51 protein-coding genes and 1 tRNA gene (1 of these 52 running past the window's edge) are annotated in these 57,671 nt (G+C 39.1%); 28 read left to right on the forward strand and 24 right to left on the reverse strand.

Translation table 11 applies throughout. From position 1 onward, the window contains the following. The 3 genes from QOL76_RS17565 to QOL76_RS17575 form a co-directional block, all read left to right on the forward strand. Nucleotides 1–4,374, forward strand: a 4,374-nt coding sequence (locus QOL76_RS17565) for an isopeptide-forming domain-containing fimbrial protein (RefSeq protein ID WP_283414270.1), incomplete at its 5' end; no start/stop codon positions are given. A gap of 5 nt (nucleotides 4,375–4,379) precedes the next feature. Then, nucleotides 4,380–5,351, forward strand: coding sequence for a PorP/SprF family type IX secretion system membrane protein (locus QOL76_RS17570; RefSeq protein ID WP_283414271.1), 972 nt, complete (start codon nucleotides 4,380–4,382; stop codon nucleotides 5,349–5,351). 14 nt (nucleotides 5,352–5,365) lie between these two features. Next, nucleotides 5,366–7,321, forward strand: coding sequence for an OmpA family protein (locus tag QOL76_RS17575; protein ID WP_283414272.1), 1,956 nt, complete (start codon nucleotides 5,366–5,368; stop codon nucleotides 7,319–7,321). Between the two features lie 166 nt (nucleotides 7,322–7,487). On the opposite strand, the gene QOL76_RS17580 is transcribed toward QOL76_RS17575, so the two are convergent. Continuing rightward, nucleotides 7,488–7,958 carry a hypothetical protein gene (locus tag QOL76_RS17580; RefSeq protein ID WP_283414273.1) on the reverse strand — a complete coding sequence of 157 codons (471 nt, stop codon included), beginning with the start codon at nucleotides 7,956–7,958 and terminating at the stop codon, nucleotides 7,488–7,490. Nucleotides 7,959–8,725: 767 nt separating this feature from the next. Between QOL76_RS17580 and QOL76_RS17585 the strand changes: the two genes are divergently transcribed. The 11 genes from QOL76_RS17585 (at nucleotide 8,726) to QOL76_RS17635 (ending at nucleotide 15,230) form a co-directional block, all read left to right on the forward strand. After that, entirely contained in the window at nucleotides 8,726–9,535 is an 810-nt protein-coding gene (locus QOL76_RS17585; RefSeq protein WP_283414274.1) for a YHYH protein, read from the forward strand. Between the two features lie 43 nt (nucleotides 9,536–9,578). After that, a complete protein-coding gene (locus QOL76_RS17590) occupies nucleotides 9,579–10,124 on the forward strand; it encodes a toxin-antitoxin system YwqK family antitoxin (RefSeq protein WP_283414275.1) in 546 nt (181 codons plus the stop codon). Further along, nucleotides 10,117–10,794: an SCO family protein gene (locus QOL76_RS17595; RefSeq protein ID WP_283414276.1), complete on the forward strand. Its 678-nt coding sequence runs from the start codon at nucleotides 10,117–10,119 to the stop codon at nucleotides 10,792–10,794. The genes QOL76_RS17590 and QOL76_RS17595 overlap by 8 nt, the downstream gene beginning before the upstream one ends. A gap of 23 nt (nucleotides 10,795–10,817) precedes the next feature. Then, complete coding sequence (locus QOL76_RS17600) at nucleotides 10,818–11,147, forward strand: hypothetical protein (RefSeq protein ID WP_283414277.1); 330 nt, start codon at nucleotides 10,818–10,820, stop codon at nucleotides 11,145–11,147. Between the two features lie 227 nt (nucleotides 11,148–11,374). Next, nucleotides 11,375–11,938, forward strand: a complete 564-nt coding sequence (locus tag QOL76_RS17605; protein WP_283414278.1) for a TetR/AcrR family transcriptional regulator — start codon at nucleotides 11,375–11,377, stop codon at nucleotides 11,936–11,938. Nucleotides 11,939–12,000: 62 nt separating this feature from the next. After that, a complete protein-coding gene (locus tag QOL76_RS17610; RefSeq protein WP_283414279.1) occupies nucleotides 12,001–12,561 on the forward strand; it encodes a carboxymuconolactone decarboxylase family protein in 561 nt (186 codons plus the stop codon). 57 nt (nucleotides 12,562–12,618) lie between these two features. Next, the gene (locus QOL76_RS17615) at nucleotides 12,619–13,053 is read left to right on the forward strand and encodes a hypothetical protein (RefSeq protein ID WP_283414280.1); all 435 of its coding nucleotides are present in this window, start codon (nucleotides 12,619–12,621) and stop codon (nucleotides 13,051–13,053) included. Continuing rightward, nucleotides 13,046–13,840 carry a haloacid dehalogenase type II gene (locus tag QOL76_RS17620; RefSeq protein ID WP_283414281.1) on the forward strand — a complete coding sequence of 265 codons (795 nt, stop codon included), beginning with the start codon at nucleotides 13,046–13,048 and terminating at the stop codon, nucleotides 13,838–13,840. The genes QOL76_RS17615 and QOL76_RS17620 overlap by 8 nt, the downstream gene beginning before the upstream one ends. A gap of 39 nt (nucleotides 13,841–13,879) precedes the next feature. Then, a complete protein-coding gene (locus tag QOL76_RS17625; RefSeq protein WP_283414282.1) occupies nucleotides 13,880–14,482 on the forward strand; it encodes an RNA polymerase sigma factor in 603 nt (200 codons plus the stop codon). 6 nt (nucleotides 14,483–14,488) lie between these two features. Further along, nucleotides 14,489–14,767 carry a hypothetical protein gene (locus QOL76_RS17630; RefSeq protein WP_283414283.1) on the forward strand — a complete coding sequence of 93 codons (279 nt, stop codon included), beginning with the start codon at nucleotides 14,489–14,491 and terminating at the stop codon, nucleotides 14,765–14,767. After that, nucleotides 14,760–15,230, forward strand: a complete 471-nt coding sequence (locus QOL76_RS17635; RefSeq protein WP_283414284.1) for a hypothetical protein — start codon at nucleotides 14,760–14,762, stop codon at nucleotides 15,228–15,230. The genes QOL76_RS17630 and QOL76_RS17635 overlap by 8 nt, the downstream gene beginning before the upstream one ends. A gap of 68 nt (nucleotides 15,231–15,298) precedes the next feature. Here QOL76_RS17635 and QOL76_RS17640 read toward each other — a convergent pair whose 3' ends face one another. After that, nucleotides 15,299–15,502: a hypothetical protein gene (locus QOL76_RS17640; protein WP_283414285.1), complete on the reverse strand. Its 204-nt coding sequence runs from the start codon at nucleotides 15,500–15,502 to the stop codon at nucleotides 15,299–15,301. Nucleotides 15,503–15,606: 104 nt separating this feature from the next. Here QOL76_RS17640 and QOL76_RS17645 point away from each other — a divergent pair, with 104 nt between their 5' ends. Continuing rightward, nucleotides 15,607–15,759 (forward strand): hypothetical protein, encoded by a 153-nt coding sequence (locus tag QOL76_RS17645; RefSeq protein WP_283414286.1) that lies wholly within the window; start codon nucleotides 15,607–15,609, stop codon nucleotides 15,757–15,759. Between the two features lie 123 nt (nucleotides 15,760–15,882). Then, a complete protein-coding gene (locus QOL76_RS17650; RefSeq protein ID WP_283414287.1) occupies nucleotides 15,883–17,280 on the forward strand; it encodes a CotH kinase family protein in 1,398 nt (465 codons plus the stop codon). A gap of 497 nt (nucleotides 17,281–17,777) precedes the next feature. On the opposite strand, the gene QOL76_RS17655 is transcribed toward QOL76_RS17650, so the two are convergent. Next, nucleotides 17,778–17,851: transfer RNA gene (locus QOL76_RS17655), tRNA-Ile, on the reverse strand. Nucleotides 17,852–17,948: 97 nt separating this feature from the next. Between QOL76_RS17655 and QOL76_RS17660 the strand changes: the two genes are divergently transcribed. Continuing rightward, a complete protein-coding gene (locus QOL76_RS17660; protein WP_283414288.1) occupies nucleotides 17,949–18,578 on the forward strand; it encodes an HAD family hydrolase in 630 nt (209 codons plus the stop codon). Further along, the gene (locus QOL76_RS17665) at nucleotides 18,571–19,680 is read left to right on the forward strand and encodes a site-2 protease family protein (RefSeq protein WP_283414289.1); all 1,110 of its coding nucleotides are present in this window, start codon (nucleotides 18,571–18,573) and stop codon (nucleotides 19,678–19,680) included. Before QOL76_RS17660 ends, QOL76_RS17665 begins: the two co-directional genes overlap by 8 nt. A gap of 27 nt (nucleotides 19,681–19,707) precedes the next feature. Here the strand turns inward: QOL76_RS17665 and QOL76_RS17670 are convergent, their stop codons facing one another. The 6 genes from QOL76_RS17670 to QOL76_RS17695 all read right to left on the reverse strand — a co-directional run bounded on the left by QOL76_RS17670 (nucleotide 19,708) and on the right by QOL76_RS17695 (nucleotide 27,174). Then, complete coding sequence (locus QOL76_RS17670) at nucleotides 19,708–20,004, reverse strand: rhodanese-like domain-containing protein (RefSeq protein ID WP_283414290.1); 297 nt, start codon at nucleotides 20,002–20,004, stop codon at nucleotides 19,708–19,710. A gap of 4 nt (nucleotides 20,005–20,008) precedes the next feature. Next, on the reverse strand, nucleotides 20,009–21,844 hold the full coding sequence (locus tag QOL76_RS17675) for a T9SS type A sorting domain-containing protein (protein ID WP_283414291.1): 1,836 nt from the start codon (nucleotides 21,842–21,844) through the stop codon (nucleotides 20,009–20,011). Nucleotides 21,845–21,849: 5 nt separating this feature from the next. Further along, nucleotides 21,850–22,506 (reverse strand): PASTA domain-containing protein, encoded by a 657-nt coding sequence (locus QOL76_RS17680; RefSeq protein WP_283414292.1) that lies wholly within the window; start codon nucleotides 22,504–22,506, stop codon nucleotides 21,850–21,852. 230 nt (nucleotides 22,507–22,736) lie between these two features. Next, complete coding sequence (locus QOL76_RS17685; protein ID WP_283414293.1) at nucleotides 22,737–25,814, reverse strand: M43 family zinc metalloprotease; 3,078 nt, start codon at nucleotides 25,812–25,814, stop codon at nucleotides 22,737–22,739. 11 nt (nucleotides 25,815–25,825) lie between these two features. Further along, entirely contained in the window at nucleotides 25,826–26,074 is a 249-nt protein-coding gene (locus QOL76_RS17690; protein ID WP_111613553.1) for a NifU family protein, read from the reverse strand. 5 nt (nucleotides 26,075–26,079) lie between these two features. Beyond that, nucleotides 26,080–27,174 (reverse strand): Mrp/NBP35 family ATP-binding protein, encoded by a 1,095-nt coding sequence (locus QOL76_RS17695; RefSeq protein ID WP_283414294.1) that lies wholly within the window; start codon nucleotides 27,172–27,174, stop codon nucleotides 26,080–26,082. 150 nt (nucleotides 27,175–27,324) lie between these two features. Here QOL76_RS17695 and dnaG point away from each other — a divergent pair, with 150 nt between their 5' ends. The 5 genes from dnaG (at nucleotide 27,325) to QOL76_RS17720 (ending at nucleotide 34,138) form a co-directional block, all read left to right on the forward strand. Further along, nucleotides 27,325–29,262 (forward strand): DNA primase, encoded by a 1,938-nt coding sequence (gene dnaG, locus QOL76_RS17700; RefSeq protein WP_283414295.1) that lies wholly within the window; start codon nucleotides 27,325–27,327, stop codon nucleotides 29,260–29,262. A gap of 85 nt (nucleotides 29,263–29,347) precedes the next feature. Continuing rightward, nucleotides 29,348–30,559 (forward strand): bifunctional 3,4-dihydroxy-2-butanone-4-phosphate synthase/GTP cyclohydrolase II, encoded by a 1,212-nt coding sequence (locus QOL76_RS17705; protein ID WP_283414296.1) that lies wholly within the window; start codon nucleotides 29,348–29,350, stop codon nucleotides 30,557–30,559. Nucleotides 30,560–30,641: 82 nt separating this feature from the next. Further along, the gene (locus QOL76_RS17710) at nucleotides 30,642–31,301 is read left to right on the forward strand and encodes a hypothetical protein (protein WP_283414297.1); all 660 of its coding nucleotides are present in this window, start codon (nucleotides 30,642–30,644) and stop codon (nucleotides 31,299–31,301) included. After that, nucleotides 31,302–32,087 carry a 5'/3'-nucleotidase SurE gene (surE, locus tag QOL76_RS17715; protein WP_283414298.1) on the forward strand — a complete coding sequence of 262 codons (786 nt, stop codon included), beginning with the start codon at nucleotides 31,302–31,304 and terminating at the stop codon, nucleotides 32,085–32,087. Between the two features lie 107 nt (nucleotides 32,088–32,194). Then, nucleotides 32,195–34,138, forward strand: coding sequence for a tetratricopeptide repeat-containing sensor histidine kinase (locus QOL76_RS17720; RefSeq protein ID WP_283414299.1), 1,944 nt, complete (start codon nucleotides 32,195–32,197; stop codon nucleotides 34,136–34,138). On the opposite strand, the gene QOL76_RS17725 is transcribed toward QOL76_RS17720, so the two are convergent. From QOL76_RS17725 to QOL76_RS17740, 4 genes are all read right to left on the reverse strand, one after another. Continuing rightward, nucleotides 34,124–34,996 carry a type 2 periplasmic-binding domain-containing protein gene (locus QOL76_RS17725; protein WP_283414300.1) on the reverse strand — a complete coding sequence of 291 codons (873 nt, stop codon included), beginning with the start codon at nucleotides 34,994–34,996 and terminating at the stop codon, nucleotides 34,124–34,126. The genes QOL76_RS17720 and QOL76_RS17725 overlap by 15 nt on opposite strands. A 76-nt stretch (nucleotides 34,997–35,072) precedes the next feature. Continuing rightward, entirely contained in the window at nucleotides 35,073–36,392 is a 1,320-nt protein-coding gene (locus QOL76_RS17730; protein WP_283414301.1) for an MFS transporter, read from the reverse strand. A 19-nt stretch (nucleotides 36,393–36,411) separates the two neighbouring features. Next, nucleotides 36,412–38,859, reverse strand: a complete 2,448-nt coding sequence (locus QOL76_RS17735; RefSeq protein WP_283414302.1) for a glycoside hydrolase family 31 protein — start codon at nucleotides 38,857–38,859, stop codon at nucleotides 36,412–36,414. A gap of 184 nt (nucleotides 38,860–39,043) precedes the next feature. Continuing rightward, nucleotides 39,044–40,075, reverse strand: coding sequence for a LacI family DNA-binding transcriptional regulator (locus tag QOL76_RS17740; protein WP_283414303.1), 1,032 nt, complete (start codon nucleotides 40,073–40,075; stop codon nucleotides 39,044–39,046). A 337-nt stretch (nucleotides 40,076–40,412) separates the two neighbouring features. On the opposite strand from QOL76_RS17740, the gene QOL76_RS17745 reads away from it, so the two are divergent. The 4 genes from QOL76_RS17745 to QOL76_RS17760 all read left to right on the forward strand — a co-directional run bounded on the left by QOL76_RS17745 (nucleotide 40,413) and on the right by QOL76_RS17760 (nucleotide 47,031). Further along, on the forward strand, nucleotides 40,413–41,456 hold the full coding sequence (locus QOL76_RS17745) for a SusE domain-containing protein (protein WP_283414304.1): 1,044 nt from the start codon (nucleotides 40,413–40,415) through the stop codon (nucleotides 41,454–41,456). An 84-nt stretch (nucleotides 41,457–41,540) separates the two neighbouring features. After that, on the forward strand, nucleotides 41,541–44,342 hold the full coding sequence (locus QOL76_RS17750) for an alpha-amylase family glycosyl hydrolase (RefSeq protein ID WP_283414305.1): 2,802 nt from the start codon (nucleotides 41,541–41,543) through the stop codon (nucleotides 44,340–44,342). A gap of 15 nt (nucleotides 44,343–44,357) precedes the next feature. Further along, a complete protein-coding gene (gene fbaA, locus QOL76_RS17755) occupies nucleotides 44,358–45,419 on the forward strand; it encodes a class II fructose-bisphosphate aldolase (protein ID WP_283414306.1) in 1,062 nt (353 codons plus the stop codon). A 61-nt stretch (nucleotides 45,420–45,480) separates the two neighbouring features. Beyond that, nucleotides 45,481–47,031, forward strand: coding sequence for an alpha-amylase family glycosyl hydrolase (locus tag QOL76_RS17760; RefSeq protein ID WP_377918556.1), 1,551 nt, complete (start codon nucleotides 45,481–45,483; stop codon nucleotides 47,029–47,031). A 47-nt stretch (nucleotides 47,032–47,078) separates the two neighbouring features. Here QOL76_RS17760 and QOL76_RS17765 read toward each other — a convergent pair whose 3' ends face one another. From QOL76_RS17765 to QOL76_RS17780, 4 genes are all read right to left on the reverse strand, one after another. After that, a complete protein-coding gene (locus QOL76_RS17765; RefSeq protein WP_283414307.1) occupies nucleotides 47,079–47,981 on the reverse strand; it encodes a tetratricopeptide repeat protein in 903 nt (300 codons plus the stop codon). A gap of 101 nt (nucleotides 47,982–48,082) precedes the next feature. Continuing rightward, complete coding sequence (pfkA, locus tag QOL76_RS17770) at nucleotides 48,083–49,069, reverse strand: 6-phosphofructokinase (RefSeq protein WP_283414308.1); 987 nt, start codon at nucleotides 49,067–49,069, stop codon at nucleotides 48,083–48,085. Nucleotides 49,070–49,072: 3 nt separating this feature from the next. Next, entirely contained in the window at nucleotides 49,073–49,444 is a 372-nt protein-coding gene (locus tag QOL76_RS17775; protein ID WP_111613051.1) for a methylglyoxal synthase, read from the reverse strand. Between the two features lie 82 nt (nucleotides 49,445–49,526). Continuing rightward, nucleotides 49,527–51,581, reverse strand: a complete 2,055-nt coding sequence (locus QOL76_RS17780) for a S9 family peptidase (RefSeq protein ID WP_283414309.1) — start codon at nucleotides 51,579–51,581, stop codon at nucleotides 49,527–49,529. A 187-nt stretch (nucleotides 51,582–51,768) separates the two neighbouring features. Here QOL76_RS17780 and mscL point away from each other — a divergent pair, with 187 nt between their 5' ends. After that, entirely contained in the window at nucleotides 51,769–52,185 is a 417-nt protein-coding gene (gene mscL / locus QOL76_RS17785) for a large-conductance mechanosensitive channel protein MscL (RefSeq protein ID WP_283414310.1), read from the forward strand. Between the two features lie 29 nt (nucleotides 52,186–52,214). Here the strand turns inward: mscL and QOL76_RS17790 are convergent, their stop codons facing one another. The 7 genes from QOL76_RS17790 to feoB form a co-directional block, all read right to left on the reverse strand. After that, on the reverse strand, nucleotides 52,215–52,655 hold the full coding sequence (locus QOL76_RS17790; RefSeq protein ID WP_283414311.1) for a hypothetical protein: 441 nt from the start codon (nucleotides 52,653–52,655) through the stop codon (nucleotides 52,215–52,217). Between the two features lie 108 nt (nucleotides 52,656–52,763). Beyond that, on the reverse strand, nucleotides 52,764–53,123 hold the full coding sequence (locus tag QOL76_RS17795) for a hypothetical protein (protein WP_283414312.1): 360 nt from the start codon (nucleotides 53,121–53,123) through the stop codon (nucleotides 52,764–52,766). A gap of 34 nt (nucleotides 53,124–53,157) precedes the next feature. After that, complete coding sequence (locus QOL76_RS17800) at nucleotides 53,158–53,706, reverse strand: RNA polymerase sigma factor (protein WP_283414313.1); 549 nt, start codon at nucleotides 53,704–53,706, stop codon at nucleotides 53,158–53,160. A 102-nt stretch (nucleotides 53,707–53,808) separates the two neighbouring features. Then, nucleotides 53,809–54,729: a universal stress protein gene (locus QOL76_RS17805; protein ID WP_283414314.1), complete on the reverse strand. Its 921-nt coding sequence runs from the start codon at nucleotides 54,727–54,729 to the stop codon at nucleotides 53,809–53,811. Between the two features lie 435 nt (nucleotides 54,730–55,164). After that, nucleotides 55,165–56,640: a lipopolysaccharide biosynthesis protein gene (locus tag QOL76_RS17810; protein WP_283414315.1), complete on the reverse strand. Its 1,476-nt coding sequence runs from the start codon at nucleotides 56,638–56,640 to the stop codon at nucleotides 55,165–55,167. Between the two features lie 51 nt (nucleotides 56,641–56,691). After that, the gene (locus QOL76_RS17815) at nucleotides 56,692–56,808 is read right to left on the reverse strand and encodes a FeoB-associated Cys-rich membrane protein (protein WP_283414316.1); all 117 of its coding nucleotides are present in this window, start codon (nucleotides 56,806–56,808) and stop codon (nucleotides 56,692–56,694) included. A 1-nt stretch (nucleotide 56,809) separates the two neighbouring features. Beyond that, a protein-coding gene (gene feoB / locus QOL76_RS17820; protein ID WP_283414317.1) for a ferrous iron transport protein B crosses the window boundary here: on the reverse strand, nucleotides 56,810–57,671 show its end. 1,268 nt of this gene lie beyond the right edge of the window; only the last 862 of its 2,130 coding nucleotides appear in the window; its start codon lies beyond the right edge, outside the window; its stop codon occupies nucleotides 56,810–56,812.

Genomic DNA, 57,671 nt, shown 5'->3' on the forward strand with positions numbered 1-57,671 from the left:
TTCACGCTTTCTGCTACCAGCAGCACGGTGACCAATCCTGTATTCAGATTCTACACCAGTCAGGATCTGACCACTGAGATCACGGATCTGACTGTCAGCCCTGCGGCAACGACGACTTATTATGTAACCGTTTCAGGTGATGGAGTCTGTGAAAACGCTCCTGGCGATGCAGTGGAAGTTACGGTGACTGTGAATATCACAGAGGCACCTATTACCAACAATCCAAATCAAAGCTTCTGTACTACTGATAATGCTACATTGAGCTCGATTGAAATTGAAGGTGAAGGAATACTTTGGTATGCCACGGAAAACAGTATTTCTCCATTGGATCCAACCATTCCTTTGGCAGATGGGGCAACTTATTTTGCTTCCCAAACTGATCCAACTACCAATTGTGAAAGTGTATTGAGAACTCCGGTAATGGTCTTCTTAACAGATTGTAATACTGGTGATGGATTAACTATACAGAAATTTGCAGAGAATGAGATAGTTTATGCAGGAGATACATTCACCTACACCATCTCAATTACTAACACTAATAATACTGAAATAACTGATGTAACGATAACAGATGAATTGGATGCGAGATTAATGTATGTTGCTTCCAGTAATTCTGGTCAATTTGGAGCAGGGGTAGTTACTTGGACCATTCCTACGATTGCTGCAAATTCGATAGTTGATATTACTTTGTGGGTATCTACTGCATCAAATCTTGCTTCCGGAACTCAAATCTCCAACGTAGCGATAGTATCGAGCCCTGATGATCCGGATTCACCTAAAGAATCTGATCCTGAAGTAGTGACTGTAGAAAAAGACGTGGACTTGATCATCACCAAGACTGCAAGTGCTGCAACAGTTCTTGCGGGAGGTGAATTCAGCTACACGATTTCTGTAATGAATTCCGGTCAAAGTGATGCTACTGATCTTACGATCACCGATGCCTTGGCAACTGGCCTGAGCTTTATCTCAGCTGATAACAGCGGAGTGAACAATGCAGGAACAATCACTTGGACAATTCCAACTTTGGCAGCAGGAGCAAGCATCGACTTGACACTGACTGTGAAGGTGGATGCTGATGTTGACGCGGGAACTCAAATCTCCAACGTAGCGATAGTCACCAGTCCAGACGATCCGGATTCACCTAAAGAATCTGATCCTGAAGTAGTGACGGTAGAGAAAGACGTTGACTTGATGATCACCAAGACTGCAAGTGCTTCCACAGTTCTTGCGGGAGGTGAATTCAGCTACACGATTTCTGTAATGAATTCCGGTCAAAGTGATGCGACTGATCTGACGATCACTGATGCATTGGCAACTGGCTTGAGCTTTATCTCAGCTGATAACAGCGGAGTGAACAATGCAGGAACAATCACTTGGACAATTCCAACGTTGGCAGCAGGAGCAAGCATCGACTTGACACTGACTGTGATGGTGGATGCTGATGTTGACGCGGGAACTCAAATCTCCAACGTAGCGATAGTCTCCAGTCCAGATGATCCGGATTCTCCGAAGGAATCTGATCCTGAAGTAGTAACTGTAGAAAAAGACGTGGACTTGATGATCACCAAGACTGCAAGTGCTGCAACAGTTCTTGCGGGAGGTGAATTCAGCTACACGATTTCTGTAATGAATTCCGGTCAAAGTGATGCTACTGATCTTACGATCACCGATGCATTGGCAACTGGCCTGAGCTTTATCTCAGCTGATAACAGCGGAGTGAACAATGCAGGAACAATCACTTGGACGGTTCCAACTTTGGCAGCAGGAGCGAGCATTGAGCTGATGCTGACTGTAATTGTGGATGCGGATGTCTCAAATGGTACTCAAATCTCCAACGTAGCGATAGTCTCCAGTCCAGATGATCCGGATTCACCGAAAGAATCTGATCCTGAAGTAGTGACTGTAGAGAATAATGGAAGTTTAGTGATTATTAAAAATGCAGACGTTGAATCTGTTCTTCCAGGAGGTGATATTGTCTATACCATAGCTATCTCCAATACCGGTAACGCCCAGGTCACCTCTGTTCTGGTGACTGATGAATTACCAGAAGGTGTAAGCTTTATTTCTGCATCAAATGGTGGTTCAGTCGAAAATGGAGTAGTCACATGGACCATTCCTACACTAGCTAGCGGAGAAACAATTAAGGTTGAGATAGTAGTGATGGCCGCTGGAAACCTTTCTCCAGGAACCTTAATTTCTAACACAGCAAAAGTTAGTAGTCCGGATGTGCCTGAATCTCCTATAGAGTCAGATCCTGAAGTGGTAAGAGTGAGAAGTGATTTCAATTTGGTAATCAATAAAGTAGCAAATCAGAATACAGCACTAGCGGGATCTGATCTGACTTACACAATCACTGTAACAAATACTGGAGAAAGTATTTCGCCTATGTACATGGTAACAGATATGCTACATGAAGGACTAAATTTCAATAGTGCAAGTAATGGTGGCTTTGTGGAGAATGGTGAAGTAATATGGATGATGCCACCTTTGGAAGCTGGTGCGCTGGTGGAGCTAACTCTCACCGTGGAAATCGATGAAAGCCTGCCTGCTGGCACTGATATCGAAAACGTAGCAATATTCTGGCTTAGAAATGTTAGAGAAAATCCAGGACCTTCTCAGCCAGCAGTAGTGAGAGTAACTAGGGATGAAAATGTATCAATTTCGAAAGTATCCTCCAAAGACAAAGTAGTTCCTGGTGAGGAGTTTACTTACACTATTACGGTTTCGAATTCTGGTCAAAACAGCTTGTCTGGTTTGGTCATCAGGGATACTTTGGAAAATGACCTAAGTTTTGTTAGTGCCTCTCAAGGTGGTACAGCGAATGGTCAATTGGTAACATGGAGCATACCTGAATTGGCTGGTGGGTCATCGATTTCTTTGGAACTCAAAGTGACACTAAGTGAAGATGCCACAATAGGCAGTGAAATAGCGAACACAGCCTATGCAGTTCCGGAAGGCGATCCTGATAATCCAATCCCATCTGATCCTGAAGTTATAGAAGTAGGGGATCCTCAATCCTTTACGATTGTGAAAACTCCAAATGTGACTGAAGCTTATATTGGTGATGAAGTAAATTATACCATTACGGTAACCAACACTTCAGACATTACCCAAGAGCAGGTAACTGTCATAGATGAATTACCACAAGGCTTGACTTTCAGTAGTTCTAACATGGAAAGTGAAGTTGAAAATGGTACTGTGACATGGATGATCCCATCCTTGGCTTCCGGGGAAAGTATAGACCTTCTATTAACCACCACTGTGAATGATGGAGCAATCCCGAATGAGGTGATATTTAACATCGCTGTGGTAGACTCTGAAACATCTGTTGGTGATCCTGTTGAATCTGATCCAGGGGATGGTGTCTTAGTAATTGAAGATGAGGAAAAACAGACATCGATATCGGTTATTAAGTGGACCGATGTACAGACTGTTATAGTAGGGCAAATGATCGATTATACAATTCTAATTGAGAATACAGGAGATGTAATGGCTTATGATCTATTGGTTGTGGATTCTCTACCTGCAGGTACCATGGCAATGGAAGTTAGTCCAGAGGGTGAGATTTCTGATAATGCAGTGGTTTGGATGATGGACTCACTTGAAGCTGGAGCATCTATTGAAGTGAAAATAAAGTTGATGACGATGGAAGATAAAGGGCCAATTAGTAATTGGGTGTTTATATCTGGCAGAAACTTCCCTGATGTATCATTTGGAACTGACCCTATGGTTATTACTAACCAAGTGGACCTAATCTTAGATAAAGAAGTTTCAGGAAGTCTGATTCAGCTAAACTCAATCTTTGAATACAAAATCACGCTGACAAATAATTCTGACAATGTAGGAAATGAGGTAGTTGTAACTGACGTTTTAGCGCCTTCTGTAGAATACATAGGTGCTGACGTTTCATCTGGTACCGTTTCCTTCAACTTGGAAAATAGGACCCTGACATGGAGCATATTGTCTATAGATCCTCAGGCTGTGGAAACAATAACCATACGTGTAAAAGCGATAGCTGAAGGAACGGTTTCAAATACAGCAACAGCTGTTTCGACAGATGATGAATTGGAGCCAACTGATAACTCGGACACTGTATCTCATGAGCAGATAGAATTTGAGATTCCAAATGTCTTTACGCCTAACGGTGATGGAATCAATGACGCTTGGGTGATCAAAGGTCTGCAAGAGTTCTTCCAGCAAAATGAACTTCTGATAGTCAACCGATGGGGTGTAGAAGTTTACAGAATGGACAACTATCAAAATGACTGGGACGGAGATAACCTGAATGGTGGTACCTACTTCTACCAATTCCAATTAACAGACAGTCAGGGTGTAAGTCATACAATGACAGGTTACGTAACTATAATTAAGTAAGCAAGATGAAACTATTTAAGGTAATTACTCTGATCGCTGGATGCATTCTTCTGTCCCTTAGCCATAGCTTTGGGCAGCAGGTGCCTCAGTACAGCCAATACATTTTTAATCCTGTTTTTATTAATCCTGCTTATGCAGGTTACAAACAGCAATTGTATCTGCAATCTTATTATAGAAAGCAATGGACAGGTGTCACGGGAAGTCCCGAAACCTTCGCCGTTGCTGGGGATACTTACTTAGCAGATTCTCAATTAGGGGTTGGCGGGCAATTCCTCACTGATAAGTTGGGCGCTCAAAGGACAGTATCAGCCTATGGTAATTTGGCTTACCATCTGAGGCTGAGTGATACTAAGTTTTTGAGTTTTGGCGTAGGAGCTGGTGTAGTCAATTCCCAGCTGGATGGATCCATGTTGAACCCTGATATGGATAATGATCCTTCCATTCCATTGAGTAGGGAAAGAATTACGTATCCAGACCTAAAACTTGGCTTATTTCTCTATGATGAGTCATATTATATAGGTGTAGCTGCCGACCAGATGCTTTCATCAGTTGTGGATTTTGACAAAGGTGATGTGATGGTTCAGCCTAAGCCACACTTGTACTTGACCGGAGGATATCACTTTGATATAAATTATAACTTATCATTTGTGCCTTCGATAATGTACATGGACGATTTTAAGGCACCTGCTCGATTGGATGCCAATGCTGCCTTGATTATAAATGATGCGGTATGGCTGGGTGCTGGCTATAGGTTCGGGATTGATATGCCTGGAAGAGAAATTCAGGAAGGTCTGCAAAAGTCCACTGCTTTGATTGGTATGGTACAGGTGCAGATCCGGGAAAGTTTACGCTTGGGGTATGCTTATGACCATACGATTTCCGGATTTTCTGTAGGTAGTTTTTCTACCCACGATATTTCAATTGCTTTCTTATTCCCTCCTAAGCGTGTACGCTTGGTTTCTCCAAGATTCTTTTAATTAACCCTATTCTGATGAACAAAGTCATTTACATATTCTGTTTCCTGATTTTATGTTTTGTGAGTTGTAAACCAGCTGCTTATAAAAGTTATCTGGAGGGGAAAAAGCAGGCGGAAAATCTAAACTATTCCGTGGGAATTGATAAGTATTTGGAAAGTTGGAATAGATCACCCTTGCCTGAGACAGCCCGGGGGTTGGCTCAGGCTTATTTTAAAACTAGGGATTTCGAACAAGCTGAAGAGTGGTACACTAGACTAGACAGGGATGATGAACTTGAAACTGAGGATTTAAAGCCTTATGCCGAGTCATTAATTGCAAATTCCAAGTATACTGAGGCTGCAGATGTGTTGGCGAAACTTGACCCATCTAAAAGTAGGTCAGACTTGGAGTTGATTTGGAAAACTGCACTAGGAGGTAAATCCTTCCTAAATAAGTCCTCCGAGGCTGCAGTTGTGCCAATTTCTAATGCAAATTCACCCTTTTCAGAGTTTGGCCCTATGATTACTGGAAACTCAGTACTTCATTTTACTTCTGATAGATTGATTTCAAAGAAAGCCAGAGTTGATCCAAATAATGCGTTGAAAAGCGATGTGTATGGTTGGACTGGAAATGGCTTTTTGAAAATGTATGAGTTGGACTGGGATGATGAGGAGAATTCAGCTCTAGGAGATCCAAAGCAGACCGAGAACCTTGAAAGTGATTTGCATGTGGGGCCTATGTATGAGGTAGGAGAAAATTTATTTCTGACGTTAACCCAAGCACAAAAATTCAAAAAATCTGATTCCGGAACTGCTAGGAACTACACCTTATTTCCTGAGTTATATTTCGCCCTGGATACGGGAGATGTGACTTTGGATTCCTTTACTCCGTTTTCATTTAATGATCCTTTCTCATATTCTGTCTCTGATCCTTTTTATGATCCGTCTCAGTCCAGATTGTATTTTTCCTCTGATATGCCTGGGGGCAGAGGAAAAGCTGATTTATACTACACTGAGTGGGATAATGGAGTATGGCTCAGACCAGTGAACCTTGGTTCTGTAATCAATACCAATGGAGATGAGAGAACCCCTTTTGTTGATCATAATGGGGTGTTATACTTTTCTAGCTCTGGACATGCAGGCCTCGGTGGATTAGATGTTTTTAAAGCTGCCTTTGTAAATGGTGATTACGCTGAGCCCGAGAATCTAGGAAGTCCTATCAATTCAAACCGGGATGATTTTGGATTATCGCTGGTGCTAGGGAATGATAATAAGGCTGTTTTTTCATCTGATAGGGTAGGAGGAAGAGGCTTGGATGATCTTTATTTCGCTGATTTGATTGTGAAAAAGGATTTAGTAATCAAAGGACAGGTGATCGATAAAGAGAGCGGGATGAATCTCCCCGATGCTGTGGTCTCACTTTATAATGAGCAAGATCATTTAGAGAATACGTATGTGTCTGAGGAAGATGGGTCCTTTAGGTTTAAAGTCAAGTTCGATCAGACAGTTCATTTGGAAGGGAAAAAGACAGGCTATCTTACTGGAAGCACAGGAGATGTGATGATTCCGGAGGCTACTGAAATCCAAGATTCCGTCCTCGTAAGAAATATCTATCTAGAGCAAATTCAAGTTGGGAAGACATATACACTTGAAAATATTTATTATGATTTTGACAAATGGGAAATCCGTGAGGACGCGAAGCCAGAGCTGAACAAGCTGATAAAAATTCTCAAAGAAAACCCAACTATAAAGATTGAATTGTATTCGCACACAGATTCTAGAGGAACAAGCGCTTATAATCTTAAGCTATCAGACAATAGAGCTAAGGCTGCTATAGCGTACTTAATAGAATCAGGAATTGATTCGAGCAGGCTTACAGCTATTGGATTTGGCGAGGAAAAACTCCTTAATTCTTGTAGTGACAATGTAACATGTACAGATGAGCAGCATCAAGAAAACAGAAGGACTGAGTTTAAAATAATTGAATATTGATGAGGAAGAATTATAGGCTGGTTTAGTAAAAGTACTTATTGGGTAGTTGTAAATAGAATGATTTTATTACCAAAAAAAGTCAGTTAGTATTAGCTGACCTTTTTTTTGTTTTCGAAAATGCTGAGATCCAATTCGCTGGAAAGGCATTCAGATAAGAACCTGGACCCTAGTTTAAAAGATTCTTTCTAGAATCATTTTCAAACCATCCTTCCTTTTGAGTCTGAATGGAAACAGTTTTAATGCTCTCATTGTCCATAAGTGGTTCTTTACAGATAGCATAATGAAATTTGGTGATCGTATCAACGAGATTAGATTCTACATTTCCATTGTCACCAAAGAATTTGTTTTCTACTAGATAGGAGATAAATGAGGAATCACAATCCTTCTTAAAAACTACGAAAGCCGTACCTCGTTTACTTTTGAATTGGGAAATTGTTTCAGAAATAAATTTTTTTAAAACTTTCAGAACATTGTTCAAATCTCCTTCAATCAAAGGCAATGAATTGTCGAGCGAAAATTCTAATTCGTATTTTTCTAAATCGCGTAAAATGGAGATTAACTGTTCGTAACTGTCAATAAAGTCCACTCCAGATCCCAATTTGGGATAGGATAGTTGAAAATCTTGAGGGTATTTCATTAGTTAAAATTTGCGAGCAATTGCAAAATTTGGGTGATTAAGCTTTTACTCTTCATAATGAGATGTTAAAAGTCCAACACCCCTTTTTAGGTTAGGTTTAAATTGTCTTTTAGTATGAATTTGCTGTCAATGCTTGTGACGTATTTTTAAGAATTAATAGGCCAATATGCTAACGACTTTGTTTATTCGATCTACAGTGTGTTCTACGCTCAAACTTCAGGCCTGTGTTCTAGGGAATTTGAAATTAATATAAGTATCTGTAAATCAGTGGTTAAAATATTAATCGGATTTAGTCGGATTGAATTATCAGTATTTTGTTCTTGTAAATGTCTCAATTCGGGGAATTTATTTACGATTTCTTTTGGGCATAGATAGCTGATTCCCTCTTTCTGCTAAAGGGAATTTGCTTGGGATAACTCAAGTATTTACGAGTTGAAACATGAGTTTAGATTTTAGAAATAGATAAATAATTTGAAAAAACTGGTTGGGATAGCAAATGTGGATGTTACTGATCAATTGCTGGATTTTATGCGTTCTAAAGCGCTATTTTTTTACCCATGAGGAGAGCCTCAAAAAAGAATTGATGCTGTATAGTTGACGGGTAAGTGATAGGTCATTATAGATTTTTGTATTGAGAATCAACTAATTGATTTAGTGCGAGCTGCTGAAAATGAGTGGGGGGACTTTTGTCATAAAAAAAATCTATGAGGACAACGAGGGATCGATAAGGAATCCGCGTCTATAGTGATAACAAAACAACTATAGCAATGCGACTATTCAAACTTAGCTTTTTCCCTTTATTGCTTGTGGCGGTCACTTGGATCTCCTGTGCCAACGATGGTGACAATGATTTAGAGCCAGAGGCGACACTGACTGAATTACCCCTAGCTTTCTCCGCATTTGATTCAAGTAATACTACAATCATGCTGGATGGAAATGAGGTAATCATAGAAACCAATGGATTGCCAAATCACACTTCTCCTTATTGGTCAAGTACAAATGAAAGGAACAATAACGGTCACATTACCCCAGCAGCGGCTACTGATCATCCACTTTTTGTCGAGCCTACAGTGACTTCTTTTTTCTTTATGGCTCCAGGCAACATAGATGACTTTAATGGAAGCTATACTTTAAGAGTGCCAGCAATACCTACCAAATCGTTCTCTAGTACATCCACTGGATTAGGAGCGATAGGTATTGCAGTGAGTGGGTCTGTGATTTATAATGATAAAGAAGGTCCAAATGTCCCATTAGACGGAGCTGCCGGTTCCCTTGATTTCAATGGTGCTCACACAGGACCTCAGAGTTACCATTATCATTTAGAACCAGTTTCATTCTCAGATGATGATGATAATTTGATAGGAATTATCTCAGATGGCTTTCTTCTTTATGGGAGGAAATGTACGTCTACGGATAGCTACCCAGCCGATCTAGATGCGTCAGGTGGACATACTTCTATCACTAAGTATAACACCCAGGAAGAATATCACTACCATGTTCAAAATGAATTGTACCTAAATAAGTATTATATCTTATTCCCAGGCGATTATCAAGGTTCTCCCAATGCAATTAATTAATCTATTCTTATTCTTGACGATGCTACTTACCTACCAGCAATTTATGAGCAAAGACGGTAGTTTGGATCAAGATTTTCTTGAAGTTGAAGCGCTGGAAGTTCACGAGAATAAGCTAATTCTTCACCCTAATGAAGGTTTGATGTATCTAGGTAAGACACCTTTCTCTGGAGCTGGAATGAGCTATTATGCTAATGGGGTATTGGCTAAGCGTACAGAATATGTCAATGGAAAGAGAAATGGATTACTTCAGAAATGGTTTGAAGACGGCAGTATAGCATTTGAAGCTCATTACAATGACAATAAATTAAATGGTCCGGTAAAATCATGGTGGAGCAATAAAAACCTGCGCTCCTCAGGTAACTTTCTCGCAGGAAAATCTCATGGACTTCAACAGCAGTGGTATAGTTCGGGGGTCAAGTTTAAAGAAATGAATTTAGTGGATGGAAAAGAGGTGGGTATGCAACGAGCCTGGAGAGAAAATGGTAAAATCTACGTGAATTATCAGGCGAAGAATGGACGTATTTATGGTCTAAAACGTGCCAATCTTTGCTTCGAATTAGACGATGAAACGGTGGTTTACAATGACTAGATATCTTAACCTATTTCTGGTTATACTCCTAGCTGCCTGTGCAGAAAAGACCAGTGAAAATCAAGCAGGAATCACAGCGTTTGCTGAAACGACTAGTGTGGAGCAACTCCCATATTATCAGGATGCCACGTTCACACCAGTGTGGTACGAAAGTGAAGATGATTTACCAAGTGATTTTCATCAGATACCAGCATTTAATTTTCAGAACCAGCTTGGGGATACTATCTCAGATCAAGATTTGAAAGGAAAGATATTCGTGGTGGATTTCTTTTTCACGACTTGTCCGGGAATCTGCCCTAAAATGACTGCAAATATGGCTTTGGTACAGGAAGCTTTTAAACATGACGATCAGGTGACTTTACTGTCACATTCCGTTACACCTGAGTTTGATCAGGTGCCTATTTTGAAAGAATATGCTGATGAGCATGGAGTAGAATCAGGACAATGGCATTTGCTTACGGGAGCAAGAGAGCAGATCTACGAACTCGCCAGAAATCAATATTTCGTGGAGGAGGATCTCGGTTTGTTAAAGGATCCAGATGAATTTCTTCATACGGAAAATTTTCTCCTAATCGATAGGGATCGTCATATCCGTGGGATTTATAATGGGCTAAATAAAACATCTGTACTTCAGCTCATATCAGATATTAAAACACTTAAAAACACGTAGAATTTCAAATTAAACCAAAAAAAATGAAAAAGTTAGTATTAGGAATTTGTATGATGGGATTCACCATTTTTGGCTTTGCCCAAGGTCAACCTCGTCAAGGTCAGGAGCGTCAGGGCCCACCTTCTCAGGAGGAAATGCTAAAAAAAGCTACAACTGAACTTAAGTTGAGTGAGGAGCAAGTGAAAGAGTGGGAGACCATAATGAAGAAATACAGTTCCGTAGAGAAGGATAGAAAGAAAGCAGGAGAGACTCGCAAAGAGATGAATGATGCCCTCCTTAAGACGCTCACTGAAGATCAAGCTGCAAAGTTTAAGAAAATGCAGGAAAGACAAGGCCCTCCAAGAAAGGACTAATAATTGGCTGTGGGTTTATTGAAAAGCTGCCTCATTTAAGAGGCAGCTTTTTTCTTACCATTACTGTAGGAGTATGATATCATCGATGACTACGCTAATTTTCATAAAGGTGAGACTCAATTTTTCAACACAGTGTTCTTGGTAGATTGAACAATACCGTTTAAATATTCCGGGATTAATTGTTTTAATCTAAACGATTGGTTAGGTTTGTGTACTTATTCATTAAAATGGCAAGAAGTAAGAATTATAGCGAAGAGGAAGTAATTGAAAAAGCGATGAGCCTTTTCTGGAGAAATGGCTATGAGACTACTTCTATGCAGATGCTTGAAAAGGAAATGGGGATCAATAAGTTTTCCATTTACTCGAGTTTTGGAAGTAAAAATGGCCTGTTTCTGGAAAGTATTAAATGCTATAAAAAGAAGCTTTCGGTCATTACTACGGTGCTTCAATCTTCCAATAATGGGATACAGGGTATAAAGGAATATTTCTATGCTTTTCTCGAGTTTTCCAAAGAAAATGAGTCTTGCAAAGGTTGCCTAGTTACCAATACTTCCAATGAACTGGGAAAGGATGCAGATCCGGAGATCTTAATGCAGCTTCAACATTTTATTGTAGAGATCAAAGAGTTGTTTGTGAATAACCTTGGTCAGGAAGCAGGCTTGGATAGGAGTAAAATTGAGGAGTATGCTGATTATCTAATTATCTCTCTATATGGGCTAGGGTCAGCTTCAAGGGTCTTTAGGAAAGATCAATTGTCAGTTTTTATTGAAAACATATTTAAAATTCTATAGCAATAGTTTATTTGCCTAATATCTAAACATTCGTTTAGATATTTTAACTAAACCAACTTACTATGAGTAAATTAACGATTCACGATTTAGTTTCAGCACCTCAAGAGAGCAAGGTGTTTTTAGAAAATTCCCAAAAAAAGAATGGATACATTCCAGGTCTTCACGGGGTACTAGCAGGAGCTCCGGGCCTATTGGAAGCCTATCAAAAAATTCATGAACTTTTCGTCAATTCCTCATTTAATAACGAGGAATTAACCGTAGTGTGGCAAACGATTAATGTGGAGCATGAGTGTCATTATTGTGTTCCGGCACATACGGGAATAGCGAAAATGATGAAAGTGGATGACGCAATTACCGAAGCTCTAAGAGATGGGACGGCTTTGCCAAACTCGAAGCTCCAGGTGCTGCACGAAACAACTTTGGCGATGGTTCGCAAGCGAGGTAATCTATTAGATGAGGAGGTTGCAGCATTCTACGCTGCAGGTTATGGCGAGCGCCACTTGCTTGAGATTATACTTGGCTTATCTCAGAAAATAATCAGTAATTATACAAATCACCTTGCTGAAACACCTGTGGATAAACCATTTGAAAAGTACGCTTGGAACCCTGAAACAGCTAATTAATCACATTAGGACAAGAGCAAATTTTCGGATTTGTTCTTGTTTCATTAAGACCTATCAATGAAGAAATCAGTTAGAATTATAAGTGGTATTTTAGGGGTAATTGTGCTATTGCCAGGAGTGGGTAAGTTTATGGAGCCTTTCAAAACTTTGGTCAATCAGCAATTGGTTTTAAGTGCTATCCCTTTTCCAGATCAGATGCAGTTTTTCGTCAAGTTTAGCCAATTGACTGTAGGATTGGTTTTAATTTATCTGTCATTTTATGGCAATGAATTAAAATTAAGGATGAGAGAAACTACCTTTTACCTGGCAAATATGACAGTCATTCTCATGATGTTGGTGGCTAGTTATGTGCATCTTCATCCAAATGTTCCTGCTGCAGTTTTGCCTTTGGGGATTAAGCCTCCCTTAATTCCAATTGCTTACTTAATTCTAGTTTTCTTTAACCTATACTTATACAAATCATCACCAACAAAAAATTCAACACATGTTTGACACAAGAAGGGCTTTTATTAAAAATATAGGAATAGTAGGGGCTGGAGGAATGATTTTACCAAATTTTGCTATGACAAACTCAACCGAAAATACCATATTAACCAATGCCACTCGACCAAAGGTTTTGTTTTTTGATGTAAACGAAACACTCCTTGATCTTACTGCGATGAAAAAGCAGGTGAGTGCAGCACTTGGTGGGAGAGAGGATTTGATGCCGCTTTGGTTTACTACCATGCTTCAGTATTCTCTTGTAGTTTCTGCAGGCGGGCAATACGAGCATTTTGGTTATGTGGGAGCTGCTGCCTTGCAGATGGTTGCCGCAAATAACGGAATAGCTATTTCTGAAGCTGATGCAAGAGAGACCATTGGCAAATCTATCAGTTCTTTGCCTGCACATCCAGAGGTCAAACCTGCTTTGGGTCAATTAAAAGCCGCTGGATACAAGTTGGTGTCCTTTACTAATTCTTCCAATGAAGGGGTAAAAAAGCAATTTGAATATGCCGGTTTGTTGGAATTCTTCGACGAAAGACTGAGTGTGGAAGATGTAGGGAAATTCAAGCCCTTTTCAGAGACCTACACTTGGGCTGCTGAAAAAGTGGGTGTAAAACCTGAAGAATGTATGCTCATAGCCGCTCATGGTTGGGATGTTGCCGGTGCGATGTGGGCGAATTGGAGAGCGGCTTTTATCTCCCGTCCTGGTCAACAAATTTTCCCGTTGGCTCCGGTTACAGAGATCTCAGAGCCAGATCTTCAAAAAATTGCTGATATATTGGTCAATTATAAGTGATCAGATTTTGAACACTTTGTTTTCAAGTAAATCAAAAGAATGACACGAGAGGATAGTTTGTGGATCCGGCAACTAATTGAAGGCAATGATTTGGCTTTCAAAATGCTTTATGACCACTATTCTCCCAAAGTTTATAATACGCTTCTCAGCTATACGAAAAATGCAGAGGATGCTGAAGAATTGCTTCAGGATGTTTTTATGACAGTTTATAATACAGCAAAGACATTTCGAGCTGACTCTTCTGTGAGTACTTGGATTTATAGGATTTCTGTAAACAAGGCCTTGGATTTTCTTAGGAAAAAGAACAGCACAAAGCGATTCGGTATATTTTCTTCCCTCTATAAGAAAGACTCTGCTGAGATCAAGTACGAGTCTGTTGACTTTATACATCCTGGCGTCAAATTGGAAAACCAAGAGAACGCCAGGATACTTTTTCGCGTCATAGACGAATTGTCGGAGAAGCAGAAAACGGTATTTATCCTTACCCAAATTGAAGATCTTTCACAGCAGGAGGTAGCCGATATTTTGCAGACTACACGCAAAGCCGTGGAGTCTCTGTTGCAGCGGGCAAAGGCTAATTTAAAAGTTGCTTTAGAAAAACATTTTCCCGAGCGAGGGAATTCACCAAAAAATCCGTCTTAATACTAAATGGAAAACTGGAAAGATGAAATATTGTCAAGCATGAAGGGAGCAGAGCGCTCTGAAGTTCCTGCTGGTGCATTTCGTAAAATCGAGCAACAGATTAAGTTACAAAAGCAAAAGCAGGTAACTCCTCTGAGGTGGCTTGCTGTGGCGGCTTGCGTCACTGCGATTGTAGGAGGTAATCTGTTTTTTATCTTGAACTATGATCAAACTACTGCAACTTCAATTTCTAACGATTCTTATTCGGTTTTAATTTCTGATTTTAATATTTACAGCAATGAATAATACAAACCTTTATAAGATAGGATTGATCCTGATGCTGGTGATTAATGGAGTATTGATCTTCATGATGTTGCGAGGACCGAAAATGCCTCCTCCAAATGAGGGCGGATTGATGGAGAAAATCTCAGAAAAGCTAGACCTGAATGAGGAACAAAAGAAGAAATATTTTGAATTAGCACTAGATCATAGCAAGAAGGTGGCAAAGCTGGAAGCTGAGCAAAGGAAGATGGTGAAGGACTATTTCGATAATCTGAAAACAAATAATTCAGCTGGTGAGAAGGAGGTTTTAGCACAAATAGAAAGCCTTGAAGGAGATAAAATCACGGTTACATACCAACATTTTAAAGATTTGAAATCGCTTTGTAATGAAAGTCAGCTTGCACACTTTGATCAGATTATAGCAGATGTGTTGAGGGTTTTGGTCTCAGATCAAAAACAACCTAATATGCCGCCTAGGAATAGATAAGTAATCGGTATTTTTAGATACTATAAAGTGATAGGAGGCTGTTTCATAGAGAGACAGCCTCTTTTCTATTACAGACGATATGAGAGTCCATTCACTGATGAGGCGGCATCAGTTTTTTTTGGCAAGCCTTTCATTCCGATCAGATCTAAGATAAATAGGTAATTGAGGCCATTTCGATCGTCGGTCACTTGTACTAAGTGTAGTCTAAGTATCTGTTTTTCATTTAGATAAGAAATTAGTCTAAGATTTCTGGTCTCATTGCGGATAATCATACAGTAGATTCCTTCATCCCAATTTTTTCACTTAAACAAGAAAAAAAGTAACCAACCCGAGGGATTCACTCAGAAGCCGCGTCTATATCGCTAAACCCCGAGATATGAAAAAGTTTAAGTTACTAGTTGTCCCTTTTTTGGTTGTAATGGTAATAGTCACCGCCGTGATGGGAGGGTTTATTTACAATAAGAATATAGGTAAACCTAATTTTCAAAAGGCATCTATCCTGTCTCAATCCTATTTTTCACATTCATAGAAACTCCAAAAGGTGAATAGTCAAGCTTGAGTTTTATGTAAGGTCACACATCCTAGGACGTTTTCAAAAAATCACAGATATATAATTGAACCAACTTCAAATCACCATTAAAAACTATCACTTATGAAAAAATTACTCTTATCCATCATTTTACTTTCCCTCTTCATAGCCTGCAGTGAAGTAGATAGCATTACCCCGGAGGAAATTATTGAAGAAGATTATTCAGATGGAGATTTTGAGCCGACAGACTGGGGAGTGGCAACCCACAGCAACGATGCGGATCCAAATTTTGCAGAGGTCTTTGAGGATAATGTCGTAAAGCGAATAGACATTGTAGTTACATCCGCCCGCTGGCAAGCAATGCTGGACGATATGACTAGTCTATATGGGAACTTTGGAGTAGGAGGAGGATCTGGCGGAGGAGCTTCATTTGCGGAGGAGAATCCTGTTTTTGTTCCAGCAGAGGTTTTTTACGAAGGGCAGGAATGGTACCGAGTAGGCCTTCGATTTAAAGGCAATTCCAGTCTATCCTCAACTTGGAAGTCTGGGAATATGAAACTGTCTTTCAAACTTGATTTTGATGAATTTGAAGACAACTACCCGCAGATTAAAAATCAGCGCTTTTTCGGATTCAAAAAACTAAGTCTTAAAAATAACTTCAATGATAAATCCATGCTTCGTGAAAAGGTGGCTGCGGATATTTTTAGAAATGCAGGATTAGCTAGTTCGCATACTGCATTTTATAGAGTTTATGTAGATAATGGTAGTGGTCCAGTTTATTTTGGATTATACACCATGGTCGAAGAAGTGGATGATACGCTGATTGACACGCAGTTTTCGGATAATGATGGGAATCTGTATCAGCCGGATGGTATTGGGGCAAGTTTTGCTGAAGGCTCATTTACTGAATCTGTTTTTGTGAAAGAAACCAATGAGGATGATGCTGATTGGTCCGATATTCAGAATCTATTCTCTGCTTTGCATGCCAGCAACCGGACTAGTGACCCTGCTGCGTGGAGAGCCAATTTGGAGACTGTTTTGGATACAGATGTATTCTTAAAGTACTTAGCAGCGAATACGGTCATCCAAAACTGGGATACCTATGGAAGGATGACTCACAATTACTTCTTGTATAATAATCCAGACACAAAACTTCTGAACTGGATTCCTTGGGACAATAACGAGGCCTTACAAACTGGAAACATGGGAGGATCTTTACCTTTGAATTTTTCAGGTCTTTCTTCCACTCAGTGGCCACTTATAGGGTATTTGTATGCCGATCCTGTCTATAAAGGGAAGTATGATACCTATGTGGAAGAGGTAATCAATGGCGTGTTTAGCACGAGTGAAATACAGGCTGTTTACACCGAATATGCTACGCTGATTGAACCCTATGCGACCACGGAAACACGCGGATATACTTTCTTAAATAGCAGTGCTGATTTTCAATCAGCAGTAAGCACACTAAAATCACATGCTGCTCAACGTGCAGCAGCAGTAAAAGCCTATTTAGGGAATTAATCTTGTTGGTTGTAAACTAACTTAAAAATTTATTAGTACAGACTTGGGATTGTAATCACCTGAAAAGGATTTCAGGATTTATGGTTCCAAGTCTGTAGTTGTTTTGAGCACTTGTAAATTCAAAATTGATTGGTCCAAGATCCTTTATAGAAATGAAATTATCGATTGATTGGATCATTCGAAAAGAACATTGTCTCATTCATGTTTTCCTTTAGCTCTTTAATAAAATTCGTGCTTTAGATTTTTTTGGTGCTCAAAAACATTCTGCTTGCATGAGCAGATAAACCAGCGCCTAGTAATAGAAATAGCTCCAAATCTGAAATTTTAGCTGTAAAAAGATGGCGGGCACCGAAGAGTTGATTATGAGTAAGGATCCCTGATCCAGGTATATCTTGAGTAATCCCAGTATAGAAATTATGAAGTGTAGTGCTAAAAGTATCTAGCAGCAACTTATGGCTATAGATAAAAAAAAGCCATCCGAATTAACGAATGGCTTGTGGGCCCACCTGGGATCGAACCAGGCACCTACTGATTATGAGTCAGTTGCTCTAACCGAATGAGCTATAGGCCCGAAATTAACTTCAGTTTTGGCTCGTATTCGCCTTAAACCTTGGTTTTGGGTGTGCAATGTTACATATTTGAATGCAAATACACAACCCATATTTCGAATGAAAAATGCACCTGATGCAGACTTTTTGATTTTTGATTTAGGAAATGTCATCATAGATATAGATTATCAGAAGGCAATAAATCGTATCAAAGAGGAAGTTTCTTCTGAGTTCCATCACAAAGTTGAGGGGTTTTATCTAACTGATTTTCACAAGGATTATGAGGTAGGTAGAATCAATTCGGCTGAGTTTCGGCAAGCTGTAAAAGCGTATTTTAATCAGGAGTGGAAGGATGAAAAAGTAGATGAATTGTGGAACAGTTTACTGCTAAAAATTCCTTCAGAAAGGCTTGAATTAATTTCAAAATTGAGAGAAAAATTTCAGGTTGGTGTATTAAGCAATACAAATTTGATCCATATTAATGCTGTAAATAGAATTTTACAGAATGATCATAGCCTACAAAATTTTGATCCAATTTTTGATTGGGTGTTTTTAAGTCATGAAATGGGACTAGCTAAACCTTCTGCAGAAATCTATGAAAAGATGCTGGTGGACTTAGGAACATCGGGAGACCGTGTGGTGTTTTTTGATGATTTAATTGCCAACGTGGAAGGTGCTAAAAAAGTAGGTATTCAGGCTGTACATGTGACAGGCCCTGAAGTGATTTTCGATTATTTTAAGAATGTATAGCAAAAAAGAATACCTCCGTCACGGAATTCTATTTCTAGTTACTCTGATTGCTACTACACTCGCAGGAGCAGAATGGGTTTATGGTAAATCGGTGCTTGGTTTGGATGATAGCTTCCTGACCTGGGAGTATTTTTGGAAATCCATGGCTTTCTCCATTCCCTTTATTGGAATTTTACTAATTCACGAGTTAGGACATTTTTTTATTGCTATATACCACAAAGTGAAATGCACCCTGCCTTATTTTATACCTGGATGGTTAGGATTTATTGGAATACCCACTATTGGTACCTTTGGAGCAGTAATCCAGATGAAGGGCTTTGTAAACAGTCGAAAAAAGTTTTTCGATATAGGCGTTGCTGGACCTCTTGCAGGTTTTTTGATTGCGCTTATCGTGCTTATTTATGGTTTTGCTACACTTCCTGAACCTGATTTTATTTATTCCATACATCCAGAATATTCTGATCCTAATTTTCAAGGTTATGAAGAAGGAGTATTAGATTTTGAGTTGGGCAATAACCTGCTTTTCTGGGGATTGGGAGAGGTATTTGCAGATCCAGATCGTATGCCACCTATGGCAGAGGTGATACATTACCCTTATTTATTTGCTGGATTTCTTGCTTTGTTTTTCACAGCTTTAAATTTACTGCCGATAGGGCAGTTGGATGGTGGGCATGTGATATTTGGTCTTTTTCCGAGACGCCACAAAGAGATTTCTTTAGTCGCCTATATTTTATTTATAGGATACGCAGGAATCGGCATTATTAGTCCTTATTCTCCTATTGATGATTTGATGCTATGGATTCCTCTTTACTTGGGATTCCTCTTTATTTGTTTCACCAAGTCAGGCTTAAGTTTAAAGAATAGGGTCACACTTGCTTTGGGAATAGCTGCGTTTCAGTATGCATTGGCCTTCATCAATCCTGAGCTTCATGGATATCAGGGATGGTTGTTTTATGGCTTTTTACTGGGGAGAATTATGGGTTTGCGTCATCCAGAAGTATCGGGTTTCCGCGAGTTAGATACCAGCAGAAAAATAGTAGGTGTGGTAGCCATAGTGGTATTCATCCTATGTTTTTCTCCCGAGCCATTTATTTTCAAATAAAAAAAACTCCCCGAAGGGAGTTGGTTTTTAAAGATTTCTGTAAGCTAAAATTCCTCCTGTAGTGTTTCGAACTTTTGAAAAACCTTTGGACTCCAAAAATTTCTTAGCATTCATACTTCTGGCTCCTGATCTACAGTGAACTACTATTTCAGAGTCTTTGTATGCTTCCAATTCGTCAAGTCTAGAGGGTAAATCCGCTAATGGGATATTTTTTGCACCCAAATTATCATCCTCGTATTCCCATTCTTCGCGAACATCAAGAAACATGAATTTTTCGTTGTTATCCAATCTGGATTTGAGGTCTTCTACTGTTATATCTTCCATATTATTATTTGACTAAAATTCTATATGATTGCATTCCAGCTCCGGTTACCAAGTTTAGTACATAAATTCCCGGACGCTGTCCGTTAAAATTAACGATTTCTCCTTTGGGTGAAAATTGACGCTCAAGAAAAATTTCTCTCCCATAGGAATCAAAGACTCTAGCTTCACTAAATTCCCCTTCCAAATTGAGTAGGGTCTCTACCGGATTAGGATAAATCCTAATATTACCCTCAGGTGCGACTATGTCTTCAAATGGTGCTTCCAGACTAATATGCGGCCTGATCATCAGCGAACCCTGCACTTCCTCATTTTGAACCCAAGCCCCCACAACGTTGTAATAAAGCTTATCGCCGTTGTCATTAACCTTATCTAGACCTACATGGATAAAGTCGTTGGTGAATTGCGTAAAGCCAATGTAAAAGTCTCCATCAACCTTGATATTCGTGTCAAGAGAATAATATAAAAACTCTTGACCAGCTTCCTTTACCGCAATTAAATCCTCCTTTGTGAGGATTGGGTCTTTATCGAGATCCGTCCATACATTTATATCTACGGCTTGATTTGCTTGTTTTGGGTTACTGAAATTTATAGAAATTCCTTTCAGATATACCTCTTGAGGCGTAAAGTATTTCACAGCTAATTGACCGGATCTCTGATTAATTCCAGCTGCGTAATCAGCAGAACCATTGTCATAGGCAAAGTAGTCTAAGAGTGGGAAAATTGTCTTTACAGTATCGTTTAGCTCATAATTTACAGTGGGGAAATAGGTGGTATCTCCTGCCGAAACTTCATAAAGTAATTCATCGCCAGAGGTAATGGCAGAGATAATTTCCAAAGTCGTTTTATTCTCTGGAATTGGAATTTCATCAAAGTTCCTACTTTCAAAATCTCTCCTCTCAAGTGCATTCGGTACCGGGTTGAAAGGAGTATTTAGATTTATGGGCGTACTACTCTTAGTGGAAGAATCTCTGATCACGATAGAATACTCCATGGCACGAAAGCGATTTTCCAGATTGTAGAATGTGTTTTTCACTGTACTCCAAAGATCGTTTTGATTGCTTTCTAAGAGCACAAATGGGTAGGCGCCGAAGTCACCAATTCTAAGTTCATTTGTCTTGGTCAAGCTTCTGTCCTTATAATCGAGATCAGAACTTGTTCTCCCATCATTGAGGTAGATGTAATCTATTATCCAACTATCAAAGGGGCCTGATTGCCTGCCCTCTGAGAAAAATCTAAACTGAAAATTGGCGTGTTGCCAAGAAGGTAGAATTTTGACTATCTCTTGTGTGAAGACTTCAGTATCCAGTGACACTCCACCAAGTTGACTCCAGATGGTGATCCAGCTTCCTGCTGGGTCAAGAATTTGCAAGATTAGCTGATCACTTTCATCTGGGAGTTCTGCTCTGCCTGCTGCTTGCCAAAAAAAACTTAAATACAGACTTTCACTATCTGGTGCACTTAGCGTACTAAGGTCAAATGATTTTGAGGTTAGGTAGTCCGTTTCTCCCTGATCACGTTGTGCTAATGAGTATGGATTGCCGTTTGCATCTACCCCATCAAAAAGAATCATCCCAATAGATGGTGGATTTAAGCCTATAGTTTCAGTATATGATGCGCCTGAAACTGTCCATTTCAGTGTGTCTATCCCTTGGGAAAAATCATCCCAAAAAGGGAGGGTATTCCCTGCAGTGGTTCTCCAGTTAAGGTCAGAAAATTCCTGGGATTTTATTTTAGAATGCTGGATAGGTGCAATCTCCACCAATTGGCCAAAAGCCAAAGTCGATATGAAAAAGCCTACAAGAAGCCCTGTCATCCGAAAAATGTGGTGGATTTTTAGCATGTAGCCTACAAGTTATCTTTCGCAATCCAAAGATCAATCAATTCTCCAGTTTTCACCTGCCTAGTTGCTTCAGGATTTTGCCGCAATACTTTGCCTGCCCCCACGGAGTCGGTATCAAGATAATACTTATTACCTACCCTTAAGCTAGAACCCAATATTAAGAACTCAGCATCTACCTCGTCCATTCCTTTTAGATCAGGAACAGCCAGGATTTGATTACCCATTCCATCTCCAACAACCAAGTCAATTTTTGCGCCTTTAGGGATTTCGAACCCTTCAGGCACATTTACTCCACGGTATTTTTGCTCCAAAACCACATTGATACCGATATCTGGAACATACCTGATATCTCCTCTTTCCAATCCCATGTTTGCCAATATCTCCTGTACGTTTTTTAGCTGAGTATTTACTAAGTTTGGCATTTTTAGCATAGGAGCATTTCGGGCGTTCAGCGTCAGGTAAACGGTTTTACCACTTTTTACCTGAGCGTTTGGCTCTGGGATTTGCTTCAAAATTGCAAAAGTCTTGAGATCTGTGTTGAATCCTGAGTCTAGCGACACTTCATATTGAAGACCAGCTCTATCGAGAATATCTACGCCTTCATCGAATGTATAGCCGGACAAATCCGGGACAGAGACTGATTCACCATGGTTGGTGTACATGGGTAGATAAACTTTCAAAAAAAGGAAACCCAGTAATACTGAAATCCCTATGATCACTAGGAGGTTAATTAATATCTTTTTCAAAAGGAAAGTGGAATGTAATACTTGAGAAATTTTAATAGTTAAAGATAAGCGGGAAATTCAATCCTCACAACGAAGAATTATTCTAAAACTGTTTTATCCCTCAGGCAAAAAATAAGCCGAAGAGGATTTCTTCAGCTTATTTTTGCTTAATTAATGATTAATCTTCGTGTTTCTCTAATCGTATTACTCGATATATTGACAATAAACACACCCTTAGAAAAAAGTTGAGTGCTAAAAGAATAAGTCTGATTAAGTGTGCCTGGGTAGACAATTTCTTGAACCAATGCACCTGTACTTGAGATGACTTGAATGGTTACATCTTCCAAATCATTCAAATTAAACGAAATATTGAATACATCTCGTGCTGGATTTGGGTACAGAACGGACATTCCTATCGCAGGCACTACCGGCTCAGGATTAGCATTCAAGAATAATTCTATATTATCTAAGTAGACAGGTGGATCAGTCTCCAATCCATTTTCTAATACAAACGCAAGCCTTGTTTGGGTTTTTCCTGACCCCGCAAAATCACTCAAATTGACAAATTTACGAACGTAATCGCCTGGACTGTTAGGATTTGCTTCTCCAGACGAAACTGTAGAAAGTGAAGATCCACTTGCAGACCAGACTTCCATATAGGTATTTCCACCATTGGAACTAGCCAATAGTTTCAGCTTAGTATTGGCCCCATTTACACCCGCCGCAAGGTCAAAGAATATACTTGCTTGTCTACTTGCCGATAAGTCAAAAATTGGTGTTCCTAGCCAGTAGGAGTTACCTTGTTTTTTGGTAGTAGCGCGTACTACATTATTTGGCCCTTCGGTAGATGAAGCCGAAGCAATAATCCACCCTTCATCATTTGATTCAGGGTTAATTGTCTGCCACGGAGTTAACGCTGCTGAGCTATTGAAGTTTTGTCTCCAGGGCACTGGTATGGTGGAATCATCTTCTATCACGTACAACTCAGTGCTGTCAGAGTTATTTCCATTTTGATCAAAGTTTGGTTGTGATACTACAAACTTAACTTTACTTTTTCCCACAGTAGTCCTATTTGGAATAGAAATATCGATGGACTCAGATGGTGAAAATGTGCTGCCACTGGCCAAATAAGTTTGTGCAGTAGCATCGTTTACTGAACTTGAAAATAAGAAGGTAGAAACAGGAACAGTCCCGCTGTTAATCAAAGTAACAGTATCAGATTCACTAGTACCATCTGAAATAGGCGTAGGGGATTTAATATCTGAGATATTTAATTTATACTTAAATTCTTCGCTAGGAAGTATCCTGATGTTTTTAATGTAGATGTTGTTTCCGTACGCATTCTCTGAGATAAAAGCTAGCCTGATTGAGCCTAGATCTGCATAGCCTGATAGATTGACTATTTCAGTTCTGAATTGCGTGTTATTGTTCGGGATAAATTCATCTAGAGTGGCTGGAGCGGTTTGCAATTGCGCATCATTTTTATCGTAAGGGGCATTTGCAATATCAAATGTATTACCACAATCTTGGGATACCGCTACTATTAATCCATCGGTAAATCCAGCCTGGTCGTAAGGTGCATAAGCTAGTTCAAATACAAGTTGTGCATTTGGAAATTGAGTTAGATTAATAATCGGAGAGATATAGTAATCTAATTGCCCTGGCGCTTCATATTCGTAATGCCTAATGTAAACCAAATCTTGTGTCTCACCCGAAATTGTTAAGGTTCTTTTTTCCCAAGTCGTGAGTTCATCAGGATTGGAAACAGACCAAGGGGTAGGAAAGGTACTTAAGTTATTAGTGTAAGGGAGATTGACAGGTTGCTCCAGTTCAGGGGTAATAATTCTGCTGTTATTTTCAGTGATGATATCAGGAACATCATTGGTCTGGGTAATTCTAAATTCAATCGTGTTTGAATTTGGGAGAAGTGTGAATTGATTAAAATTCACTAAAAATTTCTCTCCGGTAGCTAGATTGAAAGTAACTCTTTTGGATTCCAGAATCGTCCCATTTCTTCGAAGCTCAATTCTTCCTGAAGTCAAGATGTTTTTCCCTGCATTTAGAACCTCTATAGAAGGATTGATAAGTGGGTCACACTCAAATTCGCCTGGTTCCAAAACACTTGCTATTGCTAAATCATTTTCAGCGAGTTGTGGATCCTGAGTGGCTCGGTTATTCAGTAGCGTCACTCTTCTAGGGCTATTTGCAAGTACAACTTCAAATCTTTCCACTTGGCCTTGAGTGAAAAGATTCATGCAAGCATCAGGAGTATAATCCATGTAATTTTGGATCATGTCCTGTGTATCGCAGCTGAATCGCGAAGCGTTGGCACTGCAGGCGGAATTGGAATTGTCCTGAGGAGGCGTATCATCCACGAAATCATCTACTCCACATCCACCATCACCCCAGATATGACGCAGGCCAAAAAAATGACCTACTTCGTGAGTGGCAGTTCGGCCTCTTGACGAGGATACTGCACTTCCACCAATACCAAAATATCTATAATCTATTACTACGCCGTCAGTAATCGCAGAATTTGGTGTGCCATTGAGACCAGGTAGATCAGAAATTGGAAATGAAGAATAACCGATGTATGGACTAACCAAGGGAATCACATACATATTCATATATTCAGCTGGATTCCATTGGATCAACTGGCCTATGGTGCTGGCGTCAGTATTCGGATCATAGGAAGATTTTGAGCCTACCGTACGGGTGATTCCACTTGTAGGTAATCCTGATGGGTCTTGCTTGGCTAATATGAATTCAATATTGATTTGGCCAGCGACAGGGGCGAAAATAGCTGGTGTATTTACTGCATCAGCATTTAATCTTTGAAAATCCTCATTCAATATCCTTATTTGCTCCTCAATCTGAGAAAGAGGAACATTGGTGCCTTGTCCCATACTCTCACCATTGTGGATTACATGAACTACCACTGGGATAAGAATAGGATCATCGCTTATTCTGGATAGGGTTTGAGGTCTACTTTTATAGTCTTCTATCCTGTCATTTATCCAGCTTTCAAAAAATGGTTTTGAGCCGAAATAGCCCAATTCCTTTTCCATTTTTTGTTCTAAAATCGTATGACCGCACTTTTCTCTATGGGTATGAAAATTCGACTGGTTTAGTTGATCAGTGATGTCAAAGGTTTTGAATTGCTGCGCAAAGCCTGATGAAAACACAAAAAACGCTCCGAGTAGGAGCATACTGGCTTTGTCAATAACCCGAAAACCTTTTTTCATTACTATAATAATTAAGCAACTGTTAGGTTTACGGCTTCTACTCGAATGATTTCTGGGATTGCACGTTTGATAGCTTCTTCTACTCCGGCCTTAAGGGTCATAGTAGACATGGGGCATGAGCCACATGAACCTAACAACTCTAATTTTAAAACCATGTCGTCGGTCAGTTCCACTATCCTCACATTTCCGCCATCTGCCTCCAGATATGGTCGAATTGTATCTAATGCAAATTCTATTTGTTCTTTAAGTTCTGGTTGCATGTTCATTAAGCTTTAATTTCTACCACTGCAGTTTTATCCTGAGATGCATTTCTTATGGCAATTTGTCTAGCTATTTCTTCAGCTAATGTCATATATGATTCTTGGGTGATTCCTTTTTTCAAAACAGCTGGATATCCTGAATCACCACTTTCCCTAATACTTTGTACGATTGGTATTTCTCCCAAAAACGGCACATCGTATTTCTCAGCTAATCTTTTTCCTCCCTCTTTACCAAATAAGTAATACTTATTATCAGGTAATTCTTCGGGTGTAAAATAAGCCATATTTTCAATAACACCTAAGATGGGTACGTTAATTTGTGGCTGTCTAAACATCGACAATCCCTTGTTAGCATCTGCCAAAGCGACCTTTTGGGGCGTTGTTACTATTACCGCACCGGTAACCGGTACTGTTTGTACCATGGTGAGGTGAATATCCGAAGTTCCTGGAGGTAGGTCAATCAATAAATAATCCAATTCTCCCCATTCTACGTCTGAAATAAATTGCTTTAACGCAGAACTCGCCATAGGGCCTCTCCATACCACGGCACTGTCCACAGGTGTCAGAAAACCAATAGACATCAATTTGACTCCATATTGCTCTATAGGAACGATAATATTCTTTTCACCTACTTTTTTTACTGCTGGTTGCTCCGCTTCCACATTAAACATAGTAGGAATCGAAGGACCCGATATATCTGCATCAATCAATCCAACTTTTGCTCCGGTTTTAGCTAGGGATACCGCTAAATTTACAGCTGTGGTGGATTTACCTACTCCTCCTTTACCAGAGGCAATGGCTATGATGTTTTTAACTTGAGGTAAAACGGGTGCAGCATCTCTGATGGTAGTTACCTGAGAAGTCATAAATAAGTCCCACTTAGGCTCAGAACCAAATTCCTCTTTCAGTACTTCCAAGCAATTATTTTTGATTACTTCTTTGAGAGGGCAGGCTGGCGTAGTTAGAACTACATTAAAGCTGACGTTTTTACCGTTGATTTCTATCTTTTGTATCATCCCCAACGTGACCAAATCCTTCTTCAGATCTGGATCTTGTACCCGGGAAAGCGTTTTCAGGATATTATCCTTAGTTAACTCCATGAATTGAATATTGTAATTTTGCGCAATTTAGAGCTTAATGGCTTCTAAATAAAGTATGAATTAAATCTATATTACTTCTGAACTAGATGAAACCTTAGAAAGTTCTCATTTTTTAGATTCAGCAATTAACTTTGCTTCATTCATTTTCCTATGGGCATAAGTAAACTTACAACGGACAAGGTCAAAGAACGCATGGACATCGAAGAGGTGATCGGTGACTATTTACCTATGAAAAAGAAAGGTCAGAATCTCTGGGCCAACTGTCCGTTCCATGGAGAAAAGACACCTTCATTTTCTATTTCTCCTGCAAAGCAAATCTATAAGTGCTTTGGGTGTGGCAAAGCCGGCGATCCAATCCAATTCATAATGGATATTGAAGGCATTGGTTTTCAAGAGGCAATTAAACACATAGCCGGGCGGTATGGAATCGAGGTAGAGGAAGATGAAACCCGTACTCCTGAGCAGAATGAAGCTCAAAATGAGCGGGAAAGCTTACTCATTGCTTTAGGTTTTGCTAGAGATTTTTTTGTGGAAAACTTACAAACAGCAGAAGGGAAATCCATTGGCTTAAGTTATTTCAAGGAGAGGGGGTTTACTCCAGCTATCATAGAGAAGTTTGACCTAGGTTATGCACTTGACGGTTGGGATAATTTGCTTAATGCTGCCAAGTCAGCTGGTTTTAAGGAGGAAATTCTGCTAAAAGCAGGTTTGATTCTGCAGAAAGAAGGAGATGCATCCCGAGTTTACGATCGCTTTAGGAATCGTGTGATTTTCGCAATTCACAACATTAGCGGTAAACCCCTTGGCTTCGGTGCACGAATCCTTACCAAAGACAAAAATCAACCCAAATACATCAACTCTCCAGAGACACCAGTTTATCATAAGAGCGATGTGCTCTATGGGATGTTTCAGGCGAAAAAAGCAATACGAGAAAAAGACAATTGCTATCTGGTGGAAGGCTATACGGATGTAGTGAGCCTCCATCTTTCGGGGATAGAGAATGTAGTGGCTTCTTCGGGAACTTCACTGACCGATGGTCAGATCAAATTGATCAAGAGATTTACCGATCAGGTGACTGTGCTCTACGATGGTGATGCTGCCGGGATCAAAGCTTCACTTCGAGGTATAGATCTATTGCTGGAAGGTGGGTTGAATGTGAAAGCAGTAGTTTTTCCTGATGGAGAAGATCCAGACAGTTATTCCAGAAAAGTCGGTTCCCAGGCGTTTCAAGATTATCTCGAGAACAATAGCCGTGATTTTATTGGGTTTAAAATAGGTCTATACAAGGAAGAATTTACCAAAAATCCTATCCGTAAAGCTGAGGTAATCCGGGAAGTTGTATTAAGTATCGGGAAAATTCCTGATCCGATTATTCGCTCCGTTTATGCTAAGGAAGCTTCCGGGCTATTGGGAATAGAGGAAGATATTATTCATGCGGAGCTAAACAAAACACTGTTAAAGAGCCAGAAGGATAATTATTACAGTCAGAAGGACGAGGCTTTTGCCGAGCAGGCAGTTAATGAATTAATTCCTGACGAAACTGCCACGACTTTCTCAGAAATTCTAAGAATTCAGGAACGTGAGATGATTCGCATTCTAGTGAATTATGGTTGGCAGAAATTAGGAGATGAAGAAATGCACTTGTGTCAATACCTACTTTCTGAGACTGAAGATCTCGATTTTACTACTCCTATTTATAATCGGATTCTAGACCTGTATAGAAATAGCCTACTTCAGGGAGAAATTCCCACCTCAGAATATTTTATAGGCTTGGGTGATAAGGAAATACAACTAGAGGTAATAGATTTAATTACAGTTCGCCATGAAGTTTCGCATCATTGGGCAGATACGCATCAGATTATAATCAATACTGAATCCGATGATCTGACAATCACTGGGTTTAAATCCATCCTGAGGTTGAAGCGCAAGATGGTGCAAAAGCTAATGGAAGAGGCTAAGGAGAAAATAAAAAATGCGGAATCTGAGCAGCTAGATGACGATAAAGTTCATGAGTTTCAGGTGATTTATTTTGAGCTCAAAAAAGTACAGCTTGAAATTGACAAAGAGCTGGGAATAGTAATTGGGTAAACCAAACTTTATTTGGCTTCTTCCTGTTTAAGATTTGAAAGCGTGTAAATTTGCTTTTCTTAATACTAATTCAAACACAAATTTCGTGGAAAAATATATTCTGGACCCGATTGAAGATGCTATAGTAGCTATCAAAAACGGAGAAGTAATTGTCGTAGTAGATGATGAGGATAGAGAAAATGAGGGTGATTTCGTGTGTGCTGCGGACACAGTAACTCCAGAAATCATCAATTTCATGGCGACTCATGGGCGTGGGCTTATATGTGCTCCTCTTATAGAAGATCGTTGTGAAAAGCTTGGTCTCGAGTTAATGGTAGGGAATAATACCGCTGCTTATGAAACTCCTTTTACGGTCTCCGTTGACCTGATCGGTCATGGGTGTACTACAGGTATTTCTGCGGCGGATAGAGCCAATACAATCAAAGCACTCGTAGATGATTCTATAGACCCGAGCGAATTAGGAAAGCCTGGTCATATTTTTCCCCTCAAAGCTAAAAGAGGTGGGGTATTAAGAAGGGCAGGACATACTGAAGCAGCAATTGATTTAGCGCGTTTGGCTGGATTTTCCCCAGCAGGTGTTTTGGTGGAAATAATGAATGAGGACGGGACTATGGCCCGACTCCCAGATTTGGTAGAGGTAGCTAAGAAATTTAATCTAAAGCTAATTTCTATCAAGGATTTAATTGCCTATAGATTGAAGCATGAGTCTCTCATCAAGCGTGAGATTGGGGTAGAGCTTCCTACAGATTTTGGAGATTTTGAATTAATTGCATTTCGTCAAACCAATACTCAAGAGCTACATCTAGCGTTGGTAAAGGGCAAATGGGATAAGGATGAGCCGGTATTGGTTCGAGTGCATTCTTCTTGTATGACGGGTGATATTTTCGGTTCCTGCAGATGTGATTGTGGTCCCCAATTACATGCTGCCATGCAGATGGTTCAGAAAGAAGGAAAAGGTGTTATTCTTTATATGAATCAGGAAGGAAGAGGGATTGGTTTAATTAATAAGTTGAAAGCATATAAATTACAGGAAGAAGGCATGGACACCGTTCAGGCGAATCTAGCGCTTGGTCTTCCTTCAGATAGCAGAGACTATGGGGTAGGAGCTCAGATATTACGTGATCTGGATGTGAGTAAATTACGTCTGATATCCAACAACCCTCAAAAGAGAGTGGGTCTCCTAGGCTATGGTCTGCAAATCGTAGAGCAAGTTCCTATAGAAATAAGTCCAAATGTGCATAATGAAAAATATCTTCAGACTAAGCGGGATAAAATGGGGCACAATATTTTAAAGTAAATTGATTTTCTTGTATTGATATTTGTCAATATCTGGTATTGAGAATTAACCTGCCACGAAATATTCCGTAAACTCAGACATGATGGAAACCGCGAAAAAAGTAATATTCTCCCTTAGCATACTATTTTTGAGTATAGCTGCTGCTTTTGCACAGAACCAATTCCCTTCACAATTATGGCACAAAGGGAATATCTATACCACAGATGGACAGGTATATGGAGGAAAAATCAAGTATGATTTGGATAACAACGTAGTTCAGTTGCAAGACCAAACTATTGAGACATTTACATCGACGAATGTCACCTATTTTGAGTTTTTTGATGAAGTGTATGGTGGTGTACGTAAATTCTACAGCTTGCCTTATGCTTTTGAGAACGATTATGCCACTCCTATATTCTTTGAAGTGCTGACACAAGGGGAAGAACTTGCCTTACTATGCAGAGAGTACGTAGCTACTGATTCTAGAGGAATGGGGAACTATGGAATGATGGGGGGGTATGGCATGAACCCTTATTATGGTCCCCCGTCAATGATGGTGGGTCAAAAGTTAGCTTTTAATTACTATTTTTTGAAAAATGGTAAGATTGAACAGTACAGCTTGAAAAAGAAAGATCTGTTTGAAATGCTGCCAGGTCATGATGACCAAATATCTCTTTTTATGCGCAAAAATCGATTAGACTATGATAAAAGAGGAGATTTACTGCGTATCACAGCCTATTACAACGAATTGAATCAAAATTAAATGTCCAAACCATTAATTCTCGTCTCGAATGATGATGGAATCACCTCGAAAGGGATTCGTGTTCTCGTATCTGTAATGAAGAAATTGGGAGATGTGGTGGTAGTAGCACCCGATAGCCCCCAATCAGGTATGGGGCACGCCATTACCATAGGAGAAACTTTACGATTAGAAGAGGTAGATATTTTCGATGGAGTAAAAGCTTACAAGTCAAGTGGTACTCCTGCAGATTGCGTGAAATTGGCGAAGCATTATGTGATGAAGGATAGAAGTCCAGATTTAATCGTGAGTGGGATAAATCATGGCTCAAATACCTCGATATCTGTTCTTTACTCTGGCACTATGTCTGCGGCAATTGAAGGGGCAATGGAAGGTTATCCTTCGATTGGTTTTAGTTTATGTGATTTTTCCTCAAAGGCTGAATTCTCTCATATAGAAGAATGGGTGGAGAAAATAACCCGTCAGGTACTTAAAAAAGGAATGACAAAAGGGATTGCACTTAATGTAAACTTTCCGCCGAAGCAAAATGAAGCTATCAAAGGGGTGAAAATTTGTCGTCAAGCTGATGCTAAATGGCAGGAGGAGTTTGACGAACGTTTTGATCCGAATGGTAGAAAGTATTTATGGTTAGCTGGAAATTTTGTGAATTTTGACAAAGGCGAGGATAATGACGAATGGGCCATTGCCAATAATTTCGTTTCCATAGTTCCATGCCAATATGATTTGACAGCCCATCATGCAATTACACAACTAAATAAAGATTGGGATTGGGATGATTTAAAAAAGTAATCCAAGGATGATTTTTTAAATTCCTGTCTCTTTGTTTTTTAACTGGTTATTTTTGTTTTTTAACTAGTTGTTTTTGTTTTTTTAATTTTTAAAATAGAACTGACTTCTTGAAGCGAATTTTATTCTTTCTTTTTCTACTCAGCATATCCTTTAATGCTGCGGCCCAAAGTCAGGCTATTGACAGCCTGAAGCAGATACTTCCTACCACAAAAGGAGAGGAAAGGTTGACTATTTTGAATGAATTGTCATTTTACCTGCGAGAAATAAAGCAAGAAGAAGCTTTTACCTATGCTACCGAAGCTGAGAAACTAGCAAAATCCTTCAATAACCCATCTGAAGAAGCTAAAGCCAAAGAGAATTTAGGCTGGATATTTTACCGTAGAGGACAGTGGCAGAAATCATTCAATTACTCCAAGGAAGCTTATAAATTAGCTGTAGATGCAAATAATTTGGCAGAAGCAGCTAGAGTATTGAATAGTATGGGAGCGCTTTATTATGAACAGCAAAACTATTCTATGGCTATAGTTCAATTTAAGAAGGCCTATGAAATCAGTGATACAGTAGGAGATCTCTATACTATGATTCGAAGTCTTAATAATGTTGCTCTCAACTTTTTAAGAATCAATGAACTGGACTCAGCTTTAGCTTATACAAATATCGCAATTGAGGCAAATAGAAGTGCAGGGTCGCCATATTTGCTTTCTTTTTCAAATCGTGTCTTAGGGGATGTTTACTTTTCTAGAAATCAGTTGGATTCAGCTGAGAAGATATACGAGAAGGCGCTACAAAATGGAATATCCCAAGGCATCTTCACTTTACAAGCAAGCTTGTTTTACAGGCTTGGAGACACGTATCTTTTGAATGGTAAGTATGAAAAGGCCAGAGAAGTATTGCTTAGAGGAATTGAGGTGTCTGGGCAGAATGGCCTAATTGACGAGTTATCAAAAAGTCATAAATCATTAGCAAACTACTATCGGCAAATTGGGGATTATAAAAATGCCTATGAGCAACAATCCAAGTTTATCACCTTGAATGATTCCATAGTAAATAAGTCAAGCAGGGATAGGCTGGCCTTAATGCAGGGGATGTTTCAGGATGACTTGGAGCAATCTGAACTAGAACTATTAGTAGCGCAGAATGAGAATCAAGCCACTAGATTGGCTTTAAACCGAAAAATAATCTTCTTAGTTAGTGGAGGTTCTGTACTGATTTTGGCACTGATGGTTTGGCTATTTTATCTAAACAGAAATATCAAGAAATACAATACAAGCTTGCTTCTTCAAAAGCAGCAAATACGAAAGCAGAATGAAGATTTGGAAACTAAATCTATTCAACTCCAAGAAATCAATCAGACTAAAAACAAACTCTTTTCTATAATTGGGCATGACCTAAGAGGGCCGGTTGGTCAAGTGAAGTCTATTGTTGACTCATTGATATTGGGCCATTTGAGTCAAGAGGAATTTGATGAACTTATTCAACATTTAAAAGTGGATGTGGATACGGTGTATTTTACCCTTAATAATACCCTAAAATGGTCTCTAGCTCAAATGGAAGGTTTTAAACTTCAAAAGGTGGATTTTGACTTGTATCAGCTTGTTTGTGATAACATTAAACTAATCAGCCCTAAACTAAGGGAGAAGTCTCTGGAGGTGGAATTCACCTCTTCATTCAAAGATATACAGGTTTATGCGGATCGGGATTTGATCGAAATTGTGATCAGGAATATCCTAAATAATGCAGTAAAGTATTCTAAGCCAGGGGATACTATTCAGCTTTCAGGGGAAGTAAATAATGGCTTGATTACTTGGTATGTAAAAGATCAAGGAATAGGTATGGACGAAGCTCAGATAAATGAATTGCTCTCTACCGATTATGTGATTTCGGATTCTAAATTAGGTACCAAAATGGAAAAAGGATCTGGTTTAGGGTTGCAGATTTGCAAGGAATTTACTCGTATGAATGATGGTGAATTATTTATTATTAGCCAACCTGGTGAAGGAACACAGGTAGGCGTGAAACTACCTGCCAGTAACGTTTTAATCAACAATTAAAAGGTGTTCACTAGTAAGAAAATCCTCAAGTCGGAGTTCTTCGGTAATAATCCCTAATTCTTTCATTATTTTCATCGCATCGATTAGCTTACTTTTTGAGATTTCAGGATTAGTAGCCCAGGATGTTTGAGCAAACCATTCCTTCACATCATTAGGATTTAGTTCATAGTTTTTTGCGATATCCGCAATGGCAGAGGAACTGGTCTGGAGGCTTTTGGATTCCGCATAAACAATGTCTCTTAAGTTAACTATTAACTCCCCAAATTCTGCTAAGGCTTTATTAGTTGCGATGATTGCGAAGCAAGGCCATGGGCTAGGTACTTCTCCAATTCGCTTCATTTGTTTTGATTCGACCCAAGGTTTAGTCGTGTATTTTTCCCAGAGAAACATTTCTGGTTTCTCTGGAGTCATCTCTTCCAGCGCTCCAGGTAGATTGTTAACTATTTTGAAATTTAGCTGATTAGGATCCCAAGCTTCACGTTTTGCCAATACATAGCTCATCAATTGCGATCCCGAACCGATTCGGCTGATGAGAAAATCGTGTTCTTTGATCTCTTCCAAAGAAGTTACAGAAGAACCACCTGAAATGTGAATGCCCCAATTCAACGGTGATTGGACATGGAAGCCTATCATTTTAGATGGGTTTCCTGCTTCGAAATCTTTGAGAAAGCTCTCTGTCAATACAATGGCAATATCACACTTATCCTCTCTTAGATCTTTATTCATCTGTCCGGAACCTCTTGATTCGTCGTTCCACTCAAGCCTAACACCTTCCTTCTCAAAAGGTTGTTTGGCAACTACTTTTTTCCAAGGGAAATTAAAATGCTCTGGAACTCCGGTGATTCTAAGGGTTTTCATAAATCAGGTAAAGTGAATTGACAAAAATAGAAAACCAATTTTTTACTCAACAACTGCTTGTCAAATATTAAGAAAATTAATCATGTGTAGCCTGCTTATCAGTAATAAGTAAGTTGCTTAGTCCGGCCAGAATTAATAAAGTTCCAGCTAATAGCATGGTGTTAATTACGGCTTCCCCAAAGATCAATTTGTAAAGGAAATTAACTCCTCCTAGGGCTGCAACAATTTGAGGAATGACTATAAACATGTTAAAAATCCCCATGAAAACCCCCATTTTTTTAGGGTCAACAGAGCTAGAGAGCATCGCATAAGGCATAGATAAAATACTTGCCCAAGCTATCCCGACCAAAGAAAAGCAAATATGAAGCATCCAGGACTCTTGAATGAAATATATCAAAATGAATCCTAAACCTCCTGCAATCAAACTTCCCAAATGAAGAAGTTTCCTGTTGATTTTATACTTACTAGTAAAAAAGGCGAGTACCAAAGCATACATCATGGAGACTAACCCATATGTACCTAAGTAATTTCCTACTTTATCTGCGGCATTATTGTAAGCCACACTGGTAGTATCTGTAGCTCCAAAGATATGCTCGGTGATGGCTGGAGTAGCAAAACTCCACATTGTAAAAAAAGCGAACCAGGAGAAAAACTGTACCAATCCGAGCTGCTTCATTACCGTGGGCATGGACGATATATTTTGAATGATTTCTGACAAGCCTTTAAAGAACCCTTGGTTTTTCTCAGCTTCGAATTCATCCATGTCTTCAGGCGGATATTCTTCTGTTTTTAATATGGTATATAGGATAGAAGAAAATAACACCAATGCACCCACAGCAAAAGCGTATTTTACTGAATCAGGAACTACCCCAGATGCTGCAGTATTAGGAACTCCCAATTGAGTCATAAACCAGGGCAGGTTGGATGCAATCCATGTTCCAATGCCTATAATCAAAGTTTGCACTACAAATCCATAGGATCGCTGAGATTCGGGAAGTTTATCAGCTACCAAGGCTCTGAATGGCTCCATGCTAATATTGATAGAGGCATCTAAAATCCAAAGTGCTCCAGCAGCCATCCAGAGTGCAGATGAATAAGGAGCGAAGAATAGTGCCACTGTGCTGAGTACAGCACCTACAAAGAAAAACGGTTTCCGTCTGCCAAACTTAGGATGCCACGTGTGATCACTTAAGTATCCTACGATGGGCTGAACCAATAGACCAGTCAGTGGTGCTGCTATCCATAGAAATGGAATGGCATCTTTGTCGGCCCCTAAGGTTTGAAAAATACGTGACATGAAACCGCCCTGCAGGGCGAAACCAAATTGTATTCCCAGAAATCCAAAACTCATGTTCCAGATTTGCCAGAAGCTTAATTTCTTTTTTGTTAGGGTCATTTTGGGTTAATGTAAAACCTTACTTTTTAATTTTTAATCCTTTGATTATCAATTCATTTTCAGGATATGGAATTGTCAGGTGGGCAAGGTTCTTTATTTCGAAAAATCTATTTTCATGATCTGGAAGAGGGTCAAATTCAGATAATTTTCCCACAAAGGAAAAATCTTCAAAATTTAACTTTTCAGAGCAACCATTTATTTCCACTTCCTCATTATGGAAGCCATGGAAATAGATTTTCATCATAGTATAGGCAGTTTGGAATTCCCCACTAGTTTCCCCCATAGCCAATGAGCCTAGGGAAGAATTATAAGCAAAACTCCTGGAATGATACCTTCCATCCTCAAAATCCCAACTTTCTCCATCGTCCTCATAATGAAGAAATGTCCCATTTTCCTTTCCAGCATAAACATGAACATAAAGAATTCCATTGTGACTTTCACCAGTGTACTGCAAATCGGATTGACAGGTGAAAATACTTCCTCCTTTGACGTAAACTGGTAAATATGCTAAAGGACAATCCTGGTAAATTGTAGTGTTTCCTTTATGCAAATCATCAGAAAATAAATAATACCACTCTGCTTCTGGAAGGTAAACCTTTGTGATTGCTTTGGTGCTTTCTACTGGAGCTACCAGAAAAGTATCGCAGAATAGGTATTGATTTTGGAATGCCGACTCGTATATTTTTGGGTCTTGTACGTTTGAAATTGCCAAGCTTGATGAAATTGGTAGCCCATTTCGTGTGGACTCGTACATTTTACTATAAATCGTAGGAATCAAGTTATACCTCAGCTTCATGTAATTCCTGGAAATCTCTTCTACTTCTTCTCCAAAGGACCAAGGTTCAGCATCTTTTGTATTGATCATGGAGTGAGCCCTGTATAAAGGAGTAAATGCTCCGATGCTCATCCATCTGGCAAAAAGAGACTTGCTCGCTTCTCCAGCAAAGCCACCAATATCAAAGCCGGAAAATGAAACCCCACTTAATCCAAGGCTATTGATCAGCCGTACACCTGCAAGCATATGTTCTTCACTGGACTGATTGTCGCCAGTCCACGCAGCCGCAAATCTTTGTACTCCAGCAAAGCCTGATCGAGTTAATACAAAAGGCCTTTTATTAGGATTTTGCAAAAGAGCACCTTCTTGGACAGCTCTTGCCATTTGCATTCCATAGACATTTCTTGCTTTGCGATGAGAAGCAGGGTTTCCATCTAAATCAAATTCGATGAGGTTGGGAGTAAATTGTCCCCAGGATGCAGGTTCGTTCATGTCTGCCCAAAATCCATCCACACCCGCATCGGTGTAAAACTCCATTTTTTCTCCCCACCATTTTCTGGTTTCCTCCTTAGTGAAATCTGGGAATGCACACGACCCAGGCCATACCTGAGCTATGTAATCTTTATTATCAGGATATTTGACGAATAATCCTTTGGATTTTCCCTCATCAAATGGGAGGTATCCTTTTTCTGTTTTGATACCTGGATCCATAATGACAACAACTCTAAACCCTCGCTCTTTTAATTTAGCAATCATACTTTTTGGGTCGGGGAATTTTTCTCCATCAAAGGTAAATACCTTGTATTTCTCCATGTGGTGAATGTCTAGGTAGATTACATCAGCTGGCATGTTTTTGTCCCGAAAAGTATTTGCGACAGCATAAACTTCCTTATCCGGATAATAGGAATAGCGGCATTGTTGGAAACCTAAAGCCCATTTGGGAGGCATTTTCATTCGCCCAGTCAAAGAAGTGTAATTTGATATTATTTCTGCTACTGAAGGAGCATGAATGAAATAATAATCCATATCCCCATCCTCTGCATTGAAGTAGGCGAAACGGTCCGAAGAAGCACCGAAGTTAAAAACTGATTTGTGCGTATTGTCAAAGTATATCCCATACGATCCCTTTTCATGCGTTCCTATATAAAATGGGATACTCATGTATAATGGATCATCGCTTATGCCGTATGCAAAATAATCAGTGTTCCAATTGACGTAGGCATTTCCAAATCTGTTTAGGTTGCCTGTTTTTTCCCCAAGTCCTATGAATTTTTCGTTTGGCTGAACTTCCTTATAGCAAGTTACTTCGGTGCCAATCCAGGAGATTCCCAAGGAATCATCCTTGTTTAATAAAGTGCCGTTTGAATCAAAAAATGAACAAATCCCATTGTTGAGTTCAATCTGAAAATGTATCAAGGCTGATTTCAGATGGATTTTATCATCTTTTTCTTCAATTGAGAATTCCACAGAATTTTCATCAGGTAGCACCGTAAAGGGATTGGAATCGAAGGACTTGTTTTGTGTAGACTGAACTCTTATTATTCCATCTTTTACCAGACTGATTTTGATACGGGCATTAGCACTTTCTGCAGTAATACCATTATCATTTTGCTGCCATTTTTCTATTTGACCGATAGGTCTATACCTGGAATTAGAAGAAGTCGCGGAGGATGATTGGAAATTTTGGGACATAAATTTTTTTCACTTTAGCTTTAAAAGCGGATCTAAATTAGAACCAAAACTCAATCATAAAAAAATCGAAAGTCCTTGAAAATGAACAATTCAAACAAGGAGTAAAAAACTATTGTGCCCTAGGATGAAAATTAGACCTATTCAAACGTTTGCACTTTTTTACTAAAAAATCTGATCTTTTTTCTTAAAATCTTTTCGAAGAATCCCTTGCCATCAACTTTGTTTTCAAAATCAATGAGTTTTCCATGGATTCCGGGTCAATTTTTTTCTCGATAATGTCTATTAGAATCTCCGTGGCTTTGGCTCCCATCAATGCTCCTGGTTGTGCAACTGAAGATAGTTTTGGCTCCAGCATGGAACAAAATTGCCAATCACTGAAACCAACAACACCCACATCAACAGGAATCTTTAAACCGATTTCTCTACAGGCCATCATCGCTCCCACAGCACCTACATCATTGCAGGCAAAAAATGCGTCAGGACGGACAGTCATATTCGAAAATAGCTCTGCTACTATTTGCTGACTTTCCTCAACAGTGCCAATTGGACATGGGATAACATACTCAGACTTGAAATCTAATCCATTATGTGTAAGTGCATCTTTATAACCTCTTTCCCTTTCTGTGCTGATTTTCAAAAGTTTAGGACCTCCTAAATGGATGATGTTTTTATATCCCTGACTGATTAAATGAGTTGTAGCATCGAAGGCTCCTTGGTAATCATCTACAGTGACATTGATGGCACCTGGTATTTCTGGTGCTCGGTCAAAAAACACAATGGGAAACCCCTGATCCAAAACTTTAGTGAAGTGGTTGAAGGTTTTAGTCTCTTTAGAAAAACTCACTAATACGCCATCAATTTGATTTGATAGCATAGTCTCAATACTAGAAATCTCACGGTCCAATTTTTCATTGGATTGAACTAGAATAACATTATAGCCTCGAGAATGCGCGACTTCCTCGATACCACTGACCACTGAAGAAAAGAAAAAATGAACTACCTCAGGAATAATCACCCCGATTGTAAATGATCTGCTTTTTCTCAACGAAAGTGCAATTGCATTCGGGCGGTAATTCATTTCCTCAGCAACTTCTTTAACCTTCCGTTTTGTCTCATCGCTAATCCCTGGATAATCTTTTAGTGCCCGAGAGATGGTAGAAGCAGAAAGGTTAAGTGCCTTTGCTATGTCCTTTATGGTTGCTCGACCTAATTTCATAAAATTAAACTATTCCAAGATTATATTGTACGCGATTATTTTTGATTTCTGGAAGAAGCAATCTATTGAATTTTGAAGTTAAAACTTCCGATTTAGGCCTTTATCTATTTAGTTTTTAAAATTATTTTTTTATGCAAACGTAACCGCAAACGTTTGCTCAAAAAAGTTTTAGTTAATGAGCAATGGCCTTCTTGTGTCTTAATTTTCTTTCATTTAAAATTTCTAAACAGTACAGAATAATTCTCAGGACTACTTAAAAACCTGAATATTAAAAATAGATTATTTCTGCATGTGTTTTAATTAATTCAAGAATACTGTCAATTAACAAACCTAAAAAATGAAAAAAATTAAGCAAATCACATGGGCTTTAGCTTTGTTGCCGGTACTATGGTCCTGCGAAAAGTATGAAATGCCTCCTATTATTGAGCAGACAGGATCTCAAGTAGCAGATCCTGCAAATGGATCTGCCCTCGTGCTAAGTGCGGATAACTCGGAGGAATTGATCGTATTCTCAGTTACTATGGCTGAGTTTGCTAAGGTTGGAGAAGTAACCTATTCCTTGGAAATGGATCTGGCTGGGGCAAATTTCGAGGATGCGGTAGAACTTGGAACTTCAAAAACTAATCTGATTGAGGTTCAAACAGAGGCTTTGAATGATGAATTAATTGCCAAAGGACTCATTGTAAATCAAGCCGCTGAGGTAGAATTCAGAGTAAAATCATCCATCAACCAGCCTTTATCACCGATTTATGGAGAAACCGTTGTTTTGTCTGTCACTCCGTATGATACTTTTGTTGCCTTTCCGCTACTATATGTCCCTGGAGACTACCAGGGGTGGAATCCAGGGAATTTAAACACCACGTTAAAGTCCGTAGCATTTAATAAGACGTTTACTGGATTTATCCATATTCTGGGTGGAAGTGGGGAGTTCAAGTTTAATGAGGAACCTGACTGGGTAGATGGTAAAAACTATGGTGATACAGGTGCTGACGGTAAATTAGATGCAGAAGCTGATGCAGCAAATATTAAAGTAACCAAATTTGGTACAATTGAAGTTACAGTGGATCTGGCTACTAAAACGTACACTCTTTCCGATCCAAAACTTTGGGGAATCATAGGCGATGCTACCGTAGGTGGATGGGATGTGGAGACCCCAATGAATTTCAACAAAGATCTAAATATCCTAACTATCACTACTGATTTAAAGAAAGGTGCATTCAAATTCAGAGCAAACCAATCTTGGGATTTTAACTTAGGACCAAAAGATGGAGCTATGGTAAAAGACGGCGACAATATCATTGTTGCTGAAGCTGGAAACTATACTGTTACGTTGAACTTCAATGTTCCAGGAGAAGTATCATATACCATGACTAAAAATTAACTAGGATTTCAGCAAAAGCTAAAAGCTTAATTAGACCGACTTTGGTGTATCTATGCCAAAGTCGGTTTTCAGTAACAAAAACCCATGAAAACTGCCCTTTTATTATCTATCTTCTTCATTCTATTATTTTCTTATTCGGGAGCTTTTGCTCAGGTTACTACTGAGCCTATTTTCCCAAATGCTGATAAAAAGGTGACTATCATCTATGATGCCAGCAAAGGTACAGCTGGGCTTAAGGATTGTGGGTGTGATGTTTATATTCATATTGGAGCAGTTACTGAAAGTGGAGAATCCACAACTTGGTCAATAGTTCCTTTTGAATGGGGTACTACCGATGCAAATGCGAAAATGACTAAAGTTGAAGGGCAGTCAAACCTTTATACTTTCGACCTGACGCCTAATACATTTTTTGATAATCTAAATGGATTAACTATTTACCGTTTGGGATTGGTTTTTAGAAATGGAGATGGCAGTAGAGAAGGGAAAAGCAGTAGCGGTGGAGATATTTTCGTTGACCTTTCTCAAGGATTTCAGGTAGTTTTCACATCACCAGTTAGTTCTGCTATAGCATTAGAAGAGGGAGATACCTATACATTCAAAGTAGCAACCACTGAGGGCTTAGCTGATATATCACTTCAGCTCGATGGCGTGCAGGTAGCAAATGCAACTGGGGTTCAATCACTATCCTATAATTACGCAGCTACTCAGGCAGGTTTATACAAATTAGTAGCAGAAGCAAGCAATGGGTCAAATCAAGATTCCGAAACGGTGGATATTGAGGTTTTCGCAGCTACACCTATTGCTCCATTACCTCCTGGAAACAGATTAGGCATTAATTACCTATCGGATACAGAAGTTCTTTTGGCTTTGAACGCGCCGGGAAAGAAGATGGTCAATGTGATTGGAGATTTTAATGACTGGGCAAGGTCTTCAGATTACCAAATGAATCGAACTCCTGATGGTGAGATCTTTTGGTTAATTATTACTGGTCTAACGCCAAAGAAGGAATATATTTTTCAATACTTGGTAGATGATGAAATAAGAATTGGTGATCCCTATGCAGATAAAACTTCAGACCCAGATCATGATCAGGAAATAATAAGTCAGGGAAGGTATCCAGGTTTGAAAGCATACCCTACAGGGAAAACCCAATATCAAGCGACTTACTTTCAAACTGGGCAAGACAAGTACAATTGGAAAAATTTAACCTATGAAAAACCTGATCCTGAAGAGCTAGTAATCTATGAGCTATTGGTCAGGGATTTTGACGATAGGAGGTCCTATGCTGCTGTAGAGGAAAGGCTGGATTATCTACAAGAACTTGGTGTAAATGCAATCGAGTTAATGCCAATAGGGGAGTTTGAAGGTAACCTCTCATGGGGTTACAATCCTTCTTTTTTCTTTGCTCCGGATAAATATTACGGGACTAAGAATGACCTGAAAAGCCTTATTGATGCGGCCCATGGAAAAGGTATGGTGATCATCATGGATATGGTATTGAATCATGCTTTTGGGCAAAATCCATTGGTCAGACTATATAATGACGGAGAATTTGGATCACCGACTCCTGAAAATCCATGGTTTAATAGGAACGCAACACATCCCTTCAATGTGGGATATGATTTCAACCATGAAAGCAGCTATACCCGAGCATTTGTCGATTCTGTAAATAATTATTGGCTGAGTGAATATAAAATTGATGGTTTTCGGTTCGATTTAAGTAAGGGGTTTACACAGGTAGTTTCTGGTGCGGATGTGGGTAAATGGTCTCAATACGACGCTTCACGCATCATGATTTGGAAGCATATTTATGACAAAATCAAAGTAAATCATCCTGATGCTTATGTGATTTTGGAACATTTGGCTGATAATACTGAGGAAAAGGAATTGGCTGACTATGGAATGATGTTTTGGGGAAATATGAATTTTGATTTCCGTGAAATGGCCAAAGGGCAGGAGAAAGATTTCAATTGGGCATACTATAAATCTCGAGGTTGGAATGAACCCAATTTGGTCGCCTATCAAGAAAGTCACGATGAAGAAAGAGTAATGTGGGAAAGCTTAAATTATGGAGCCACTTCTCCTATAAATCTTAAACAATTGGAAAATGCCGTTAATAGAAACCAATTATTAACTGCTTTTTACTTTAGTATTCCCGGGCCCAAGATGATCTGGCAATTTGGGGAATTTGGATATGATCAGGAACTTAATGACGATCGTCTAGGCATTAAACCTACCAAATGGCAATACCTGACTAATCCTCAGCGGGAGCGATTATTTCAGCTTTATCAGGCAATGATCAAACTCAAATCGGAACATCAAGTCTTTAATAACCCTGACAAAACCACCCTTAATTTAAACGGCAGTCTCAAATCTATCATCTTAGAAAGCGAAGCCATGGATGTGGTACTGTTTGGTAATTTTGGATTGAGTAGTGCTGGAAACGTGAATCTAAGTTTCCCTAAAACAGGAACTTGGTATAATTACTTTACAGGAGAGGAGTTAACTGTGAGTAGCACAACTATGAAATTCACGTTAAGACCTAGTGAATTTTATCTATTCACAGATAAAAAACTTGAAAAGCCTACTGCAGGAATTTTACAGGAAGATTTTGTGACGGCTATCCCTGAAAAATCTATTCCTGATTCTGCATTCAAAATCTATCCTGTCCCTACTAATGGGCGATTAATGATTCAGCTCCCTATAGACATGACCGGATCAAATTATCGTGTTATTGATATGACTGGAAGGGTTTTGTTTGATGGTATGACACCTGCAGGTGATGAAATTTTAGAAATAGATGTTACGAATATTCAGGCAGGGATTTATATCTTTGAAGCATTCGACACGAAAAGAGTGCTGTTTAAGCGCTTTATTAAGAATTAATCAAATCTAATACCTATGAAATTCAAACCTGGAGTAAAATACGGTGAAGAGCTTAGAGATCTTTATGCATATGCTAAAGAGAATGAGTTTGCTATGCCTGCAGTGAACGTAATCAATACCAACTCGGTAAACGCTGTTCTAGAGACTGCAAAGAAATTGAACTCGCCAGTAATCATTCAATTTTCAAATGGGGGAGCCCAATTTTTTGCTGGAAAATCCTTGGCGAATGATAAGCAACAAGCTAGTATCGCTGGTGGTATCTCCGGAGCACATCACGTACACTTGATGGCAGAGGCATACGGTGTTCCTGTTATTTTGCATACAGATCATGCTGCTAAGAAATTATTGCCATGGATAGACGGACTCTTGGATGCTGGTAAAGCTTACTACGCAACACATAAAAGACCTTTGTATAGCTCACATATGCTAGATCTTTCTGAAGAGCCTTTAGAAGAAAATGTTGAGATTTCCTGTAACTATTTCAAGGAGTTTGAAAAGCTTGAAATGGCAATTGAAATCGAATTGGGAGTTACTGGTGGAGAAGAAGATGGTGTAGATAACACGGATATTGATTCATCTAAGCTTTACACCCAGCCTGAAGAAGTAGCTTATGCTTATGAGCACCTAAAAGAAATAGGAGATCTTTTCACAATCGCTGCGGCTTTCGGTAACGTACATGGTGTGTACAAGCCAGGAAACGTAAGTTTGAAGCCAATCATCTTGAAGAATTCTCAGGATTTCATCAAAGAGAAGCACGGTTTGACAGGTAAGCCATTGAACTTCGTATTCCACGGTGGATCTGGATCTACAGTTGAAGAAATTAGGGAAGCAAATAGCTATGGCTCTATCAAAATGAATATCGATACAGATATGCAATGGGCATTCTGGGAAGGTATATTGAATAATTACAAAAAGAATGAGGCATATCTTCAGACTCAATTAGGTAATCCTGATGGAGCTGATAGTCCTAACAAGAAATATTACGATCCAAGAAATTGGTTGCGTAAAGGCGAAGAGAACTTCGTAAAAAGACTTGAATTGGCTTTCGATATGCTGAATGCAGTAAATAGAAATTAATACAAACAATCAACGAAAAAGTCACTTTTAAATAAAGTGACTTTTTTTTTCTCCAATTCCTATGAAAAAATCCAAAATAGCATCAGTTCTTATGGGATTAGCCTTAATGTCTGCCTGTAATCCAAAGACCTCCACTTCTGTCGAAAATTACTGGCCGAAAGCGGGTGTGACCTACGAGATATTTGTACAGTCTTTCAATGATTCTGATGGAGATGGGATAGGGGATATAAATGGAGTGACTGAAAAACTTGACTATGTATCGGAATTGGGTGCCAATGCTATTTGGTTTATGCCGATAATGCCTTCTCCGAGCTATCACAAATATGATGTAACAGATTATAAAGCAATACATCCAGACTATGGAACTATGGATGATTTTAAAAAGCTTTTGGATGAGGCACATCAAAGGGATATTAAAATTGTAATTGATTTAATCATAAACCATAGCAGTAGCGATCATCCTTGGTTTCAGGAATCCAAGAAGGGTAGGGATAATCCTTACAGAGATTATTACGTATGGGCTCAAAAGGACACAATTGCGGATTTTATTGAGAAAAAAGTCATCACCCTAGATTCAGATAATATCACTCAATGGCATGACCCAGGTATTGGGGAGGATTATTATTACGGTTTTTTTATTGGAGGGATGCCAGATTTGAATTTTGACAACTCAAAGGTTAGGCAGGAAATTTTTGATATAGGGAAATTTTGGCTTGAAGAAATAGGAGTCGATGGCTTTAGGTTGGATGCTGCAAAGCATATTTACCCTGATGACAGGGCGGGCGATAACCATGAATTTTGGAAAGAATTTAGAGCTGAAATGACCAAAATCAACCCGGATGTCTATTTAGTGGGCGAAGTTTATGATAAGAAGGAAGTTGTAGCACCATTTTTACCAGGATTACCAGCTTTATTCAATTTTGATTTTCATTACACCTTGATTGAATCATTGAATAAAATGGATGGGATGTTATTGGTCAATAAAGAAAAGGAGGTGCTGGATTTCTATCAGAGCATTACTTCAGATTTTATTGATGCGACAATATCTTCAAATCATGACCAACCAAGATTACTCAATGAACTTGGTTCTGATCCGGAAAAATATAAACAAGCAATAGCTATTCTTATGACCATGCCGGGAGCCCCTTACTTATATTATGGAGAAGAAATTGGCATGTTAGGGTTAAAGCCCGATGAGCAAATTCGTGAACCTTTCCTTTGGGATGTAACAGACAAAGATACAGGACGTGCTACCTGGATAGAGCCAATGTATTCAACAGACAAAACGGTTACTCCATTGGCTTTGCAAAAAGATGATCCAACTAGCTACTTCAATCATTACAAAGAGTTGATTTACCTTAGAAATACCAATCCCGCGTTGGCAGTTGGATCACTTGAGTTGCCAATAAATACTTACCCGAAATCAGTAATGGCTTACTTGAGAAATCTTGGTGAGCAAGAAGTTTTTGTTTTGCATAATCTTGGTAAAAAAGAAATCTCCATTAATTCTCCTGAAGGTTTTGAGCAAGAAATTTTTTCTCTGGGAGTTGTTGAAAAAGCAGGAGACCAAATTAAATTGGGTAAAAACTCCAGTGTCTTTTTGATGAAGTAGGCTATTCAACTAGCAAGAAAGCCTTTTCTATTGATCAGACTTTCTTGCTAGTTTTCGTTTTCTTTTACTTCTTCTTCTAATTCTTTCAATTTTGCTATGGCACTTTCGAGGGTTGGTTCTAATGCAACTACTCTTTTAAAAACCTCAATAGCGCGATCCTTTTGGTTATTTTTTGTTAATGCTTCTGCATAACTATTTAATACGCGTGGAGAATAAGGGAAGATCACCGAGTTGATTTCATAGGTGAGTAATGCCTGAGGCAATCGATCCGAAGTCTCGAATAAATAACCAAGGGTATTCAGCTCCTTCTCTTTGCCAACCCGTTGATACACTTGGTTGAAATGAGATTGGACATTTCTGTAAATAGAATCTAGAGGTTCCGAATCAAATAATTCCAGAAGGTAAGTCGCAGCACGGTAATTAGGCTCTGAGGCATAGCCAAGTGCGATTTGGGCTAAATCAGTTTCCAAATCATTCACGGGGAATTCAACAATCCGGGAATACTCCTGATCATTTTCCTTGAAGATAAAAGTCGGTACTCGATGGATTAGCATTCCTTTTTCCTCTCCATTTGGACCTTGCTTATACTGCTCTTCTCCGTCATATAAGGCAGTGAATTTGAGTTGGTCTTCACTTAACCCTAGCTCATTCCAAAGTTTCACGAACTGTGGAACCCAGCGTTTGCTGTCTCCACACCATGTACCAATAAAAATCTCCACTTCCGTATCTTCCAAATTCTTTTTCCAATCTGTATTTTTCCCCGATAGTTGAAATAATTTTTCGCTCTCCGCATACCAGCTTTGGAATGCAGTATCAGTTCTTAAAATATTCAGATCAAATTCACCTGCCAGGTGCTTTTCGCCTTGAGAATTTAAATAGGTTAGTGGAGTTTGGGCTAGAATCTTATTTGAGATTAAAAGAATAAGAGCAATTAGAAAATGTCGCTTCATTGAACTGCTATTAAAGAGTAGATTAAAATTGAGATTAAGCTAAAGCAAAAAGTCCAAGGACTCAACCTTGGACTTATGAATTTTAAGATATTTAAGAATAATTAAGTAGATAAAATTTTAGCTACTCGGAAATCATCTTCGTCTACTGATTTGTCATCTACGATTGCTTTTTTGATAGGCGTGTAAACAACCTTATTATTGATCAGCCCTGCCATCACATCATATTTCCCTTGCAACAATCCTTCAATTGCGGATACACCAAGTTTGGAAGCTAGGAGACGGTCATAGGAACTTGGAGAGCCACCCCTTTGCAAATGCCCTAGAATAGTCACCTTGATGTCATAGTAAGGAAGGTGTTTTGAAACTAGTGCAGCAATTTCTGTTGCACCACCGCTTTTTCCACCTTCAGCTACGATCACAATATTGGATGCTTTTTTGGCTTTGGTTCTTATCCTTAATTTGTCTACCAAATGCTCAATAGGCATTTTCTTCTCTGGGATCAAGATAGCGGCTGCCGCACTTCCAATACCAGCATTGATAGCAATAAATCCTGCGTCTCTTCCCATTACTTCCACGAAGAAAAGCCTGTCATGTGAAGTTGCAGTGTCGCGGATCTTGTCAATGGCCTCAATAGCCGTGTTACAAGCTGTGTCAAATCCAATGGTGGAATCTGTGCCGGAAAGGTCATTGTCTATCGTTCCTGGTAGCCCAATAGCTGGTATCCCAAATTCTTTATAGAATAAATGAGCTCCAGTCAGAGAGCCATCCCCGCCAATAACTACCAAAGCATCAATGCCATGGCTTTTTAGATTATTATAGGCTTTTTGTCTTCCTTCTGGTGTACGGAATTCAGCACTTCTTGCAGACTTCAGGAAAGTTCCACCTCGCTCAAGTACATGAGTAATGTGCTTTGACTCTAATTTTTTAATGTCATTAGAAATCATCCCTTCGTAACCGCGGTAGATTCCATACATTTCTATATCGTAGTAAAATCCTGCTCTTACTACAGCTCGGATTGCAGCATTCATTCCAGGAGAATCGCCTCCAGAAGTTAATACGCCAATTTTTTTAATGGTTTTAGGTTCCATTTTTTAGGTTTGAGTGAAGGCCTTAAACATTAGGTCGGCCGAAGCCGGGTTGGTTGCCAAAGGGATATTATGTACGTCACATATCCTCATTAGCATTTGCACATCTGGTTCGTGCGGATGTTTGTCAAGTGGATCTCTGAAGAAAACAACCATTGCTAACTCTTTTTGAGCAGCCAAAGCGGCAATTTGAGCATCACCTCCGTAGGGTCCGGAAAGTAATTTTTCAACTTCAAAACCAGCTTTTTCAATATGAGAGCCGGTAGTGCCTGTAGCTACTAAATCCACATCTGCCTTCTGCAGTCTTTCGCGGAATCCACTTAAAAAATGTACCATGTCGGCTTTTTTACCGTCATGGGCTATGAGTGCTATTTTCATAGAGTGTTAGTATAATAGGTTCGTGTCAAAGTTAGGAAAAAATATTTCCCTACTTGACTGGTGGAAATTATTTAAAGGTGACTTAATATTTACTTGGGATTCTATTCTCAAGGTATAGTAGGAAAGTGTATTCCAGTGCCATTTCTTTGAGGGAATTAAATCTTCCTGAAGCGCCCCCATGTCCTGCATCCATATTAGTATGTAAGAAAAGCAACTTAGAGTCTGTTTTCATATCCCTTAATTTTGCCACCCACTTAGTAGGTTCCCAATATTGCACCTGACTATCATGAAGGCCAGAGGTAATCAATAAATTCGGATATTCTTTAGCCTCTACATTATCGTATGGAGAATAAGAAAGCATATATTCGTAATAATCTTTGTTCTTTGGGTTACCCCATTCTTGAAATTCTCCCGTGGTCAAAGGGATACTTTCATCCAGCATGGTAGTTACTACATCCACAAAAGGAACTGCTGCGATTAGTCCATTGAATAAATCAGGCCTCATATTCATTACAGCTCCCATTAACAATCCTCCAGCACTTCCTCCCATACCGTATAAATGGGATGCTGAAGTGTATTTCTGGGAGATAAGGTGTTCGGCACATGTGATGTAATCGGTGAATGTATTTCGCTTTTTCAGCATTTTTCCATCTTCATACCACATACGGCCAAGGTCTTCTCCGCCACGTATATGTGCAATTGCGAATACAAAGCCTCTATCCAGCAAACTTAGCCTACTGCTGGAAAAATATGCATCCATGCTATAACCGTAGGAGCCATAGGAATACAGCAAAAGTGGATTGTTACCATCAGGAGAGAATTTGTCAATTTTATACACCAAGGAAATGGGCACCATTACGCCATCTTCAGCTTTTGCCCAGATTCGAGCTGAGGTGTATTGTGTGCTATCATAGCCACCAATGATTTCTTGTTGCTTCAGCAAAGTTTTCTCTTTAGTCACCATGTGGTAATCAAAGGTACTGGCTGGAGTTACAAGGGAATTGTAACCGAATCGGAGAATTGAAGTCTCAAACTCCGGGTTAGTACTTATCCAGGCAGTGTAAGTTTCATCGTCAAACTCTAAGGAATGACCAGGCGTTCCATCCCAAGGTTTAATATTGATTTTACAAAGTCCTTTAGTTCTTTCTTGTACAACCAGGAAGTGAGAGAAAATATCAAAGTCTTCTAATAAAACGGTTTCTCGATGTTCAATTACGTCCTCCCAATTTTCAATACCAGGGCTTGCTATTGGCGTTTTGACTAACTTGAAGTTCTGTGCTTTATGATTTGTTCTAATCCAGAAGTGGTCCTGATAGTGATCAGCAGCATATTCCACATATGGAATTCTGGCTTGAAGCAATCTGAATTCGCTTGTTGGATCAGCAGAATCCATAAATCTTATTTCTGAAGAAATCGTGCTTTCAGAATGGATAAGGATATATTTTTCAGACTTAGTCTTATGAACTACGCATGAAAATTCCTCATCTTTTTCTTCATAAATAAGTCTGTCCTCAGCTGTAGGAGTTCCAAGTCTATGTGAATAGATCTGATAGGAGCGAAGTGTGTCAGGGTCTTGTTTGGAGTAAAACAGCGTTTGATTATCTGCTGCCCAGGCAAAATTACCCGTGATAGCTGGGATATTATCTGGGAGGATCTCTCCAGTTTCAAGGTTTTTGAAGTGAATCTCATAGATTCTTCTGCCCACTTGATCGCTAGCAAAAGCCAGAGTTTTAAGATCTGGAGTGGCTGCGGTTCCCCCAACAAGGTAGTATGCCTTGCCTTCTGCAAGTAAATTAACATTTAAGAATACCTCTTCCGGCGCATCCAAATTCCCTTTTTTGCGGCAATACAGTGGATATTCTCCTCCAGTCTCATATTTGATGTACCAGTAATAGCCGGATTTGAAGTAAGGAACACTTTCGTCATCTTCCTTTATTCTACTTTTCATTTCCTGAAAAAGCTCTTCCTGAAATTTTTCTGTAGATTTTAAACTTGACTTCAGGTAATCATTCTCAGCATTTAAATATTCTATTACCTCTGGGTTTTCTCTATCTCGCATCCAATAATAATTATCGATGCGTTGATGCCCATGTGTTTCTAATAAATGGGCTATTTTTTTGGCTTTAGGTGCCTGCATTTTTATTGAGTAATTAAGCTTGCAATGTTAAGGAAAAAAACGGCGCCAGAGTTCGCTTTCTAGTTGGAATATGAGCTATGAACTGCACTTTTTACTAATTAAAATGACTTAGTAACCGTTCATTCCTTGGATTGGTAAATATTTTTTAAAATATTCAATAAATAATATAACCATTAACCAAAATCGTATGGGATTTCTTAAAGAGTTTAAAGAATTTGCTGTCAAAGGCAATGTGGTCGATCTGGCAGTTGCCGTGATTATAGGCGGTGCGTTTGGCAAGATCGTAGCGTCTTTTGTCAAGGACATCGTAATGCCTCCAATCGGAGTATTGCTGGGAGGAGTAGAATTTACTGACTTGGCCATCGTGCTCAAGGAAAGTAGCGTAGGCCCAGCTGGAGAAGAGCTAGGCCCGGTTTTATTGACGTATGGTATCTTTATCCAAAATGTGGTAGATTTTATAATCGTTGCATTTGTGATATTTATGGCTGTAAAGGCAATTAATAGTATGAAAAAGAAGGAAGAAGCTGCACCGGCACCTCCACCACCAGCACCACCTAAGTCTGAGGTTTTACTAGAAGAAATTAGAGATCTCTTGAAAAAATAAAAAATAAAAAAGCGGCATAAGCCGCTTTTTTATTTTTTATCATCATTCTTTTGCCGTTGATAAATGTGTCTGGCAAATTCTCTGGACAATCCGTTTAGTTGAATAATTTGATTGTATGTGATTACGTTGGATAAGTCTTTTACGAACTTCTCTTCGTCAACAATCATTTTTCGCTCAATCTCGAATTTTCTGGCTAGTCTTGCTTTGGCATCTGCTTCTGACAGGTCAGTATCTCTTGTTTTACCTAATTCTGACATTTCTCTGAGACTTTTTTCACGGGATTCATTGAAGACATTATAGATAGGCCAAAATTTCTGAGCCTGTTCTGGCTTTAGGTCCAATCTAGTAGTGATAAAAGCAACTCTTGCAGCTTCTAATTTTTCACGATCATATCTTTCTCCTTGACGCTGGCCATAGGTAGATCCTACAGCTAGGAAAAACATGAGTACTATTATTATAAAATTTTTCATGTGTTTATTTTTTATTTTCAGAGGAAGATTCTCAGGGTGATTAATCATCCCTCTTAGTATGGTTTTCGGAACACTTACAATCATTTGTAAGTCCGTAGGTTTATAAGCTTAATACCAGTTTTGATCAGTTTCGTCTATGTTATCCACTTCATATAACATCTCCTCCGCAATGATCTGATCTAAAATTTCTTCGGGATTGTCGACCATACTGAGCACATCTTCTGCTGTCCAAAATTGACTTTCTATATATAGATTAACTTCTTCATCCATAGAAAAAGTTTCTAACTGGGAATTAGAGGAATTGAATTGCCAAACTCCTAAGCTCACGACAAGGACTGCGGCCACAGCCGCGTATTTCATCCAATTGATAGATCGATTAGGTTTGATTCTATCCATTATATTATCCGGGAGGCTATCGAAGTAATTATCGGGTGCCTTAAAATCCTTTATTTTTGGAATTTTTTGCATGGTATATATTTAGACTGGGTAGAGTGTCAATAGTTTATTCTAATGTTAAGGAATGTTCGATTTTTTTCACAGCATGATGATAGCTGGCCTTTAGCGCTCCTATACTGGTGCCTGTAATTTCAGACATTTCTTCATAGGTAAGTTCGTCTTGGTATTTCAAATGGAATACTAGTCTTTGCTTGTCGGGAAGGGTTAGCAACGCTTTCTGGAGTAGGCGTTGTATTTCATCTCCGTCGATGTTACCAGGTTGATCTATGTAGGATTCCATTTTTTCCTGATGATCATCAATAGAGAAGAAATATCTTTTTTTCTTCTTTTCTAAGAAGGTCAACGATTCATTGGTAGCAATTCTATACAGCCAAGTAAACAGGCTTGATTGTCCTTGAAACTTGTCTATGTATTGATGTGCCTTAATGAAGGTATTTTGGGTGATATCATCTGCATCTTCATGAATCAAAACCATTCTTCTGATCACATGATATACTCGTTTTTGGTAAGCCTGGATTAGCTGCCTGAACCCCAGGTCCCTAGTTATGGGATCTTGTATGAGCTGAAGGATTTCCTGGTCACCGTTTATATTCATTCGCCTGTTAGACCAAATTTACATGAAAGGGTTTAGTAAGCCAGTAAAAGTTGAGGTTTAAGGCTTGGTTTTCAGCGAGAAAAAAGCATTTATTAGATGTAATTAAATCTCTAGTATGTAGTCTAAAATCCCGGCATTTTTACCTTTTGGTCTTGTTACCAGTAGTGGTATGCTGTCATTGTACTGAATCAGTCTTTCTGCCATACTTCCAATGAAAAGGGCTGTGGCAGCAGTTCTACCTTTAGCCCCAATAATAATTCCATCCGCATCTATTTCCTTAGCTTTTGCTACGATTTCCTCTACAGGATCATCGTTGACGTCTTGAGTATAGACAGGAATGATTTTGTTTCCCTTGGTGTCTATTTTACGAATAAATTTCTTGTAATTAATTTCGGCATGCAATCGCATGATTTGCGTGAATTCCTCGTAGCTTTTGCCAGTATAATGATATCCAGAAGGTACAGTAAAGACGTTCTGACATACAATCTCAAGTCCACCGTGTTTTTCTGCTATCATGATTGCTTCTTCCAAAGCATCTTTTGAGTAATCTGAGAAATCACTTGGAACGAGCAAGCGCTTCATTTTAGTGACGGATCCTTCAGGGACAATTAACAGTGAGCAGCTTGCCCTTCTTGCCAATCTTGTGGATGCAACTCCTGTTCCCGGCAAATGCACCTTTCTTCCAATCAGAATCATATCGGCTGATTTTTCTTCAGCGAGTTTTAAGATTTTCTTAGACAGGGAACCCTCTTTGACAATAAAGTTTAGAGAAATTCCTTTGGGATGATTGAAATGCTCCTTCACCATTGATTCCATGGCTTCCTGTCTTTCATTGACCATGTTTTCCACCAAATTCGGAAATTCCTCAAGCACCTCTTTAGGAATGCTTAGGTTTTTAATCACATTTACGAAGTAGATTTTTTTGGTTTGATTCACCTGAGCAATAAAAGCTGCATGCTGAATCAAGGTTTGGTCTAGTGAAGTTTGATCTAGGCAAACGACCATTTTTTTAATCAAATACATAATGCGCCAATGGTTTTAGAGATGCAAATTTAACAGTATTGAGAGTATATCTTTAGGTAATTGTTGAAATATAATTTCGAATTATCCTGATATTCATCTTATTGCTACTATGTGGGGAATTGGTTTGTTGAAAAACTTAAATAATATTCTGAACTAATGGGTTGAGATCCAGAGTTTTCGAAAATGATCTAAATACATATTCGGAATCAAACTCCAGATTTGCCAACCTGCCGTGTAATAAATCGTATATTTGTACTGTCCGGGTCGCCGACATGTTCAAACTTCACAAATTACAAATTTACCGAGTGAAGCCCTTCCCAAAAGCAGGCCTCATCCCGCATCTGCGGGACCTCGATTCTTAAGAATCAGGATAACAGTGGAAGTTTGCGGTTAACAGGCAGCTCAAATCTTGTCAAGTAGGAGGTTTGCAACACTCTAAGATCCGGACTTTTTTACTTTATTTTTTATCCATTCCCACTCATCATTTCCTACACCAATTATCCTTGACCAAAACCAATAAAAACCAACAACAACCATACTGGTTATAATAATATTTGCAATAGGAGATTGGGTAAATGAACCTGCCAAACTTGGGCTGTAAGCAATAAAACCAACAAAAATTATTTTTAAAGTTTCCTTTGAAAAAGGATCAAACCCTAATTTGATTTTTAGAAATAGGTATTTTACCAGATTAAAGAGAAACATTACGGCCACTGATGCCATTGCTGCCCCGTCGATTCCATAGATAGGGATTAAGAGATAATTTAACCCGATAATTAAAACACTCATTCCAATAGTAGCTATCAGATTAAACCGATAATGCTTTGAGAAAACTAAGATTTCACCATTGACGGAGAATACAACATCAAGCAGTTTTCCAAAGCCAATCAGAACTACCACATGCTTTCCTGCCTCATAGATTTCCCGGTTTGGAATAAAAAAATACAATGCATCCAAGTTGGCCCATAACCCAATGAAAAGAAGTAAGCAGATATAAAGTTGGCGATTTGAAATCTGCTTATACAGCTTGTTGATTTCGCCCAAGTTTCCAGTTGCAAAATGATCTGCAATGACAGGCATTACCACCTGAGAGATAGCCCTACGAGGTAATTCTATCACCAAAGCCATACTAAAAGCTATGGTGTAAATGGCATTTGCTTCAAGACTGATCATAGAACTCACCATGATGCTGTCTATCTTCATGATTAAGGTGGAGGCTGCGGTAGCAAGAAAAGTGATCAGACTAAAGCCAATGAAAGAGGTTCGAAAACCTTTCGGAAAAGTATTCCAATGGAAATCTAATTTTAGTACTCCAAGCCAAAGTAAATAGACTAATACGCCTAAAAAAGCTAATCCATACACTAGCACCAGGCCTTGCATTACCTGTTGGAAACTGATCCATTTAAGAAGGTAAGCGCCTACGAGAATTCCTGTGAGTAAACGAAGAAATACTTCTCTAACTAGTGTAGGTACTGCGACTTTTACATAAGACCGACTATAAGCGTCTAGGATACTACTCAATAGCGCAAATAGCGTGATCAAAAGAACCACTCCGAAAAAGTCAATTACTTCAGGGGAATTTACCGCAAAAAGATTGATGATTTCAGTCCTAAAACCTAAAAAAATAGCGCTTACCAATGCGAAACCAGCCATGGAAAAGACTAAGCCATAACTTAGGAAAGCTGATTGATTTGATTTGAGCTGAGGGAAAAATCGAGTTATCCCATGTCCAACTCCAAGCTGGGCAAAAGGAACGAATAGTAATCCTAAGTCCTGGATTGTGCGAAAGGCACCTAACTCAGAAGCATCTAAGGCATAAGGATAGAGCCAAAGTACATTGACATACCCTATCACTACTCCCAGGTAAGAAAAAAAGGCGGTTTGAATACTCTGCTTGGCTACTTTGCCCATGAGCCTAAAAGTATCAAAAAACTAGCATTAAGAGATTATTTAGTGTAAAAATCAAGGTTTGGCACATTTATCACATCCAGCTTCAGTTTTTGATTTGAAGAAATACTTCTTTACCAAAAAAGCCAAAGCTGCTATAACTACTATTCCAACGATGATTTCCTGCCACATATTAGGATAAAATTTGATAGACCAGCAAGGCCGATAAATAGGCCAGTGCAGTCATATATACTGTCTGAATCAACGGCCATTTCCAGCCTTTTGTTTCCCTATACACCACGGCAAGCGTACTCATACACTGCATGGCGAATGCGTAGAATACCATCAGTGAAAATGCGGTGGCTTTATTATAAACTTTATCTCCAGTTATAGGATTGATTTGCTGATTCAATTTTTGTCGGATAGTAAGCTCATCTTCTGTATCTGCCCCTATGCTATATATAGTAGCAATTGTTGATACAAACACTTCACGTGCTGCAAATGATGCAATCAATGCGATTCCAATTTTCCAATCGTATCCTAATGGTCGGATTACCGGCTCAATTGCTCTTCCCATAATCCCAATGAAAGAGTTCTCAAGTAGGAGGGAAGAAGTCTCATTTTCGATTTCAGGAATTTCCTCGGGAGTTGCCTGCGCTAATTTCACTTCGCTTTCAGCTCGAATAGAATCCATTCTCTCAGGCGGGCCATAGGAAGCCAATACCCAAAGTATTACTGAAATCGCAAGGATAACTTTACCAGCCTCAAACACAAAAGTTTTGGACTTATTGTACATGGTCATCAGTACGTCTAACCAACGAGGGGCACGATAAGTAGGAAGCTCTACCATAAGGAAGCTTTTCTCCTCAGTTTTCAGGATGTTTTTCAGAAGCAAAGCAGTGAATAATACACCTATAACTCCTAATAAATAAAGTCCTAGTAAAGTAAGCGCTTGAAGGTTTACAAAACCAAAAACAAGTTCGTTAGGGACTACCAATCCTATTAGAATCACGTACACAGGGAGTCTGGCAGAGCAACTCATCAATGGGGTCACC

The sequence above is a fragment of the Algoriphagus winogradskyi genome (assembly GCF_900182815.1).
Classification (GTDB): domain Bacteria; phylum Bacteroidota; class Bacteroidia; order Cytophagales; family Cyclobacteriaceae; genus Algoriphagus; species Algoriphagus winogradskyi.

Excerpts from the sequence above, each read along its gene's own strand:
- QOL76_RS17570 (WP_283414271.1), top strand. The coding sequence starts at position 4,380 with ATGAAACTATTTAAGGTAATTACTCTGATCGCTGGATGCATTCTTCTG.
- QOL76_RS17575 (WP_283414272.1), top strand. The coding sequence starts at position 5,366 with ATGAACAAAGTCATTTACATATTCTGTTTCCTGATTTTATGTTTTGTG.
- QOL76_RS17580 (WP_283414273.1), bottom strand. The coding sequence starts at position 7,958 with ATGAAATACCCTCAAGATTTTCAACTATCCTATCCCAAATTGGGATCT.
- QOL76_RS17585 (WP_283414274.1), top strand. The coding sequence starts at position 8,726 with ATGCGACTATTCAAACTTAGCTTTTTCCCTTTATTGCTTGTGGCGGTC.
- QOL76_RS17590 (WP_283414275.1), top strand. The coding sequence starts at position 9,579 with ATGAGCAAAGACGGTAGTTTGGATCAAGATTTTCTTGAAGTTGAAGCG.
- QOL76_RS17595 (WP_283414276.1), top strand. The coding sequence starts at position 10,117 with ATGACTAGATATCTTAACCTATTTCTGGTTATACTCCTAGCTGCCTGT.
- QOL76_RS17600 (WP_283414277.1), top strand. The coding sequence starts at position 10,818 with ATGAAAAAGTTAGTATTAGGAATTTGTATGATGGGATTCACCATTTTT.
- QOL76_RS17605 (WP_283414278.1), top strand. The coding sequence starts at position 11,375 with ATGGCAAGAAGTAAGAATTATAGCGAAGAGGAAGTAATTGAAAAAGCG.
- QOL76_RS17610 (WP_283414279.1), top strand. The coding sequence starts at position 12,001 with ATGAGTAAATTAACGATTCACGATTTAGTTTCAGCACCTCAAGAGAGC.
- QOL76_RS17615 (WP_283414280.1), top strand. The coding sequence starts at position 12,619 with ATGAAGAAATCAGTTAGAATTATAAGTGGTATTTTAGGGGTAATTGTG.
- QOL76_RS17620 (WP_283414281.1), top strand. The coding sequence starts at position 13,046 with ATGTTTGACACAAGAAGGGCTTTTATTAAAAATATAGGAATAGTAGGG.
- QOL76_RS17625 (WP_283414282.1), top strand. The coding sequence starts at position 13,880 with ATGACACGAGAGGATAGTTTGTGGATCCGGCAACTAATTGAAGGCAAT.
- QOL76_RS17630 (WP_283414283.1), top strand. The coding sequence starts at position 14,489 with ATGGAAAACTGGAAAGATGAAATATTGTCAAGCATGAAGGGAGCAGAG.
- QOL76_RS17635 (WP_283414284.1), top strand. The coding sequence starts at position 14,760 with ATGAATAATACAAACCTTTATAAGATAGGATTGATCCTGATGCTGGTG.
- QOL76_RS17640 (WP_283414285.1), bottom strand. The coding sequence starts at position 15,502 with ATGATTATCCGCAATGAGACCAGAAATCTTAGACTAATTTCTTATCTA.
- QOL76_RS17645 (WP_283414286.1), top strand. The coding sequence starts at position 15,607 with ATGAAAAAGTTTAAGTTACTAGTTGTCCCTTTTTTGGTTGTAATGGTA.
- QOL76_RS17650 (WP_283414287.1), top strand. The coding sequence starts at position 15,883 with ATGAAAAAATTACTCTTATCCATCATTTTACTTTCCCTCTTCATAGCC.
- QOL76_RS17660 (WP_283414288.1), top strand. The coding sequence starts at position 17,949 with ATGAAAAATGCACCTGATGCAGACTTTTTGATTTTTGATTTAGGAAAT.
- QOL76_RS17665 (WP_283414289.1), top strand. The coding sequence starts at position 18,571 with ATGTATAGCAAAAAAGAATACCTCCGTCACGGAATTCTATTTCTAGTT.
- QOL76_RS17670 (WP_283414290.1), bottom strand. The coding sequence starts at position 20,004 with ATGGAAGATATAACAGTAGAAGACCTCAAATCCAGATTGGATAACAAC.
- QOL76_RS17675 (WP_283414291.1), bottom strand. The coding sequence starts at position 21,844 with ATGCTAAAAATCCACCACATTTTTCGGATGACAGGGCTTCTTGTAGGC.
- QOL76_RS17680 (WP_283414292.1), bottom strand. The coding sequence starts at position 22,506 with ATGTACACCAACCATGGTGAATCAGTCTCTGTCCCGGATTTGTCCGGC.
- QOL76_RS17685 (WP_283414293.1), bottom strand. The coding sequence starts at position 25,814 with ATGAAAAAAGGTTTTCGGGTTATTGACAAAGCCAGTATGCTCCTACTC.
- QOL76_RS17690 (WP_111613553.1), bottom strand. The coding sequence starts at position 26,074 with ATGCAACCAGAACTTAAAGAACAAATAGAATTTGCATTAGATACAATT.
- QOL76_RS17695 (WP_283414294.1), bottom strand. The coding sequence starts at position 27,174 with ATGGAGTTAACTAAGGATAATATCCTGAAAACGCTTTCCCGGGTACAA.
- dnaG (WP_283414295.1), top strand. The coding sequence starts at position 27,325 with ATGGGCATAAGTAAACTTACAACGGACAAGGTCAAAGAACGCATGGAC.
- QOL76_RS17710 (WP_283414297.1), top strand. The coding sequence starts at position 30,642 with ATGGAAACCGCGAAAAAAGTAATATTCTCCCTTAGCATACTATTTTTG.
- surE (WP_283414298.1), top strand. The coding sequence starts at position 31,302 with ATGTCCAAACCATTAATTCTCGTCTCGAATGATGATGGAATCACCTCG.
- QOL76_RS17725 (WP_283414300.1), bottom strand. The coding sequence starts at position 34,996 with ATGAAAACCCTTAGAATCACCGGAGTTCCAGAGCATTTTAATTTCCCT.
- QOL76_RS17730 (WP_283414301.1), bottom strand. The coding sequence starts at position 36,392 with ATGACCCTAACAAAAAAGAAATTAAGCTTCTGGCAAATCTGGAACATG.
- QOL76_RS17735 (WP_283414302.1), bottom strand. The coding sequence starts at position 38,859 with ATGTCCCAAAATTTCCAATCATCCTCCGCGACTTCTTCTAATTCCAGG.
- QOL76_RS17740 (WP_283414303.1), bottom strand. The coding sequence starts at position 40,075 with ATGAAATTAGGTCGAGCAACCATAAAGGACATAGCAAAGGCACTTAAC.
- QOL76_RS17745 (WP_283414304.1), top strand. The coding sequence starts at position 40,413 with ATGAAAAAAATTAAGCAAATCACATGGGCTTTAGCTTTGTTGCCGGTA.
- QOL76_RS17750 (WP_283414305.1), top strand. The coding sequence starts at position 41,541 with ATGAAAACTGCCCTTTTATTATCTATCTTCTTCATTCTATTATTTTCT.
- fbaA (WP_283414306.1), top strand. The coding sequence starts at position 44,358 with ATGAAATTCAAACCTGGAGTAAAATACGGTGAAGAGCTTAGAGATCTT.
- QOL76_RS17760 (WP_377918556.1), top strand. The coding sequence starts at position 45,481 with ATGAAAAAATCCAAAATAGCATCAGTTCTTATGGGATTAGCCTTAATG.
- QOL76_RS17765 (WP_283414307.1), bottom strand. The coding sequence starts at position 47,981 with ATGAAGCGACATTTTCTAATTGCTCTTATTCTTTTAATCTCAAATAAG.
- pfkA (WP_283414308.1), bottom strand. The coding sequence starts at position 49,069 with ATGGAACCTAAAACCATTAAAAAAATTGGCGTATTAACTTCTGGAGGC.
- QOL76_RS17775 (WP_111613051.1), bottom strand. The coding sequence starts at position 49,444 with ATGAAAATAGCACTCATAGCCCATGACGGTAAAAAAGCCGACATGGTA.
- QOL76_RS17780 (WP_283414309.1), bottom strand. The coding sequence starts at position 51,581 with ATGCAGGCACCTAAAGCCAAAAAAATAGCCCATTTATTAGAAACACAT.
- mscL (WP_283414310.1), top strand. The coding sequence starts at position 51,769 with ATGGGATTTCTTAAAGAGTTTAAAGAATTTGCTGTCAAAGGCAATGTG.
- QOL76_RS17790 (WP_283414311.1), bottom strand. The coding sequence starts at position 52,655 with ATGAAAAATTTTATAATAATAGTACTCATGTTTTTCCTAGCTGTAGGA.
- QOL76_RS17795 (WP_283414312.1), bottom strand. The coding sequence starts at position 53,123 with ATGCAAAAAATTCCAAAAATAAAGGATTTTAAGGCACCCGATAATTAC.
- QOL76_RS17800 (WP_283414313.1), bottom strand. The coding sequence starts at position 53,706 with ATGAATATAAACGGTGACCAGGAAATCCTTCAGCTCATACAAGATCCC.
- QOL76_RS17805 (WP_283414314.1), bottom strand. The coding sequence starts at position 54,729 with ATGTATTTGATTAAAAAAATGGTCGTTTGCCTAGATCAAACTTCACTA.
- QOL76_RS17810 (WP_283414315.1), bottom strand. The coding sequence starts at position 56,640 with ATGGGCAAAGTAGCCAAGCAGAGTATTCAAACCGCCTTTTTTTCTTAC.
- QOL76_RS17815 (WP_283414316.1), bottom strand. The coding sequence starts at position 56,808 with ATGTGGCAGGAAATCATCGTTGGAATAGTAGTTATAGCAGCTTTGGCT.